Source organism: Shewanella sp. HN-41 (assembly GCF_000217915.1).
Lineage (GTDB): Bacteria > Pseudomonadota > Gammaproteobacteria > Enterobacterales > Shewanellaceae > Shewanella.
The window spans coordinates 173,015-230,685 of sequence record NZ_AFOZ01000014.1; the positions used below are offsets into that span (position 1 = coordinate 173,015).

Annotated in this window: 48 protein-coding genes and 2 pseudogenes (2 of these 50 running past the window's edge); 28 read left to right on the forward strand and 22 right to left on the reverse strand. The window is 45.4% G+C overall.

All coding sequences use genetic code 11. From position 1 onward, the window contains the following. Positions 1-1,162 carry the 3' portion of a hypothetical protein gene (locus SOHN41_RS03410; protein ID WP_007645616.1) on the forward strand. It extends 575 nt beyond the left edge of the window, so the window shows 1,162 of its 1,737 coding nt (coding positions 576-1,737); the start codon falls outside the window, past its left edge; its stop codon occupies positions 1,160-1,162. 48 nt (positions 1,163-1,210) lie between these two features. Here SOHN41_RS03410 and SOHN41_RS03415 read toward each other — a convergent pair whose 3' ends face one another. Together SOHN41_RS03415 and SOHN41_RS03420 are read right to left on the reverse strand one after the other, a co-directional pair. Further along, positions 1,211-2,755 (reverse strand): S41 family peptidase, encoded by a 1,545-nt coding sequence (locus SOHN41_RS03415; protein WP_007645618.1) that lies wholly within the window; start codon positions 2,753-2,755, stop codon positions 1,211-1,213. A gap of 62 nt (positions 2,756-2,817) precedes the next feature. Beyond that, positions 2,818-3,702 carry a phospholipase A gene (locus SOHN41_RS03420; protein ID WP_007645620.1) on the reverse strand — a complete coding sequence of 295 codons (885 nt, stop codon included), beginning with the start codon at positions 3,700-3,702 and terminating at the stop codon, positions 2,818-2,820. Between the two features lie 435 nt (positions 3,703-4,137). On the opposite strand from SOHN41_RS03420, the gene cobA reads away from it, so the two are divergent. From cobA to cysC, 5 genes are all read left to right on the forward strand, one after another. Continuing rightward, positions 4,138-4,971 (forward strand): uroporphyrinogen-III C-methyltransferase, encoded by an 834-nt coding sequence (gene cobA, locus SOHN41_RS03425; protein WP_007645627.1) that lies wholly within the window; start codon positions 4,138-4,140, stop codon positions 4,969-4,971. 57 nt (positions 4,972-5,028) lie between these two features. Next, positions 5,029-5,937, forward strand: a complete 909-nt coding sequence (cysD, locus tag SOHN41_RS03430; RefSeq protein ID WP_007645629.1) for a sulfate adenylyltransferase subunit CysD — start codon at positions 5,029-5,031, stop codon at positions 5,935-5,937. A gap of 84 nt (positions 5,938-6,021) precedes the next feature. After that, positions 6,022-7,464, forward strand: a complete 1,443-nt coding sequence (cysN, locus tag SOHN41_RS03435) for a sulfate adenylyltransferase subunit CysN (protein WP_007645630.1) — start codon at positions 6,022-6,024, stop codon at positions 7,462-7,464. Between the two features lie 3 nt (positions 7,465-7,467). Then, positions 7,468-9,192, forward strand: a complete 1,725-nt coding sequence (locus SOHN41_RS03440; protein WP_007645631.1) for an SLC13 family permease — start codon at positions 7,468-7,470, stop codon at positions 9,190-9,192. A 64-nt stretch (positions 9,193-9,256) separates the two neighbouring features. After that, positions 9,257-9,874, forward strand: coding sequence for an adenylyl-sulfate kinase (cysC, locus tag SOHN41_RS03445; protein WP_007645632.1), 618 nt, complete (start codon positions 9,257-9,259; stop codon positions 9,872-9,874). A 186-nt stretch (positions 9,875-10,060) separates the two neighbouring features. Here the strand turns inward: cysC and SOHN41_RS03450 are convergent, their stop codons facing one another. From SOHN41_RS03450 to SOHN41_RS03465, 4 genes are all read right to left on the reverse strand, one after another. Beyond that, positions 10,061-11,959, reverse strand: coding sequence for a sensor histidine kinase (locus tag SOHN41_RS03450; protein WP_037457974.1), 1,899 nt, complete (start codon positions 11,957-11,959; stop codon positions 10,061-10,063). Then, positions 11,956-14,190 (reverse strand): putative bifunctional diguanylate cyclase/phosphodiesterase, encoded by a 2,235-nt coding sequence (locus SOHN41_RS03455; RefSeq protein ID WP_007645634.1) that lies wholly within the window; start codon positions 14,188-14,190, stop codon positions 11,956-11,958. Before SOHN41_RS03455 ends, SOHN41_RS03450 begins: the two co-directional genes overlap by 4 nt. 142 nt (positions 14,191-14,332) lie before the next feature. Next, positions 14,333-15,172 (reverse strand): TIGR03899 family protein, encoded by an 840-nt coding sequence (locus SOHN41_RS03460; RefSeq protein WP_037457977.1) that lies wholly within the window; start codon positions 15,170-15,172, stop codon positions 14,333-14,335. Between the two features lie 165 nt (positions 15,173-15,337). Further along, positions 15,338-16,546 (reverse strand): MFS transporter, encoded by a 1,209-nt coding sequence (locus SOHN41_RS03465; RefSeq protein ID WP_007645637.1) that lies wholly within the window; start codon positions 16,544-16,546, stop codon positions 15,338-15,340. A gap of 266 nt (positions 16,547-16,812) precedes the next feature. Between SOHN41_RS03465 and SOHN41_RS03470 the strand changes: the two genes are divergently transcribed. From SOHN41_RS03470 to SOHN41_RS03495, 6 genes are all read left to right on the forward strand, one after another. After that, positions 16,813-18,219 (forward strand): hypothetical protein, encoded by a 1,407-nt coding sequence (locus SOHN41_RS03470; RefSeq protein WP_007645639.1) that lies wholly within the window; start codon positions 16,813-16,815, stop codon positions 18,217-18,219. A 41-nt stretch (positions 18,220-18,260) separates the two neighbouring features. Continuing rightward, positions 18,261-19,421 carry an imelysin family protein gene (locus SOHN41_RS03475; protein ID WP_007645641.1) on the forward strand — a complete coding sequence of 387 codons (1,161 nt, stop codon included), beginning with the start codon at positions 18,261-18,263 and terminating at the stop codon, positions 19,419-19,421. Between the two features lie 155 nt (positions 19,422-19,576). Further along, complete coding sequence (locus tag SOHN41_RS03480; protein ID WP_007645643.1) at positions 19,577-21,202, forward strand: di-heme oxidoredictase family protein; 1,626 nt, start codon at positions 19,577-19,579, stop codon at positions 21,200-21,202. Positions 21,203-21,481: 279 nt separating this feature from the next. Then, positions 21,482-22,006 carry a menaquinone-dependent protoporphyrinogen IX dehydrogenase gene (gene hemG, locus SOHN41_RS03485; RefSeq protein ID WP_037457980.1) on the forward strand — a complete coding sequence of 175 codons (525 nt, stop codon included), beginning with the start codon at positions 21,482-21,484 and terminating at the stop codon, positions 22,004-22,006. A gap of 9 nt (positions 22,007-22,015) precedes the next feature. Continuing rightward, positions 22,016-22,552: a cytochrome b/b6 domain-containing protein gene (locus tag SOHN41_RS03490; protein ID WP_007645647.1), complete on the forward strand. Its 537-nt coding sequence runs from the start codon at positions 22,016-22,018 to the stop codon at positions 22,550-22,552. A gap of 330 nt (positions 22,553-22,882) precedes the next feature. After that, positions 22,883-23,890: a DUF4382 domain-containing protein gene (locus SOHN41_RS03495; protein ID WP_007645649.1), complete on the forward strand. Its 1,008-nt coding sequence runs from the start codon at positions 22,883-22,885 to the stop codon at positions 23,888-23,890. 93 nt (positions 23,891-23,983) lie between these two features. Here the strand turns inward: SOHN41_RS03495 and SOHN41_RS03500 are convergent, their stop codons facing one another. The 3 genes and pseudogenes from SOHN41_RS03500 to nfsB all read right to left on the reverse strand — a co-directional run bounded on the left by SOHN41_RS03500 (position 23,984) and on the right by nfsB (position 26,699). Then, positions 23,984-24,733 (reverse strand): DsbA family protein, encoded by a 750-nt coding sequence (locus SOHN41_RS03500; protein WP_007645651.1) that lies wholly within the window; start codon positions 24,731-24,733, stop codon positions 23,984-23,986. 348 nt (positions 24,734-25,081) lie between these two features. Continuing rightward, positions 25,082-25,726 carry a DNA-J related domain-containing protein gene (locus SOHN41_RS03505; RefSeq protein WP_007645656.1) on the reverse strand — a complete coding sequence of 215 codons (645 nt, stop codon included), beginning with the start codon at positions 25,724-25,726 and terminating at the stop codon, positions 25,082-25,084. A 318-nt stretch (positions 25,727-26,044) separates the two neighbouring features. Beyond that, positions 26,045-26,699: pseudogene (gene nfsB, locus SOHN41_RS03510) on the reverse strand (oxygen-insensitive NAD(P)H nitroreductase). Positions 26,700-26,827: 128 nt separating this feature from the next. Here nfsB and rimJ point away from each other — a divergent pair. Beyond that, on the forward strand, positions 26,828-27,367 hold the full coding sequence (rimJ, locus tag SOHN41_RS03515) for a ribosomal protein S5-alanine N-acetyltransferase (protein WP_007645659.1): 540 nt from the start codon (positions 26,828-26,830) through the stop codon (positions 27,365-27,367). A gap of 44 nt (positions 27,368-27,411) precedes the next feature. Further along, positions 27,412-27,887: pseudogene (locus SOHN41_RS03520) on the forward strand (transposase); the annotation flags it as partial. A gap of 290 nt (positions 27,888-28,177) precedes the next feature. On the opposite strand, the gene SOHN41_RS03525 reads toward SOHN41_RS03520, so the two are convergent. Then, positions 28,178-28,675, reverse strand: a complete 498-nt coding sequence (locus SOHN41_RS03525) for a hypothetical protein (RefSeq protein WP_139058321.1) — start codon at positions 28,673-28,675, stop codon at positions 28,178-28,180. Between the two features lie 358 nt (positions 28,676-29,033). Here SOHN41_RS03525 and SOHN41_RS03530 point away from each other — a divergent pair, with 358 nt between their 5' ends. Together SOHN41_RS03530 and SOHN41_RS03535 are read left to right on the forward strand one after the other, a co-directional pair. Then, a complete protein-coding gene (locus SOHN41_RS03530) occupies positions 29,034-29,477 on the forward strand; it encodes a DUF1198 family protein (RefSeq protein WP_037457983.1) in 444 nt (147 codons plus the stop codon). A 97-nt stretch (positions 29,478-29,574) separates the two neighbouring features. After that, on the forward strand, positions 29,575-30,405 hold the full coding sequence (locus SOHN41_RS03535; protein WP_007645663.1) for a TIR domain-containing protein: 831 nt from the start codon (positions 29,575-29,577) through the stop codon (positions 30,403-30,405). 536 nt (positions 30,406-30,941) lie between these two features. Here SOHN41_RS03535 and SOHN41_RS03540 read toward each other — a convergent pair. Genes SOHN41_RS03540 through SOHN41_RS03550 form a run of 3 tightly spaced genes read right to left on the reverse strand, consistent with a single transcriptional unit; the run spans position 30,942 to position 33,080 of the window. Beyond that, entirely contained in the window at positions 30,942-31,667 is a 726-nt protein-coding gene (locus tag SOHN41_RS03540; protein ID WP_007645664.1) for an amino acid ABC transporter ATP-binding protein, read from the reverse strand. Next, complete coding sequence (locus SOHN41_RS03545) at positions 31,660-32,340, reverse strand: amino acid ABC transporter permease (protein WP_007645665.1); 681 nt, start codon at positions 32,338-32,340, stop codon at positions 31,660-31,662. The genes SOHN41_RS03540 and SOHN41_RS03545 overlap by 8 nt, the downstream gene beginning before the upstream one ends. Positions 32,341-32,345: 5 nt before the next feature. After that, entirely contained in the window at positions 32,346-33,080 is a 735-nt protein-coding gene (locus SOHN41_RS03550) for a basic amino acid ABC transporter substrate-binding protein (protein ID WP_007645666.1), read from the reverse strand. A gap of 419 nt (positions 33,081-33,499) precedes the next feature. Here SOHN41_RS03550 and SOHN41_RS03555 point away from each other — a divergent pair, with 419 nt between their 5' ends. Then, positions 33,500-34,324, forward strand: a complete 825-nt coding sequence (locus SOHN41_RS03555; protein ID WP_007645667.1) for a hypothetical protein — start codon at positions 33,500-33,502, stop codon at positions 34,322-34,324. 7 nt (positions 34,325-34,331) lie between these two features. Here SOHN41_RS03555 and SOHN41_RS03560 read toward each other — a convergent pair whose 3' ends face one another. Further along, positions 34,332-35,222, reverse strand: a complete 891-nt coding sequence (locus SOHN41_RS03560; protein WP_007645668.1) for a LysR family transcriptional regulator — start codon at positions 35,220-35,222, stop codon at positions 34,332-34,334. Positions 35,223-35,342: 120 nt separating this feature from the next. Here SOHN41_RS03560 and SOHN41_RS03565 point away from each other — a divergent pair, with 120 nt between their 5' ends. From SOHN41_RS03565 to SOHN41_RS03580, 4 genes are all read left to right on the forward strand, one after another. Next, positions 35,343-35,774: a CidA/LrgA family protein gene (locus SOHN41_RS03565; RefSeq protein WP_007645671.1), complete on the forward strand. Its 432-nt coding sequence runs from the start codon at positions 35,343-35,345 to the stop codon at positions 35,772-35,774. Position 35,775: 1 nt separating this feature from the next. After that, on the forward strand, positions 35,776-36,510 hold the full coding sequence (locus tag SOHN41_RS03570) for an LrgB family protein (protein WP_007645673.1): 735 nt from the start codon (positions 35,776-35,778) through the stop codon (positions 36,508-36,510). A gap of 135 nt (positions 36,511-36,645) precedes the next feature. Further along, positions 36,646-37,137 carry a GNAT family N-acetyltransferase gene (locus SOHN41_RS03575; protein WP_007645675.1) on the forward strand — a complete coding sequence of 164 codons (492 nt, stop codon included), beginning with the start codon at positions 36,646-36,648 and terminating at the stop codon, positions 37,135-37,137. Positions 37,138-37,427: 290 nt separating this feature from the next. Further along, a complete protein-coding gene (locus SOHN41_RS03580; RefSeq protein WP_037457986.1) occupies positions 37,428-39,110 on the forward strand; it encodes a glucan biosynthesis protein in 1,683 nt (560 codons plus the stop codon). A 111-nt stretch (positions 39,111-39,221) separates the two neighbouring features. Here SOHN41_RS03580 and SOHN41_RS03585 read toward each other — a convergent pair whose 3' ends face one another. Further along, positions 39,222-40,127, reverse strand: a complete 906-nt coding sequence (locus SOHN41_RS03585) for a DUF72 domain-containing protein (RefSeq protein WP_007645679.1) — start codon at positions 40,125-40,127, stop codon at positions 39,222-39,224. Between the two features lie 464 nt (positions 40,128-40,591). Between SOHN41_RS03585 and SOHN41_RS03590 the strand changes: the two genes are divergently transcribed. Continuing rightward, on the forward strand, positions 40,592-42,013 hold the full coding sequence (locus SOHN41_RS03590) for a sensor domain-containing protein (RefSeq protein WP_007645681.1): 1,422 nt from the start codon (positions 40,592-40,594) through the stop codon (positions 42,011-42,013). Positions 42,014-42,103: 90 nt separating this feature from the next. Here the strand turns inward: SOHN41_RS03590 and SOHN41_RS03595 are convergent, their stop codons facing one another. The 7 genes from SOHN41_RS03595 to SOHN41_RS03625 form a co-directional block, all read right to left on the reverse strand. After that, positions 42,104-43,996: a methyl-accepting chemotaxis protein gene (locus tag SOHN41_RS03595; protein ID WP_007645683.1), complete on the reverse strand. Its 1,893-nt coding sequence runs from the start codon at positions 43,994-43,996 to the stop codon at positions 42,104-42,106. 484 nt (positions 43,997-44,480) lie between these two features. Beyond that, on the reverse strand, positions 44,481-47,114 hold the full coding sequence (gene pepN / locus SOHN41_RS03600; protein ID WP_007645687.1) for an aminopeptidase N: 2,634 nt from the start codon (positions 47,112-47,114) through the stop codon (positions 44,481-44,483). A 251-nt stretch (positions 47,115-47,365) separates the two neighbouring features. Beyond that, the gene (lpoB, locus tag SOHN41_RS03605; protein ID WP_007645693.1) at positions 47,366-47,959 is read right to left on the reverse strand and encodes a penicillin-binding protein activator LpoB; all 594 of its coding nucleotides are present in this window, start codon (positions 47,957-47,959) and stop codon (positions 47,366-47,368) included. Positions 47,960-48,020: 61 nt separating this feature from the next. After that, positions 48,021-49,424: a COG3014 family protein gene (locus SOHN41_RS03610; protein WP_007645696.1), complete on the reverse strand. Its 1,404-nt coding sequence runs from the start codon at positions 49,422-49,424 to the stop codon at positions 48,021-48,023. Then, entirely contained in the window at positions 49,421-49,969 is a 549-nt protein-coding gene (gene def, locus SOHN41_RS03615; RefSeq protein WP_007645698.1) for a peptide deformylase, read from the reverse strand. Before def ends, SOHN41_RS03610 begins: the two co-directional genes overlap by 4 nt. Before the next feature lie 53 nt (positions 49,970-50,022). Then, on the reverse strand, positions 50,023-50,235 hold the full coding sequence (locus SOHN41_RS03620; RefSeq protein ID WP_007645700.1) for a SlyX family protein: 213 nt from the start codon (positions 50,233-50,235) through the stop codon (positions 50,023-50,025). 9 nt (positions 50,236-50,244) lie between these two features. Further along, on the reverse strand, positions 50,245-51,195 hold the full coding sequence (locus tag SOHN41_RS03625; protein WP_007645702.1) for a WD40 repeat domain-containing protein: 951 nt from the start codon (positions 51,193-51,195) through the stop codon (positions 50,245-50,247). A gap of 154 nt (positions 51,196-51,349) precedes the next feature. Between SOHN41_RS03625 and fkpA the strand changes: the two genes are divergently transcribed. The 6 genes from fkpA to katB all read left to right on the forward strand — a co-directional run. Next, positions 51,350-52,120: an FKBP-type peptidyl-prolyl cis-trans isomerase gene (gene fkpA / locus SOHN41_RS03630; protein ID WP_007645703.1), complete on the forward strand. Its 771-nt coding sequence runs from the start codon at positions 51,350-51,352 to the stop codon at positions 52,118-52,120. 562 nt (positions 52,121-52,682) lie between these two features. After that, complete coding sequence (exeM, locus tag SOHN41_RS03635) at positions 52,683-55,295, forward strand: extracellular exonuclease ExeM (protein ID WP_007645704.1); 2,613 nt, start codon at positions 52,683-52,685, stop codon at positions 55,293-55,295. Between the two features lie 103 nt (positions 55,296-55,398). Beyond that, the gene (locus SOHN41_RS03640; protein WP_007645705.1) at positions 55,399-55,851 is read left to right on the forward strand and encodes a hypothetical protein; all 453 of its coding nucleotides are present in this window, start codon (positions 55,399-55,401) and stop codon (positions 55,849-55,851) included. Positions 55,852-55,945: 94 nt separating this feature from the next. After that, the gene (locus tag SOHN41_RS03645) at positions 55,946-56,383 is read left to right on the forward strand and encodes a PaaI family thioesterase (protein WP_007645707.1); all 438 of its coding nucleotides are present in this window, start codon (positions 55,946-55,948) and stop codon (positions 56,381-56,383) included. Positions 56,384-56,465: 82 nt separating this feature from the next. Further along, positions 56,466-56,708, forward strand: coding sequence for a YgjV family protein (locus SOHN41_RS03650; RefSeq protein WP_006083966.1), 243 nt, complete (start codon positions 56,466-56,468; stop codon positions 56,706-56,708). Between the two features lie 305 nt (positions 56,709-57,013). Further along, positions 57,014-57,671 carry the start of a catalase KatB gene (gene katB, locus SOHN41_RS03655; protein ID WP_007645713.1) on the forward strand. Its footprint extends 803 nt past the window's final position, so the window shows 658 of its 1,461 coding nt (coding positions 1-658); its start codon is at positions 57,014-57,016; its stop codon lies beyond the right edge, outside the window.

Sequence of the window (57,671 nt, forward strand, 5' to 3'; positions counted from 1 at the left end):
CACTTCGGTGACTGAGCCGGAATTGTTAGAAATGGCGCTTGGATTGAAGAAAGCGCCACAATCGCTCGCCTCTTCCGGCATACTGCAAGAGATCATTAAGACCCATGGTTTTACGGAAGATAGCATCAGCTTTATCAACCATGTGGAAATTGTAAAGGCGTTGACCTCAGCCGATAGCAATATGTTATCTAAGCAGTTGACGAAGTTTTTTGCTAATGAAAACGCCGGTGAAGATCCATTAGCGCAAATTAGAACACCTGAATGTCGCACCGAATTAACGGCCATTGCCGCAAACTGGCCACGCACAGTTGCGGGTTTAACCGCGTTTTCTGTGACAGAAAAAGAAAGCCATATGGCAGCCTCTTTTGTGATTGAAACTAAGAATCAGCCGATTCTTGCGGCCATGCAAAAAATGCGTGGTTTCATTCCTGCTCACTTAGCCGATATCGATAGTACTATCTTCTCTATGGGATTGGGCCTCGATGTTAATGAAGTCGCGCCTTCACTCACGGCGATTTGGGACGATCTACAAAAGCCGATGTTAACCTGTGCCCCACTGGCTGAGTTACAAGCCGAATTGAGTCAGCAGAGCCCAGCAATGCTTGGCATGTTTACGGGCATGGCAAATGGCGTGAAGGGCATGAGTGTTTCATTATTCGATTATAAAATGAGTTCGCAGGATCAAGAGCCTAAGTTAGAAAGCTTAGATGCTTTAGTGAGCCTCAGCGCCGATAATCCATCGATGTTATTTAATATGGTTAAACCCTTCGCACCTATGCTTGCCGAAGTGCAGTTGGCCGAAAATGGAGAGGCAACGGATTTATCGCCAGTATTTATGTTGCCACCCGAATTGGGTATCAAGCCAATGCTGGCGATTAAAGGCCAACACTTAGTGATTTACAGTGGAGATAAAGGTTTAGCCCAGGCCAATAAGTTAGCGGTCGAAAAAATCGCGGCAAATGGCCTCTATAGCATGTCGGCGGATTACGGAAAAATATTTACTCCTGTGCTGACACTGTTAGAAATGAGTGGCGAACCCATCCCTGAAGAATTCCAAATGTTGAAGGATTACAACATGCGCGTTCAAATGAGTTTCGATGTCAATAAGCAAGGGTTAGTCTTCGGCTCGGTGATGAATGCTAAGGCTGGCGATAACAAGTAAGCCGATACCTGCCATAAAAAAGCCAGCCTAGTGCTGGCTTTTTTATGGCTAATGGGTCTGGGCAAGCCTAGGTTGCAATCTAAAAGAACTGTCTGGCTTAGGGGGGGCTGATTTAACTAAACTCACTAAGCCCTGCCATTCAATATCACTATTTTGAGGTAACCAAATATCGGGTTCAGTGCCATTTCCCGATAGCAGTAGTCCCTTGGCATCATAGGTGAGCGAGCTGCTAAAACGTATATCTAAGCCACTATTTGGCAGAGTAAAATGGTATTGTCTTGCAAAATCTCCCGAAGTTTTCTCCCCGATCAAATTCACCCTCGACCAAGCTTTAGTCCGGTAAGCTATCCATTCACATTCCTGTCGGCAACGCGGGCTTACCAGTAATGCAAGGCGATTACTTCCATAAGGGAGAACATCGGGTTTAGTGCGAACATACCAAGGACTAAACTTGCTCTCATCTATTTCAGGTAAGTGTCGAGTCAGCATTTTCAACTTTGGTAAGCTAAAATCGAGCGCCTCTAAGGGCTTAAAATTGAGGGGCAGCAGGTAATCGTTTCTAAACTCTGGCGAGCGGCGATAATGGGCAAACCCCATTATTTGGCGAAGTGGCCGACTATCTAGGGAAGCATCCTGATAGTGGGATAGCATACTGAGCAATTTAGGGCTAAAACCATGGGCTTCCCGCAGATCGACAATCAGTAGCGGCTGTTCCATGCCTTGAATGAGCGCTTGTTGTTGTGCCTTGTCCTGTTCGAAGGCATAGAGATCGTCGATTCTTAACCTCGCTGTGTTGGTGTTGATGGTTTCTAGTGGGTAAGCTGCTTTTGGCGATATTTCCGATTTTAATTGGGCAAACTGAGTTAAGAGCCCGCTAGCAGTGAGTTCAGAGGTCTCAGTATTGGTCGTTACAACTTCGTGATTAGGTTGATATTTGGGGAATAAGGCTAAGGTCACTTGCTGGGTTTGTAACTCGTCATTAGTTAAAGTGATCAGCACATAGGGCTTGAGACTGAGTCCTAAATCCTCCCGCAATAAATTGAGTTTTTTAAGCCAAGGCAATTGCATCTCTTGGCTCTCTTTTGCTGGCTCAGGAAGGTAGGCTTGACTCGCCGTGACCCATTTGTTCAAAGGCAACCCATCAATATGGGTAATAAAGGGGAAATCAGGATTAATCGGGCTATTTTTAGTATCTAATGCGAGCCATTGCTCGTTTATTGGCCTGAGATTTAAGGGTAAGTCACCACTCTTATCTTCAAAATTACTGACTTGGGAGCCAGGATCTTTCATGGTATTGAGTAACTTAGTCACCTCTGCGGCAAATCTGTCATTGGGAGTGATGTCTTGATATTGCTCGGCAATGAGCGTTGCCATATGGGTGAGTTGCTCGGTATTTTTAGGTGGATTTAAGGCATAAAATGCCGAGTGTTGCTCAATTTGGTCGAGTAATGCATAGAGATCCTGACGTATATCCTGCGCACTTAATTCAGGGCTAGGTGCTTCGTCAGGCATAGCAAACAACGCGAGCTTAATTAAGCTTGCGATGATAATGGCTGTGAATAATGTGACTATGCTGCGGTAGCTAAAACTCATATTCATCCATGGTACTGGTTGAGTCGGCATAGAATTATGGCTGATTTTTGTACGCTGTCATCTTAAAGAATATCATTGAGTGAAACTCCGATCCCAATACGTTGGTTATGGGAGTTGTAGTCGATCAGGCTCTCACCATATCCGTTAAAATATTGAGTATAAAAGCGTAGGTTACCTATAATCGGATAACTCCACGTCAGTTCTGCTGAGCCTCTGTCGATATCTTCTAGGTTTGTTTTAAGGGTTAAGGTGAATCTATGTTCATCGATACCATAGACACCAATAAACTCAGCTCTGCCTATGTAGTCATCAATATTGGGATTATCGTCACCGCGGGCTTGATGCGGATCGGTTTTTTCATCTTCCGGAATCCGCCACCAGACTTTGGTTGAGAAGGCGAGTGGGCCTGCATCGAAAATCATAGTGCCATAGAGTCGATTCCAGCTGCGAGAAAGCGGTCCTGATTTACCATTCGATTGATGCACTGCACCAAAGCCCCAAAAGGAATTGGTCACGCTACCGATTTTCCAATCGTTATTAAACAGCATAAAGACTTCGGGTTCGTGGTTAGTTTCGCGAAAAGGTGATGAGATATCCTTGTTATACACTTGCCAATAGGATTGGTTGGTATAAGCAAAAAAGAGATGACCATTGTCACCAAAGATATTGTACCAAATAGGAAATTTGAAACTTATCTGAAACTTAGCTTCAAAATCATCCAAGGTGTAATCATTTTCGATCGCATCTTCTGTAAAGGGCGCCATATTAGGATCGGGATTGTAGGTGACAGGCAATATGTAATTGACTTTATGTGGCGTGATGACAAAGGGAAGCTCTGATGTTGCAAGTTCATCTTTTACTCTGTCTTTAATTAGGGACTGTTCGGCATGTAGTCCCACACAACCAAATAGCCCTACTAATGCGATAGCTTTATGAAATGGGAACATCCGCTCTCCTTGATATATCTGTCAGTCTTATGCTTTCTACAATCAATTTCCCAGCTTAGCACTAGTTAATGCATTCACTGTTACTAAAATGCAGGAACCTATGGTTGCATTTCACTCGCTTAAATGTAGATTTAGCTCAAATAATCTGGGATTTAAGTAGAATGTTTGGCAATAACATAGTGCCAGAACAGCAGTCCCTGTATGCCCCTATCGCGCCAAAATATAAACGTTCTGATTTAAAAGTCTAATAAATTTAGTTGGTTATTATATTTTTATCGTCGATTTATTGCATCTGTTTGACACTTTTTTGTGCTCATTTTTGTCACTAAGCACATTGTTATATCTAAAAGATATAAAAACTAATAATTATCTATTTATTATGGAATATAAGAGGCGCTATATTTCTACCAGACTAAAGTAATCTTGGGGTATGTGATGGAAGTTTTATCTTTACCGGGCCAAACGGCGAAAGGCAAAGTATGGCTGGTGGGGGCAGGCCCCGGAGATGTTGAGCTGCTAACGCTAAAGGCGTGGCGCGTTCTTAAAGCTGCCGATGCTGTGTTATACGATGCTTTAGTCAGTCAAGATATCCTTGATCTTATTCCCAGAGATGCTGAAAAGATTGCTGTCGGTAAGCGTGCAGGTAAACACAGTGCTGCCCAAGATGATATTAATCAGCTACTTGTCACCAAAGCTTATACCCGTAAGAATGTGGTACGCCTTAAAGGTGGTGATCCTTTTATCTTCGGTCGTGGTGGTGAGGAGCTGCAAACCTTAGTCGAGGCAGGGGTTGAGTTTGAAGTCGTCCCCGGTATTACTGCCGCCAGTGGCACTTCGGCCTATGCGGGTATCCCCTTGACCCACAGAGACCATGCCCAAGGTGTCACTTTTATCACTGGCCATTGTCAGTTAGAAAGCCGCCCTATGGATTGGCAGGGTTATGCTAATCCTAACAATACTTTAGTCGTGTATATGGGCATACTTAACGCTGGCATTATTCGCCAAGGTCTCGTCGATGCGGGTCGAAGCCCTGAAACACCAGTGGCGATCGTTTCTAAAGCAACGACTAATGAACAACGTCGTTTTATCGGCCGTTTAGGTGAGCTTGAACGGCTCGCGGCCGACCCCGAATTACAAATGCCAGCTTTGATGATCATAGGTGAAGTCGTTGCACTCTCAGAGACTCTCAATTGGTTCAAACCAGAAGCCATCGATGGTGCTCAATGCCAACATGAACTGACCTATACTGCAAAAGTATCGACAAATTAACAAATTAAGTAACCACGCTGTGTCAATGCAGCAAATTTAAGGTAAACGGAGAATAGTATGGCCGGGCGTGAATTAAGCCACTTACAACAACTGGAAGCTGAGAGCATCCAGATCATTCGTGAAGTTGCAGCCGAATTCGATAATCCTGTGATGTTGTATTCCATCGGGAAAGATTCTTCCGTTATGTTGCATTTAGCGCGTAAAGCCTTTTATCCGGGCAAGATCCCATTCCCGTTACTGCATGTCGATACGGGCTGGAAATTCAAAGAGATGATCGCCTTTCGTGATGCGCAGGCAAAGAAATTTGGCTTCGAGTTACTGACTCATATCAATCCAGAAGGTTTAGCCCAGGGGATTAATCCCTTCGACCATGGCAGTGCTAAACACACTGATATCATGAAAACCCAAGGCTTAAAACAAGCTCTTAACCAATATGGTTTCGATGCGGCCTTCGGTGGTGCTCGCCGCGACGAAGAAAAATCTCGCGCCAAAGAGCGGGTGTATTCCTTTCGCGACCGTCACCACAGATGGGACCCTAAAAACCAACGCCCTGAACTGTGGCGTACCTATAACGGCGCGGTAAACAAGGGCGAAAGTATTCGCGTGTTCCCCTTATCTAACTGGACAGAATTGGATATTTGGCAGTATATCTATCAAGAAAACATAGAGTTAGTACCTTTATACTTTGCTGCTAAACGCCCAGTGGTTGAGCGTGGCGGTCAGTTGATCTTAGCCGATGATGAGCGGATGCAGTTAGCTGAAGGCGAGCAGATAAAAGAAGAAGTGGTACGTTTCAGAACCTTAGGTTGTTACCCACTCACGGCGGCCATGCATTCCGAGGCCGATAGCCTAGAGAAGATTATTGAAGAAATGCTGTTAACCCGTTCAAGCGAACGCCAAGGCCGATTGATCGACTCAGATCAAAGTGCCTCCATGGAGCAGAAGAAGCGCCAAGGCTACTTCTAATCAGGCCTCAGGTTAACCCTATTTCGCGAAGGTGGCGCTAGTGCAGCGTGCCCTTTAGCTAAACAGATCAAGAGTGAAATAACGATGGATAAAGCAGTCAATAAAACCAATCGTATGGCGGCAGAAATCAGCCTCCATGGGGTGAAAGAATATTTAGTTCAGCAGCAACATAAAGGTCTGCTGCGCTTTTTAACCTGTGGCAGTGTCGATGACGGTAAAAGCACCTTAATCGGCCGTCTGTTACACGACAGCGCTCAAATTTATGAAGACCAATTAGCGAGCCTAAAGAGCGACAGCGCTAAGATGGGCACCACAGGTGAAGCTATCGACTTAGCTTTGCTGGTGGATGGTCTGCAAGCCGAGCGCGAACAAGGCATCACTATCGATGTCGCTTACCGCTACTTTTCAAGTGATAAGCGTAAGTTCATCATCGCCGATACCCCTGGCCATGAACAGTACACCCGCAATATGGCAACGGGCGCTTCGACCTGTGATTTAGCGGTGATCTTAGTCGATGCCCGCTATGGTGTGCAGACTCAGACCAAGCGCCATGCATTTATCGCTTCATTACTTGGCATTCGTCACTTCGTTGTTGCCGTCAACAAGATGGATTTGCTTGGGTTTGACGAGCAAGTTTTCAACCGCATTCGTGCCGATTTTACTGATTTTGTCAAAGATTTCGGTAACCTTGATATCCACTTTGTGCCGTTATCGGCGCTTAATGGTGATAACGTGGTTGAGCGCAGTACCCAAAGCCCTTGGTATCAAGGCGGTACTCTACTCGAACTGCTAGAAACTATTGATACTCAACGTGAACTTAGCGCATTGCCCGTGCGTTTCCCGGTGCAATATGTGTCGCGTCCTAACTTAGATTTCCGCGGTTTTGCGGGCACGTTAGCCTCGGGTATCATCAAGGTTGGTGACGAGTTGGTGGCCTTACCATCGGGCAAACGCAGTAAGGTTGATCGTATTGTCACCTTCGATGGCGACCTAGAGGAGGCCGTTGCTGGTCAAGCTGTGACTATTACGCTCGAGGATGAAATTGATATTTCACGCGGCGATTTACTGGCCAAACCCGACTCAGCCCCCGCCGTGGCTAACGTGATCAGCGCCGACATAGTGTGGATGGATGAAAAACCATTACAACTCGGTCAGTTATACGATATCAAAGTGGCGGGTAAGAAGACGCAAGCTTCTGTTACGGCAATTGAATATGTGGTTGACGTTAACACCTTAGCACGCAGCGCGACGGACACACTTGGGCTAAATGCCATTGCCCGCGTGACCTTAGAACTGACCGAAGACATAGTATTCGATGCCTATTCGTTAGTGCGTGATACGGGTGGGATGATCTTAATCGATCGCCTCACTAATGCGACGGTTGCCGCGGTTATGGTGGTATCGGGTCAGCATGTGAGCAAGCAAGTGCCTTCACAATTCAGTGCCTTTGAGGTTGAGTTTAATGCCTTAGTGCGTAAACATTTCCCACATTGGCAAGCCATTGATATCACAAAGCTTGGAGCTTAATTCGTGACTGATCTGTGGCTATTAGCGATGATTTTGTTTGGCTTAGTGGCTGGCTTAGTTAGCGGCCGAATCAACCCAGCAGTATTGTTTTTATTTGCATATTTGCTCTGTTATCTGCTGGGCATGGTTGCGCTCGATACTGCATTAACAAGCTTTACAAATATTGGCTTAGTCACGCTTGTCCTATTGGTGCTGGCTGCAACGGCGTTAGAAAAGACGTCCTTGCTGGGAAAGTTGAGCCAAGTCATAGGCAATAGTTCTTTACCTATAACACTGACAAAGCTTGGGTTTTCGACGGCGTTGCTGTCGTCTTTTACCAATAATACTGCGGTCGTGGCATCGCTTATCGGTGTTGTGCGCCGTAATCAGGTGCATGCACCCGCTAAGTTATTGTTGCCGTTAAATTATGCGGCGATTTTAGGCGGCACACTGACACTGATTGGTACCTCGACCAACTTGATCGTGAACTCCTTTGTGGAAAACGCGGGTTTACCCGCCTTAGGTTTTTTCGAGTTCACGCCTGTCGCTGTTGTGATCGTCATCGCTGGTATGTTGTTACTGATCCTACTGGCGAATATTCTGCCCGACAGACGGGAAGAATCGGATGAAGAGACGCTGCCTTATTTGCTCGAAGCCCACGTGGCTAAAGGTTCGTCCTTAGTTGGCCGCAGTGTGGTCGATAACAAACTCAGGGCACTGAAGAAGTTATATCTGGTTGAATTAGAACGCAGCGGCATTTGTATTTGCCCTGTTCCGCCCCAGTTAGTGCTGCAAGCGGACGATGTATTAAGATTCAGTGGCGCGGTGGAATCGGTTGAGTTATTGCATCAATTCGATGGTTTAGATTGGTTTGGTAAGCATCAAGCCAAGGGGCAAAACCTGATCGAAGCTGTGCTCGCGCCATCATCCAATTTAGTCGGCAGTTCGTTGAAAGAATCGCGTTTTCGTGAGCAGTTTGATGCGGCCGTGATGGCAATTCGCCGTGGGCATCATCCGCTGAAAGGCGGGCTCGGCGACATTATCCTGCAACCCGGTGATGTGTTACTACTGACGCCTGGGGATGGTTTTCGCACCAGTGCGAAACTCAGCTCAGAGTTTGCCGCGATCAGTGGTCTCGATTTAAATGTGCGTTTAGACAGTCGTCGTGGTCGTTGGGTATTGCTCGGCTTTGCGGCAACGATCGCCTTGAGTGTCACTGGCGTATTACCCTTGGCTAAGGGGTTAGTGCTCCTGTTGCTCAGTTATTTTGCCATCGGCGCTGTCACCCTCTCTGAACTGAAACGCCGTTTCCCATTGGAATTGGTGGTGATAGTGGGGAGTGCATTGGGTCTCGCGAACTTGATGATGAGCACTGGTCTTGCGGACAGTTTAGCCCAAGGTTTACTCTCGGTTATCAACGGTTATGGGGTGTTTGGCGCCTTTGTCGGTGTGTATTTGATGACCTTGTTGTTGACTGAACTGATCACTAATAATGCGGCAGCGGCGCTGGCCTTTCCTATCGCCTATGCGATTGCACTTAATTACGGTGTCGATGCAAGACCCTTTATTATGGCCGTCGTCTTTGGTGCCAGCGCGAGCTTTATTTCGCCCTACGGCTATCAAACCAATTTGATGGTATTTAATGCGGGTAATTATCGCTTCAGTGACTTCATCCGCCTAGGATTACCGTTATCTGTGCTGTATTCCCTGATAGTGATATTTATGGTGCCGATCATCTTTCCATTTTAGTGATTAGCTTGAGTTTATTGCCCTTGTGCAAGCCGTTTGACAGCATGGGGATTGAGGAGTTTTTATGACAAATATTGTGTGGCATCAACATCCTGTAGATCAAGCAGCGCGAGCCGAACAAAAGGGGCAAAATCCTGTATTACTCTGGTTTACCGGACTTTCTGGCGCGGGTAAATCGACACTGGCCGGTGCATTAGAGCGGGCGTTATTTGAGGCGGGATTCCACACTTATTTGCTCGATGGCGATAATGTGCGCCATGGCCTGTGTAAAGACTTAGGGTTTACCGTTGAAGACCGTGACGAGAACCTACGCCGTGTGGGCGAAGTGGCCAAGTTGATGGTGGATGCAGGGCTTGTGGTGTTATCGGCCTTTATTTCCCCGACCCGTGAGGAGCGCGATAGCATTCGTGCCCGCTTCCCCGCAGGGCAGTTCATCGAAGTGCATGTGTCTACGCCATTAAGTGTGTGCGAGCAGCGTGACCCTAAGGGTTTATATGTGAAAGCGCGCAGTGGTGAGATCAGCAATTTCACGGGTATCTCATCACCCTATGAAGCACCATTGGCGGCAGAATTGACCATAGATACCAGCAAAGGCGATTTAGCGACTCAAGTGCGCGCCTTAATCGATTATCTGACGGCAATCAATGTTATCAATGCCGATAAGGCCAAAGCGCTCGCCTAGTTATAACAAGTCATGCCCTAGCGAGTGATTGAATTGTCATAAAAAACAGGAGCCTTGGGTTCCTGTTTTGTTATGGGTGTAATGAGTTAGCTATGTTCAATGCTGATATTCAAGTACCGTGTTCAAACACTAAGTCTCATCATATTCGACAGCATCTGGTTCTCAGTCGCCTCTGCGTATTACCGATTAATTCAGATTCAGCTCGGCGGCTTCTGGGGCTATGACGGGGATTGTCAGACAGAAAACGCTGCCTTTACCTAATGTGCTGCTAACCGTGATTTTTCCGCCAAGAAGTTGGCTGACGAGTTGATAGGTTAAGTGTAAACCCAGCCCTGTTCCGCCATTGCCCCTGCGAGTGGTGAAGAAGGGATCGAAGATTTGTTTCATCGTTTCCTCACTCATCCCTGTACCGTTATCTGATATTGTGATTTCGACCATCTGGTCTTTTATCATCTGCGCCGAGATTTTTATCTGGCCATTTACCGCACTTTCGAAGGCATGGGTTATCGCATTGGTGACGAGGTTTTCAAGGGATTGTCCGAGCGCGCCTGGGTAACTGTTCAGTTCTATATTGGGGGCAATGTCGATTTCGAGCTCATGGGATTGTTTCTTCATCCGTAACCACGAGGTATGCAGCATGTCCTGAACTAGACTCGTGAGCTTAAAATTACGGCGCTCTTCCCTTGTTCTATCGACGGCTAAGCGTTTGAAGCTACTGACTAAGGTCGCGGCTCTGCTTAAGTTGGCTTGCACTATATCTGCACCCTCGTGGAAGTGGATAAAGTAGGTGTCGAGTTCGGAGCGCTTAAGACCCGTTTCGAAGGCGGTTTGTAGCTTAGTACATTCATTTATCATACTCGATAGCGTGACCTGTGCTGCGCCGACTGGGGTATTCAGCTCATGGGCTACGCCCGCCACCATCATGCCTAAGGATGAGAGTTTTCCTGTCTCAATCAGTTGTTTCTGTGTGTCGTGTAAGTGTTGTAACGACTCGGCTAACGCCGTATTGGATTGGGTGAGTTTTTGCTGTTGTGCGGTTAACTCTTGATTTAAGTTGTCCCGCTCCCGCATGGACTTTGCAGCGCGCCAACAAATGCCACCACCAAGTAACAGCAATAAAACTCCTAGGCTGAGCGCTTCTAACAGGCTGCGTCGATTAATCTTTGAGAGTTGATCGTTGGGGATCCGTATCACGAGTTTCCAATCTTGGTCGGAAGTATTCGTTGCGTCTTGGACGGTTTCATAATCCCAGAGGCCTTCGGGGGTGATAAAGGCACCTTCGCCATGTTGGGTGATTTGTTGCCAAGCATCGGGATTGAGCTTAGCTAAGGTTAAATCGGGGCGATTAAACATAAATCCCCAGGTGAGTTCTGGGTTTGGTGAGAGTAGCCAGTACCCCTCTTTATTGAGCAGTGAAAGCTCTGTATTGCTGTTAGCCGTAATCTTGGCAATAGCGTCCAACATTGATTGGGCGAGAAAGTTGAGGGCAATAAACCCTTGGCGCTCGCCCGAAGGTAAAAACACTGGAGTAGTGACTCTCAACACTGGCTTGATTGGGGTTTCTATTTTCCCCTTTTCGACATTCAAGTCTAAGGGGGATATGTAAAAATTATCGGGTGGTAAGCTTAAACTTTGGATGGAGTAATAACGGTCGGCCTTTGATTGCAATAATGGCTTAGCAACCACTTGCGGATGGCCTTGAATAAGATTCACTCTTACTTTCTCGAAGGCATCGTTATCGAGCCAACGCACTTGATCGTAGTTTTGCGATGCGGCACTAAAGCTTTCGAAGAAATGTTCGACCTGAGTCAGATCTTGCACACTTCCCGCCGCCGCATCGAGGAGTGTTTGATATTTAGCGAGAAATAGGGCGTCGCGCCTAATATTCCCCAAATGGTAGGCAATTGTTTTAGCCGCATCGGCTAACAGGGTGTTCGCCTCTTGGTATAGGGGCGCCATGGCATCTTCATGGCGCTTTTGATAGAGCAATGTCGTGAGTATGGGCACCAACAATAACCACGGCAGCATGAATCTGAGCCAATAGCCCCCAAAAGAGGGGTGAGCCACGTGTGAGGGGGCTATCATAGTGGTGTTTTTTGATAGTTTTGAAGCCAAGTTAATAACTCCGGCAGTAGCATGGGTTTAGCATAAAAGTAGCCTTGCGCATCATGGCAACCGCGGTTGCTTAGCCATTTCACTTGTTCCATTGTCTCGACACCTTCGGCAATCACATTCATGTTAAAGCGTTGTCCCAGCAAGATAATGCTATCGACTATCGCGGCTGCGCCATCATCGAAGGTGATATTGTCGATGAAGGATTTATCAATCTTAATGCGGTCGAAGGTCAGCTTGCTGAGATAGGCTAATGAGGAAAATCCGGTACCAAAATCGTCAATGGCTACCTTAATATCTATCGAGCGTAATTCATTTAATTGCTTGCGGATGGTTTCGAAATTCTGCATCGCAATCGATTCAGTGACTTCAACTTCTATCTGACCTGGTGGCATGTGTGCGTCGGCAATGTGCTGCTTTAAAATATCGACTATGTTTTCCTGTTCAAGCTGCATGGCCGATAAATTGACTCCTATACGTAAATGGTTATATCCGGCCTTGTTGAGCACAGATAGCGCTTGGCAAGATTGCACAAATAGTTGCTCACCGAGTTGGGTGATCAAACCTGTCGCTTCGGCGATGGGGATAAAATCCAACGGCGGCACATTTTGACCATTTGGTAAGGTCCAGCGAGCCAGCGCTTCAACCCCGACGACTTCACCCGTTTTGATGCAGACTTGCGGCTGTAGTGCAATATGGATGTCATTACAGGTAATACTGTGTTGCAGCGATTGTAAGAGTTCGAAGTGATAGGCCACATTATCGTCATTGATTTGTTGGTAAGTCACGTGTTGTCTAATACCGATTTTTTTTGCGTTTTTCATGGCCATATTGGCTTGCGTTATGGCGTCAACCGCAGTGCCATCGGCTAATTCTAGCGGCAGTGTCACAGTGCTAATATTGACCGTGATCTTCGATTTTCCCTGTTGATAGGGTTGGGTAAAGAGTCGGCTAATAATGTCAGAGGTCACTAACGTTTTGGGGCCGAGCACCGCAAAAATATCATCTTTGAGGCGGGCGACTAATACACAAGCATCAAAGTGTTCGCGCAAACAAGAGGCAACGTGTTTGAGCATCTCGTTGCCTTGGGACGAACCAAATACATGATTAAAGTCGGAAAACTTATCAATATCTATGAGCAATAAATTAAATTTTTCACGAATATTCTCTGTGAGTACACCTTCTAGGGTGCGGATCAACACGTTGCGATTGGGTATCTTAAGTAGCGGATCCTCAAAGGCAATCTTATCTAGCTGACTCATTAGTGACACACTGTGCAGGCCGCCACAAATATTCATGCTAAACACGCGGATCATTTCTATTTCCGTAATATCCAGTGGCCTACCTGTGGCTAAATAAACCGAGTAATCCGCGCCTGCAAGTTCGTCAGGAAAAAAGAGGCAAGTAAAGTCATTTTCAATACGAGATTCCCTGCGGCTCAGGCAAAGTTCAAGTTGCGCCCGTATGTGTTGTTGCTCAAGTTGTTGTAATGAATAGCCAAAATACGGTTCAAACTCACCTGATGCGGCAATGATTTGGTGGGAAATACCTTGTTCGGTTAATTCATTTGTCGATTTTACGCAGACAATGCCACCATGGGGCAGGTTTAATAAGGTAGATAACTGACGCAACATCTTGCCTGAGAGTTCTTTGATATTGCGTGAGGTGTAGAGTGCGCCGCTGGACTCGGCAATCAGTTGTAAGCCACGCTTAGCATTGGCAATACTGCTAATTTGTTGATATGAGCGCAGGCTGGTGGTGAGGATAGTTTGCAGTCTATCGGCCGATAGCTCGGATTTAGTCCAATAGTCGTTGATGTCGTAATCACGCATTACATCGAAAATCGGGGCCATACCTGGCTGACCCGTAAGCAGAATGATGCGGATTTTTTCGTTGCCGAGCACTTCCCGAATGGCACGCACCAAACGTAGACCTGCATCTTCGGTTTCCATCATCACATCGACTAAGGCGATCGCAAAATCAATTTCCTCCGCTAACACTTGGCAAGCTTCTGCATAGCTAAAGGTTTGTGTTAGCTCAATTTTACAATCTAATACTTTAAGGGTAGATAACGCAAAGGCGGTTGAACGTTGAAAGTTTGTGTCATCGTCCACCGCGAGTATTTTGACTATTTTTTGATTTTCGAGGTGTTGTGGTGAAGGCTGTTCGTCTAAAAAAAAGACATCTTGTTCTTGGCTAATCATTATCTCCATCCTTGAGATGCCCTTCGCATCCTTATTTACTCAGCAAATAAAACGAGCATTTTTTATACATAGAGTATTTGCGACAGATGGGGTTAATTCAAGCAAGTATTTTGATTAGTCAATTATATAAATGGTTATATCACTACTCGATCTTAAAATCCTTAGCAAACAAGAGTTGTAGGGCCTTAAGGTATTCTTGATCTGGCTTAGGTTGCACGAGTTGGGCGAGTTCATCACCAATCGGCGTGAAGCGATAATAGCTAAAAAGCAGGTTGCCACTCTTAGGCGTGAGTTTCATTTGTATGCCCTGCAGGGCAAATTGGATGGGCGTTTTATTGTTGAGTAAGCCAGTTTCGAACTCGCTGCTGTGCAGTATCCCCGCATCGACTAAGGTCAGAATGCTGGAGTAGGGCAGACCAAACTGGGATAAGCCTAAATTGACCGAAGTCGTTTTTCTAAAGTATTGCCCAATCCCACCGGATAGCCGATAGCCACTGATCAGTTTTAGCCGTTGTTCGTTATTAACCTTTGCAGCCATACCGAGGGCTTTTTCTAGAATTTGTGCTTCCCTGTGGGTCAGTTGCTTGAGTAGCGCTAAGGTGCGCAGACTGAAGTTACCGGGATTGACTATCTCGCTCGATAGTATCCGTGCCCATAAGTCTTGCATCCTACGGTTATGGATTTGCTCCGCCATTAGAAAGAACTGGTGGCTCCAGTCGGGATCGAGATCTACACCCGTTACATCCGATGGGGTATAGCTCAAAGCAAGGGCAAAGATAGTTTCAACATTGGCCTGGTATTGGCTCGATAGTTTACGTGCCCTATGCTGTGCCCGCTCTGCAATGGAAGCATTTGCAGGGCGATAATCTTGCTCACTGGCTAAGCCTAATTGGCGTCCGAGAAGCAGGGCCTTTTTGCGAGCGGATACCTCGGATGTTGACTCGCCTTCTTCTGCCAACATTAAAATATCTGAATCCTTCATCGGGTTAATCCTTGAGCCTGCATTAGGGGTGAAGGTGAGGGCTTGGTGTGCTCGCACCTTAAGTTGTACCTTTAGTTTCAATCTCTAACTTGGCCTAGGCATTGGGCTAAGTATTTCGAGGGAATATCTCACCTAGCTTATTCGCTGTTCAGCTATTATGTCGCTTTATTCGGCAACTTTGGCAATGGTTTTCGCATTTTTGCCTGACCAAGACCATAAGGTTTCGTTACCGGGTTCAGGATGGCGCGGAACATTGAGCGCCAATATTAAGGAACATACGGCAAAACCTGCACCAATATAAAAGACAAGAGCAGGGTCCGTTAACCATAATAAGCCTAGGAGTACGGGAATGATGACCGCGGCGATATGGTTAATGGTAAAACTGACTGACATGGTTGCTGCGATGTCCTTACTGTCGGCGATTTTTTGGAAGTAGGTCTTCATGGCAATCGCCATGGCAAACAACAAATGATCGATAACATACAGCGCTGCAGCCATATGGGGCTGCTCGACTAACGCGTAACTGACGAAGACAAAAAAGAGCCCAATATATTCCACAGCAAGTGCATTACGTTCGCCAATTCGACCAATAACACGACCGATAGCGGGGGCAAAGAGTAAATTTACCACATAGTTGATCAAAAATAAGGCCGTGATTTCACTGACGCTATAGCCGAATTTCTCGACCATCATAAAGCCCGCGAAGACCATAAAAATCTGCCTCCTTGCCCCCGAAAAGAAGGTCAGCAGGTAATACAGCCAGTAGCGTTTGCGCAGGATAATCTTTTTATGTTGAACCTCTTTGGTCTCAAACTCTGGATAGTAGAGGCCCATGCTCAGTACCATAATGAGACCTAAGATCCCAATAATCAGATACATATGCCAGTAGTCCAACTTAAGCCATGTCATCACCAGCCAGATACTCCCGTAGCCCACAAGGGCCGCCGCTGAGCGCCACGCCAGTGCTTTACCCATAAATCCTGCGGCATCTTTTTTATCGACCCATTGGAGCGTGAGTGATTGATTTATGGTTTCAAAATAGTGAAATCCAACTGACATCAATACCGTGGTGATATATAGCCCCATTACCTGAGGGAAAAAGCCTGTTATGGCCACACCAATACATAACAGTGCCAGTGACAGTAGAGCGAAGGCTTGCTCGCGGATTAGTAGTAGTACAAAGATGGCGGTAAAGGCGAGAAAGCCGGGTATTTCCCTCAGGCTTTGTAGCATACCAATTTCAGCACCGGTGAATTGCGCTTTTTCAATCACGAAGTTATTGAGTAGGGCTTGCCAGACTGCGAACACTAATGACATTACAAAGGTCATCCACAGCAAGAGTGCTTTAGGATCTTTGGTTTGAATGGATTTCATGGATATGGACTCAGGCGATAAGTCTACAAATGCTAATGCTTTTTTGGTAATTAGGCTAGATAACTTAACGCTTAAATAATGTGTGGTTTATGAATCAATATCGCGATTTTTTTGAATGAAAATACGGCCGTCAGATCCGGTATACAATCAGATTCTAATGTAATTTATTTGTAAATTTATTTGTAAATTCTAATGCAAATCATTCTCAATTGATCTATTTTGTTCGCGCATTTACGGGGAAGCTGTTACACAGCGCGGAGAAAGAAATGAGAGCAGAGTTAAAGTTGAGTTCACTGGCCATCCTGGTCACTGCGTTCATAGGTGGGGTTAATTGCACCGCACAGGCAGCGACGGACCCTGCGATTTTAGAGCAGGCTATCGCAAGGCAAGAGGCTCAATTACAAGAATTAAAGCAGCAGTTATCGGAATTAGCAGCGCAACAGAAACAGCAGCAAGTTCAGCAGGCAGACTATCAAACTAAGACCAATACCACGGTAAATAGTGTTGAAACCGCCGCCGATAAACTTAGCAAGTTTTCATTTCAATCCTACGGTACCGCCGTTTATACCAGTGATGAGTACTTTGATAATGTCCAAGACACCACACCAGAGCGCCGTAATCGTTTCGATTTAGAGCGCGTTGTCACTGAGTTCGGCTATCAATTTACCGATGCTTGGAGCATGGAAGTCGAAATAGAGTATGAACATGGCGGCACAGGCGTCGCCTTAGAATATGATGGTTTTGATGAGTTCGGTGAATTTGAAACAGAAGTCGAAGCTGGCGGTGAGGTGATGATTGAAAAGGCCGAGCTGCGTTATCGTCCCTCTAAAGCCTTTGGGATTAAATTTGGTAATATCCATGTTCCTATTGGCTTGACCAGTATGCTGCACAAACCAAATCAATATCTTACTGTGATGCGTCATCGAAGCGAAGCCGCCATGATCCCCGCCGTTTGGAATGAAAACGGTATCGGAATATATGGTGAAATGGCCGATTTCCACTATCAGGCCCAAATTATCAGTGGTCTCAATTCAGAATATTTTAGAACCTATGATTGGGCTGCATCGGGTCATCAAAAACGATTCGAGCATGTTAATGGTGACGATTTAGCATTTGCAGGACGTCTAGATTACGGCAACTTTAAAAAAGGTTCCGCCGTTGGTGTCGCTTACTACTATGGCAATACCAGTGGTAATCGTCACAAGAGTAATAAAATCAATGTGGATGGCACAGTTAGCATAGTGTCAGTCGCCGCGGCTTATGTTGAAGGTCCTTGGATCTTACGCGGTCAGTATCTCTACGGCACCTTAAGCGACAGCGATGCCATTACCCAAGCCAATAAAACAACGCCAGGCTTAAGGCCAGGTAACTTCGCACAGCTAGGATCGCAGTCACAGGCCTTTTTTGTCGAAGCGGGCATCGATTTGAATCATTTCACCTCTCTTCCGTTAACCGTTTTTGCCAACATAGATTATTCCAATCCTTTGATGGAAGTCGAAACTGGCACGGCGACTCAGCGTTTTGAAAATACTTGGACCAGTGTCGGCATTAACTATTTCCCTATCTCCCAGATAGTGATTAAAGCGGAAGCAGGCTTACAACAAGTGGCCGTAGCGAGCATTCCCGATACTAATTTCTTCGCCCTTGGCGTGGGTTACCAATTTTCGCTCTAGTCACATTCACTTTTGATGGAACAAATAGGAAATTAAGCACTATGACATTACGTAAAACGGCAATAGCCATCGCCCTTATGAGTACCTTAGCTGCCTGTGGTGGCTCTGGATCGGATGATTCAACGCCCACAACACCGACAACGCCGGATAATCGCTTTAGTTACGCCGCCACTGAGATGATCATTAACTTGACCGATGACGTTATCGTGGCTGGTTATGCGGACTTAGCCGCGAAAGCGCAAGCACTTTTACTGGCGACTCAGAAGCTCACTAACTCAACGGCACAAGCGGATTTAGACGCTGCTCAAGCTGCGTGGAAAGCGGCACGTTTACCATGGGAGCAAGGTGAATCACATATTTTTGGCCCAGTAGACTCACTCAGTATCGATCCACATCTTGATAGCTGGCCGCTTAATACGACCGATCTACAAACACAGCTAAATTCTAATTCAGGTTTTGATGCTGAGACGATTAAGGGCTGGAACGATGATGTACAAGGTTTTCATACCATTGAATTCTTATTATTCGGCGATGGTGTGAATAGTAATACTAAACCTATCAGTCAGTTAACAGCAAAAGAACGTGAGTATCTCATTGCATTGGCCGAAGTGTTCCGTGATTACACTAAGCAGCTCGACGACGCTTGGCAGGTAAACCACAATCCGCAAGATACTGCCGCTAAATCCTATGCTGAGTTGCTGAAGAATCCCGGTGTAGCAGGCAATACTATTTACTCATCGCAATTGGCTGTAGTTGAAGAGTTGATCAATGGCATGATCGCGATTGTCGATGAGGTTGGTAACGGTAAGATTGCCGATCCCTTTGGTGATTCCCTTGCCACCGCTGATACTTCAAAGGTGGAGTCGCAATATTCTTGGAACTCATTAGATGACTTTGCCAATAACATCATTGGGGTACGAAATGTATATCAAGGAGAGTTTACCGGTAACAGTGATCGTCAGGGCATCATTAACTTCGTGGCCGCTGCCGATGCGAACTTAGCGACACGTGTTAGCAGTGAAATCGATGATGCCATTATCAAGATCCGCGCTATTGCTGGCAGCAATCAACAGCCTTTCCGTCAAGCGATTAAAGATGATGCGGGAAGGGCAAGAATTCAAGTGGCAGTGGATGCCTTGACTAAGCTGAAAACCACACTTGAGTCTGATGTCATACCATTACTTTCTCGTTGGAAATCTTAATTTCATATTCAGAGCAATGCTAAGGCGATAGCGGTTCTTGGCATTGTCATGAAATGACGCTAAACGACGGAACCCGTTTGGTGAGTTATGTCTTAAGCAGCAAGGATGCAATTGCATAGTTGCTGCTTTGTCATTTTATTTGTGTGAGATTTTTGATGAATAACAGACTCGTTTTATTACCCGCCTTTTTCATTGGCTGTTTACAGCTGAGTGCCTGTGGTGGCAGTGGCGATGCTCAAGATGTTGATACCCCAATACCTGAACCCATTGTTTATCCTGAATATACGGATATCACTGCCAGCGGCGGCGCGACAACAACCTTTGATGCAGGCAATTCTGGACATGGTTTTTCTACACCATCGGTAAATCTAACGGCGACCGAACTTGCGCTGCATATGGTGGGCGATAAGTTTTTTGAGACTTCTTTTACCACGGCGCCAAACGCTGAACACCCTGAGTTAGATGGTTTAGGTCCTGTATTTAATAACGCTAACTGCAATGCATGCCATCAACGCGATGGACGTAATTCGACTCCACAAGTCAGCGCAGGCCAGACTCGAGTCAAACTGGGATCTGATGCGGGCATCTTTTTGCGGATAAGTAAGGCTGCCAAGGATGTCTGTATTAAAGGCGATGCGAGTAATGATTATTGTGCACCCATTCCAGTACCTGATTTCGGCGGACAACTGTTTCATCGAGGCGTACTGCAGGCACGTGTTGATTGGCAGCAGAATCAGTTTATTGGGCAAGCGGATGTTTACTTATCCTATGAGGCAAAGTCAGTGACCTACCCCGACGGTACTGAAGTCTTATTGAAGAAGCCGCTATTTGAAGTGGAAAACCCCTATGATGCGCCAGGAGAAACTAAGCAAAGCCCCAATTTGACCTCAAATCTTTTGCAAGACGATGTGTTAATGGGATGGCGTAATGGCATGCCAGTGTTTGGCTTAGGTCTGCTCGAAGCGATTGCGCAGGAGGATATTTTGCAACATGTCGATGAAAATGATGCAAATCATGACGGGATCTCTGCAAAGGCAAACTATGTTTTTGATGCTGTGAAGGCACAAGCGGGTGAGCAGGAACCTGTGTCCTTAGGTCGTTTTGGTTGGAAGGCGAATACCCCGAGTGTGCGTGTACAATCCCTAGGTGCAATGCGTGGCGATATTGGCATAACTAATCCGTTATTCCCCGATGAAAGTATCAAAGGAACGGCGCTACACGATGCTTATCTCACTCGAACTGGTTTTATTGATACAGGGGCAGATGAAAATGGTGCGCCTGAAGTCGGAGCCGAGTTCAGCGATGCCGTCGTTTTTTATGCTGAAACCTTGGCCGTTCCTGCAAGGCGGAATGTCGCTCAACCGAATGTAAGAGAGGGGGCGAGATTATTCACTCTGCTTAATTGTACCGCTTGTCATGTGCCCTCTTATACCACTAAAACGAGTGGTGAAATTGGTGGGCGAGCCATGAGTGATAGCTTAAAAGGACAGAAGATTTATCCCTTTACCGATTTATTATTACACGACATGGGCGAAGGACTCGCCGATGGTCGACCAGACTTTTTAGCCTCGGGAAGCGAATGGCGTACAAGGCCACTGTGGGGCATAGGTTTAACCCAGACGGTCAATCCTCAAGCCGGTTTCTTACATGATGGACGAGCCGCGACCCTAGAAGAAGCGGTATTGTGGCATGGTGGTGAAGCTGAGAAGAGTCAAATTGCCTTTATGAATTTATCTAAAAATGAACGTGAGCAAGTCATTGCATTTTTAATGTCTTTGTAAGGAGTGACAGGATGATTTGTCGATTCATCCTGTTTAATATATCTCAGTATGGGCAAACCTCAGGGTTTGCCTTTTTTTTGTGAGCTGGCTAAAACTACCACATATCCCTGAGTTGTTTGGCGCTAAGCTCGTGATCTATTTCATGTAAATGGGTGAGTAAATCACCTAGTATGCGATAGAGTAATAGGCTGTTTGCCTATTGGGAGATAAATTTAAGCCGCCTCCTATTATCTTTCAGGCCGCTTTTTCTTATTTTTGTTGAGATAAACCGAGACTAAAGTGAAAAAAATTCTGATCATTTTCTCCAGTGTCCACGGCCAGACCCGTAAAATCACGGATCAGCTAGCACAGCAGCTTAGAGACGCGGGCAATTCGGTTGTTATTGCGGACATAAAGGCGGTTCCAGCCATGGAGTCCTTCGATAAAATTATCATAGGTGCCAGTATTCGCCATGGTAAGCATAACTCTGTTTTATATGAGTTTATTCAAAAAAATCAGTCTCTGTTAACCCAAAAAGTAGGGGGCTTTTTCTCCGTGAGTTTAGTCGCCCGTAAACCGGAGAAAAATACGCCCGAAACGAACCCTTACATGCAGGCCTTTTTAAGTAAAACCACTTGGCGACCTAAATTGTTACAGGTTTTTGGTGGTAACTTAAACTATCAAGGCTATAACGCTCTAGATAGAAACATTATCCGTTTTATTATGTGGTTAACTAAAGGCCCAACGGATCCTGTGACTAATGTTGAATATACGGATTGGCAGAAAGTAGCCGAGTTTGCCGAGCAAATTCATCAAGCAAAGTAAGGAGATTAAATGCCGAGTCTGGTCGCTAAGCTCAGTAAAGTATTGGCTATTTTGCTTGCGCATCTGCATGTCTGGATTGTGATTTGCTCTACCTTATTAGTGTGTACTAGCCCATGGATTTTTATTGGCAGAAGCCTGAGAAGCCACGCTAGTATTTGGGATTACCTCCATGTTTACCTCGGGCTTTTTTGTGCCTTCCTCGGCGGGTTATTTCTGGTTCGCAATACCTTACAGGGTAAGTGGCACTTATATTTTGGTTGGTTGATGGGGGACTGGGCACAACTTAAGCAAGATATTGTGGGGATCACGCGAGGTAAGCTCCCCGTAGCGGGTGGTAAAGGGTTATTCAGCACAGTGGAAGGCATGGGTATGTTATTACTTGTCGCAACTGGGCTGACGGGGGGAGTGTGGTTTATCTACCAAGATACCGCCGTGGCAATGGAATGGCGCACTTATCACCAAATATTTGCCCAAGCTTTTATCGCCTTTTTGGTTATTCATATAGTGCTGGCCGCAACCCATATTATTGAATTTATTCGTCAATAGATTCTAGAATTGTTTTATTTTTTCCGTTGTTACACCGAGATTGAGTTCCGCCTATCGTAGAGACATCATGATTCGGAACCTATATTTAAGTTTGTTCCCCAGCAATCATACTCTGTCTGTAGTTAAACGCTGTTAAACGTTCAGCCCATGTTCATCGACAAGGTATACATTTACTCTTAGACTTAATTCCATATGCGTCCCTAAGCTTGACTCTTACTCTGTCTCTTCAAGATGTTCTACTAAAGATCAGTGTCTTTTTATTTGCAGAAATGAGTCTAAGCCTATTGAAGCGTTGAGAATTATTTTTGAAATCTTAAATGGAGGTATCCTATGAACATTCAAAAAAGTGCTCTTGCTGTTGTTTTAACGGGTTTACTGTTTGGTTGTGGCGGCTCAGATTCCGATGATCCCGTCCCCCAGATGGGAACCTTTAGTCTAGGCGTCTCCGATAATCCCGCCGATGCCAGATCAGTCGTTATTGCATTTAAACAAGTCGTTTTGAAAAATGATACAGGCAGTCATTCATTCAATGTTATGCCTAATGGTGAACTCAAATTTGTTGATTTGCTGGAGTTTCAAGGCAGTGCAGTAGAAACCTTAGTCAGTGGTCAGTCTATTCCCGTTGGTGAATACCAAATGTGCCTTTATATGAAAAATAGCACTGTGGCGAATACGGACAGTTCATTTGTGCAGACTATGGGCGATGCGATGCACGGGCTAGTGACCAATAGTAATGGTTCCTGTGGTGGCGTCGGTGCGGAGGATAGCGATACAGGAAGACTGTTTTTCAATCAAAAATTTACTATCGCGGCAGGTGTTAATAACTTTGTCGCCGAGTTTAATTTAAATAAAGGATTGCAGGGGCCACACGGGAACAAGGACCACTGGACTTTGAAACCAACTTCAGTTCAGTTGTTTAATCAATCCGAAGTCGGGGCGATTAAGGGGACAGTGGGTGCGACCGTGATGGAAGGATGCGAAATGGCTGCTACCGGTTCAGAATTTGCCCCCACGGTCTACTTATACCCCGCTAATACTGGGTTAGCGCAGATGAAGGATTTCCGTCCTGAGGCCGATACTGCCACTGAAATCGCTCCTATTGCCGCCGCCCGCGTCAATGACATTACTGATGCGACTGGCCAAGTTGTTGGGCATGGCTACGAATTTGGTTTTGTTGTTACTGGGGATTACAGCCTAGGCTACACTTGTTTGGCACAGAATGATGATCCCGATGTGAGCAATAGTGCAGACGATGTGGGTGCGCCATTTTTCATTTATGCCGATGAGCAGGGCATTACTGTTACTGCAAAAGCGGTCACTGAGCGTAATTTCCCATAGGCACGATGCCGTTGTGGATTTCCCCCACAGAATAAAACTGAGCTTCATAATAAAAAACCAGCAGAAATGCTGGTTTTTTTATGGCATGAATATTTAAGAACGCTGTTGGCGACCTAAACCTAACATTGCAGCAAATACGAGGAACAGCCAGCCTAAACTGCCACCCGAGCTTGTTGGGGCTTTGGCATCTTTTTCGACGGCAAGATAATTTATTACGCCAATTAATTCATCTAACGTTTTGATATTACTTAAATTGACTGCATATTTATCATTCACAATAAATGTGGGAACGCTTTCAACTCGGAACTGTTCCTGCTGCGCGCGCCACAGGGCAAGTTTTTCATCGGTGTTTTTGCTATCGGCAAGTTCATCATACTTGGCAGCATCTATGCCGAATTGGGCGAAGACTTGCTTAATATCGTCGCGACTGTTGATTTGCACTTGGTGTTCATGATTCGGTGCACTGTGATCATGGCCATTTGCACCTGCTTCACCTTGGATAGCAGTGAACATGGCATGGGTAATCGCCTCTTTATTATCAACGTGTTGAATAACCGAGAGTGAGCGCATCACCTCTGTCCCGATTGCGCTATTCATAAAATCAACATGTTTGCTATCAAAGCGAATCTGCTTATTTAAATTGGCTTTAATATCAGGTAGATAATTTGTTTCCATATTGAAGCAGTTATGGCAGTAAAATGAGTAAAACTCAGTGAGTTTGGGCTCGCTGCTGGGGGCCTTATCAGACACTTGAGTATAATGGGTGCCTTCGACAAAGTTGGCGGCAAACGCGCTTAATGGTGTGACAATTAAGGCTACAGCCAAGGTTAATGGTTTGATCATATGTTCCTCAAAGTCGGTTAGATTGAATTCAGATCTTCTGTTAACGGCTCGGCAAATTAGGCATTAGACAAACTGGGGATGTTTCTTCTCGAAGTGACGCTTGCCAAAATGCCCGTGTTCACACAGGGTTCCAGAGTAAATTGAAAGGCTTAATTATCGCTGAATTACAGTGGGGATATTGGAGTAAATGTGTGATCCCTGAAGGGAGTTTCCATGAGATTTACAGGACTGCAAAGGGGATCACACTTCTCTATGGGTCTATTTCGCACCTTACAGGGCCGAATGGTAGTGCAGTTGATAGCAGGAGCAAGCCCCTGTGCTAGGGCGAGCATCGCTAGTGACACCATCTTAAGCAATATCTCTTAAGGATTGCCAAGCCTCACAGACTTCGCGGAATCGTGTGGCATCGCCATCTGGCCGATCGGGATGCCATTTTAATGCTAAACGGCGCCACTGTTTGCGGATATCCCGCGCGCTTGCACTTTCATCTAACTCGAAGACTCTAAGGGCATGGCCCTTGTTCATTAAGTTCACATTGAGGCCAATATAACTCTTATAACTGCTCCAGAAGGCTTCCAATAACTCTCGAATTACATTTTCACTAGCATCGTAATTATTCCAGTCAAAGTAGTAATCCCTCAGGGCAGAATCTTGCATGATCAATAGGTTAACATTAGATGGGACTAAGCGGAATATTTGGATCTCCATGGCTTTGACTTGTAACCATTGCTTAGGTAGCAGTATTTCTTGTAATTCAAACAGGGCATTCATTAGCAGGAAATTGCGTTTAAAAAGATCGTTACCTGGATTGTCATCGAGGGGGTGAATAAGCCCTTTGCTTTGTAATTCTGTCGCAAGATGGTGGATTTTCCAACTGTGATTTGAGGCTTGCAATACAGAGAGAAGGGGCCAAATAAGAGGGTTGTCACCTTTAGTGGTCGATAACCGCTCCGATTGTGCCTGATCTGTGAGTGAGGATTTAGCGAGTAGCATACTGACTGTCCCATCCTATATGGTTTGCAAAGCTTAAGTGATGAAAAATAAACTTTATCTTATCGAACAGATGGTTGTGGCTAACCGTGGATTTTAAAGCCCTACCTTCGTCCATAAAACATCAGCGAAAATAGACTATGCCATAGAGCAAAAGTGTAGGTAAAGATGGATTTTAGAGCAATCGATCCGCGAGTCACTCCATCTTTTTGTTGGTTTTTAGGGATGATTTGGAGCTAGCGAAGCGGCATTTTTATGCAAAAAACAAAATGCCCCGATTTAAACACTGTTAAATCAAAGGCATTTTATTTATGGTTCGGTTTAGATTTCGGTGAAGATCACTTCTTGTGCTAAACGAGACTTAGGCAGCTGAGCGTTGAAATCGTTATCCGAGCGATAGCCGAGGGCGACGACCACTGAAGCACATAGACCTTTTTCCCGCAGACCTAAAACTTGGTTCAGTTTAGTAGCATCGAAACCTTCAATCGGACAGGCATCGATATCTAACACGCTCGCGCCAAGCATTAAGGTGCCGAGTGCTAAGTAGACTTGCTTCTCCATCCAATGTTGGGCATCTTTCAGCTCATATTTGTGCATATTGGCGAAGAAAGAGCGGCCATTATGTTGGCCTTGCTTGGCTTCTTCATTGGCAAAGCGACCATCCTTTGCTTCTTGTTCCAGCACTTGCAGTAAGTGCGCTTCATCTAATTGGGTACGAGTACAGAGTACAACTACATGGGAAGCATTGAGGATTTTTTGGGGTATTAAATGCGAAGTTTTCAGTCGCCTGCGCCACTAAGGCTTTGCCTTCGGCGGTGCTGGCCAGCACAAAGTGCCAAGGTTGCGAGTTAGTCGATGATGGGCTGAACTGCAGTAAGGTTTTGATTTCTTCTATTTTATCCGCAGGAATTGTCTTAGTAGGATCAAATGCCTTAGTGGTGTAACGCTTTTTCGCGAGAAAACTTAAATCACTCATGTAACGGCTCCATATCATCGAGGAATACAAATGTAGTACAGCATTTTAAGCGGGTTTAAGTAAAAAACAATGTGATCGAGACAGGTATTAGTTTCAAAAAATTTTTGAAACTGGATTCAGGATAAATGATGAAAATTATTGAAACACAAAGAAGCTTAATAGAAATTCTAGATAGGAATTCTGCCCCTTTACTGTTGAAGTACTACCTAGATAATCAACAGCATTTAGCACCTTGGGAGCCTATTCGTGGAAGTCATTATTTAACGCTTGAGTATTGGCAAGATGCATTAACCGCGGCGGAGCAAGCATTTAGTCATGGCAGTGAGTTCAAGTTTGTCGCATTGACAAAAGACCGACAGGAAGTCATAGGCATTTGTAATTTTACAGGTGTTACCCGTGGTGTTTTTCAAGCCTGTTTTCTTGGCTATTCTATCTCGCAAAGATTTGAGGGGCAGGGGCTAATGACTGAAATTTTGTCTGCCGGAATAGATTACATGTTTAAGAACGTTGGACTTCACCGAATCATGGCAAATTATATGCCTGAAAATAAGCGTAGTGCTGCAGTTTTGGCACAATTAGGATTTGAAAAGGAAGGTTTTGCCCGAGATTACTTGATGATTGCAGGGCAATGGCGGGATCATGTTTTGACGGCAAAGATCAATGGATGAGCTTAGTGCTAAGTTATGATCTGGCTTTAGATATAAGGCTTAGGTTGATTAAGGCAAAGCTTTTAGCCTGTATGGCCTATGCTGATTACTCTTTATTAAAAGAAGTCCCATCAGAGTCCAACTGGCTGATACGCCAGAACAATCCAACCATACCAGTATCCAGCTGCGGATTCGGGCTGCATTAAAAGGTGAGCACCCAAAAAATCTATTGCCTTTAATCGGTAATGAACACGAAAACCAGCCCAATGGCATTGCGTTTTCCTTAACGGATTACCTCGAATTGGTTGATGATACTGGTCGAATCATCCGCAATGATAAACGTGGTGCTATCAGTGAAAATAGCGCTAAGTTACTGACAAGATTAAATATTCCCCATGGCAATTGGCTTAAATTGACCACAGAGTTTGGCAAGCTATTTCATGGCCCAGTGGGCACGCTGCAAGAACTGACCGGTTACTGCGAACATTTAGAAAAGCGACGACACTTTGCGGCAAGCAGTCAGCACTTACACAGCAACTGACAGCAACTTACATCACTTCGAAAATAATTATCGTCTAGCACCTCCCAAGTGCTGGGATGACTTACTTCGTCTGAAATACACCATTTTTGAAGGAATTAGCTCAATTTATTGTCTTAAATACAGTCCCTGCAACTGTTGATGGTTCTTATTTTAGCTATTTTAACTCGTACAAGTTGTAGACAAGTCGAAAGTGCATTATGTCGTTAATCTAAAATGGGTGGCTAGATTTATTGGCAGAACCCACATTTCGGAGTCTATATTCCGCAAAAAGTGTTATGTCCTGAAATATCTTAAAAAACTTCTGATTTATCTACAAAATCAATTAGATCAATACTGCAGTTAATCGCATGGGTGCCAGATGAGTCTTGGTAAACACCATTCTCATCCATACTTCTTACAAACACGTGATACGCTTCATTACTTCTTACATTAAAAAACAATAGATCCTTAGATGGTATGAAAACTTGTAAGTAAAAATCTTCGCTCGGATGACCTTCGGGAAATTTTCTTTTCCACAATGGCTGATAAGCTTGCAAACAATCATAAAAATCGGCAAACCTAATTATCTCTTCCTGTTTACCATATCTGGATAACTTTATCGCTTGATAGACTTCGGTTTTACTAACATCCGTCATAACATTAATGAATTTATGATCATCCTTTATAAAAACAAAATAAATAAACACTGGTGGTACCAGTAGAAAAAACAATAACACTATTTTTAAACGTAACTCAAACATCCACTTTCCCTCCTGCAAATACTTTTCACTACCTACCACTTTTTTCAAAAAATGTCCCGTCATACCCTATATTGTAGTAGGCTTCCGGCACAGGAAGGATGCTGGGTGACTCCAGCGTTATCATTAGCCCTTTAACTTTTGATGACTCTAGTTTAAGCGATTTTAGCTTGTACAAGTTGTAGACAAACCCAAAGTGCATTATGTTGTTGATCTAAAATTGATAGCTAGATTTTACAATTTTTTAATGGGTTAACTCATTTTTATGCTTCAGCTTTAGCTCTTTAACTTTTGATGACTCTAGTTTAAGCAATTTTAGCTCGTACAAGATGTAGACAAACCCAAAGTGCATTATGTTATTGATCTAAAATGGATGGCTAGATTTTTGGCAATAGAGAAGGAAAATAGGATGGGATGGATTCTGTTTGCAGTAGCAATTGGGGTTTACTTTATATACCGTACTCTCTCAGGTAATATCAGGAAAGCTTCGAAAATCATAGGGTACAGCCTCAATATCAAAGACACTATGGTTACGGAATGTATAGGCGCAATGCGAACGGACCCAAGTGCGGGCCCAGAGAATACCACAAGACAGCGACTTTTTTGTGAATCTGTGATTCGTTCACATGGGAGCATCGAGAAAATGAGCCCATTGGTTAAGACATTTTACATTTATCAGATACTGAAGAACCCTCACGATGATAATGTAAGCTGGTGGGCGAATCGGCTTAAAGATTGTGGGTTTTCAGCTGAAATAACAGCGCATGAACGTGAGATATTCGAAACCTTTTTTGAAGTTGACCATGGTGGTTTTAAAGAGTTTGTTTCAGTGCACAACCAAACACTCATATAACAAGCCCAATCAGAAATACGTACTGCGCGCGCGGGATCTTGCTATGCTCGCCCCTTGTTGGAGGCGTTAGCACTCAACCGAGCATGGAGATAATGAATTGAGAAAGCCAAGATTATTTATTGCTTCATCTGTTGAGAGTTTAGCTATTGCCGAAGCTGTGAATGTAAATTTGGATCATGAGTTTGAAGTTACTCTCTGGAAGAATGGCACTTTCAAGCTCTCATCTTCTGCAATTGATGATCTTGTAGAGAAATCATCTTTTGTAGATTTTGCGCTCTTTATTTTTGCTCCAGACGACATATCTACGATTCGGAGCAGAAGCCAGCATGTAGTCCGAGATAACGTAATCTTCGAGATGGGGTTATTTGTTGGTGCAATTGGTAAATCGCGCTCATTCATATTAAAGCCCCGCGATGTAGAAATGTACCTTCCAACTGATTTGCTAGGTGTAACCCCTGCTGATTATGATGCAAATCGATCGGACGGGGATTTGGTTTCAGCGACTAATCGTGCGTGTTCATTGATTAAATCTGAGGTTGAAAGGCTGGGTTTAATAAATCACGAAAGACTCTCTGAATCCAAAAAGATTATTGCCAATCCCACAAGTTACGAACTCAAAGAGCAAGACTACAAATTTCTAGCAGCTTGCCTACAAAGCCATACCGCAAATCCTGTGGGCCTACCGTTTCATAGAATTTCAAACAATTTCCGCGGTACAAATGAGGCAGCGTTACAAATATCGTTGATAAAATTAGAAAGAATGGGGTATTTGAGCAAAACAGTGGAAACCGACGAGCATGATGGCTACGACTTTTATGCGTACTCTATTACTGAGATGGGAGTTGATATTCTGTTGCAGAACGAAGATCTTCTACAACCAAAAGCTCCCTTACCACCGCTAGGTTTTGATAGTGATGTGCCATTCTAGTGCTAACAAGCGCATGTTGCCGGACTGTTTTTCCGCTGCGCCCCAAACCAGCCACAAATGCGGGCGTTACCCCATAGAAATATTAATCCGAAACCAACGTATTAGAGTAAAAAATCTAACAAGGTTTTGTCCCAAAACGTGCCGCGTATTTCTTTAAAACTTACAGGCCACACCGATGCTAAGCAGGTGAGCCATGGTGATTGGCGAGACGACCGTCCGCCCCATGGACGGGGCGGTCGAGCATCCAGGGAGGGACTTGCTGCGTGTCGGTGAGCGAGCAACATGGCAAGCCTGCGTTAGTGGATATCAGCCAACGAATATGCGGGTTCTGTGTAAACTAATCTGGTTACCATAACTTTGCTAATGCTATTAATCACCTTTAGTGCCTTAAACTTACGTATTTTTGTCCCAAAGCGTACTACCTATGTCTTTAAAATCTACAGGTTACGCTAGTGCTAAAAAGGTCAGCCAGAGAGATATGCAAGATGACAATCCGCCCCTGCCTCCAATAATGAATTTAACTTAAGCCGCTTTAGCTAGCGCAGTACTTTGCTTAAAAACGCTTGGGTGCGGGCTTCTTTGGGATGGGTAAATAACTCATCGGGTGGGCTCGATTCGACCACATAGCCGCCATCCATAAAGATCACTCGGTCAGACACATCGCGCGCAAAGCCCATTTCATGGGTGACAATCACCATGGTCATGCCCTTCAGCGCTAGGTCTTTCATCACATCTAGCACATCGCCGACCATTTCGGGATCGAGTGCCGATGTCGGCTCATCAAATAACATCAAGTCTGGTTCCATCGCCAGTGCGCGGGCAATGGCGACCCTTTGTTTTTGGCCGCCGGATAAGCTGGCGGGATAAGCATTGGCTTTGTCACTTAAGCCGACCTGTGCCAGTAGGTCGAGGGCTTTCGTTTCGGCCTGAGGTGGCGTCATCAGTTTTAGACTGATGGGGGCTAAGGTAATGTTTTGGATGACAGTTTTATGGGGAAACAGGTTAAAGTTTTGAAACACCATGCCCACTTTTTGCCGCAGTTTATCGACACAGGCATCTTTGGCTGTTATCGACTGGCCTTCGATTTCAATATCCCCTTGGCTAGGTTGCTCAAGCAGATTGATACAGCGCAAAAAGGTACTCTTGCCACTGCCGCTGGGGCCAATGACACTGACCACTTCACCTTGGCGAATATGCTCGTTTATGCCTTTAAGCACATGGTTATCACCGAAATTTTTATGCAGGTTGGTTATCTTAATCACTTTGTTTCAACCTCTTTTCGAATTTCGACAGCATGAATGTGAAGCTGTAGGTCAGGAATAGGTAGATGAGTGCGCAGGTAAATAAGGGCACACTGTCTTCGAAGGTGCGACTACGGATGATCTCTCCGGCGCGCATTAAGTCGACACCGCCGATAAAGCCAATGACCGCGGTTTCCTTGAGTAGCACAATAAATTCATTACCAAGGGCTGGCAGAATATTCTTGATGGCCTGGGGCAAGATGATCGACTTCATCGTCATGGCCTGGGATAAACCGAGTGAGCGTGCCGCTTCGGTTTGCCCTTTGTCTACGGCTTGAATGCCTGCGCGGATAATCTCCGAAATATAGGCGCCACTGTTTAGGCCAAAGGCGATGATGGCGGCGGTGATTTTATCGACATCTAAGGCTGAAAGTACGATGAAGTAAAGGATCACTAACTGCACAACCACAGGTGTGCCACGGATCACGCCGACATAAAGGTTCGCTGGGAAGCGGATATACCACTTAGATGACATTTTCATCAGCGTGGTGCCAACGCCCAGAACTGCACCTAATAACATGGCAAAAAAAGTGACGATAAGCGTGACCTTCAAACCATTTAAAATCAGCAGTATGCCTATCATGCCATCGTCGCCTATGGGGCTAAATAGCGAGGTATTGATTGCATCTATCATAGGTATCACTTGATATGGGCTGAAACGAGCGTCTGATATTGGCCGTCGGCTTTCATGTTAGCCAGTGTTTTGTTGATGCTCGCCAGCAGTTCTGGTTGCTCTTTCGACACGGCGAAGCCATAAAACTCAGCAGGAAAATCCAGTTTAATCAGCTTTAATTCAGGATTTTTAGCCAGGTAGTTAGCGGCAGGTTCGCTGTCAAATAGCACTAAATCCACCTTGGCATTTTTAAGTTCCATGATGGCTTCAAAACCCGTATTAAAGGCGGTGATATTTTGCGTGTATTTTTTCGACATGATGTCAGCTGTTGTGCCTAACTGCACCGCAAAATGTTTACCCTTAATATCTTCAAGTGTGTGAATACTATCGTTATCTTTGTTAACTAATACGACTTGAGTCGCTTCGTAGTAAGGGTCAGAGAAGTTTACGTTTGCTTGACGTTCGGCGGTGATCGTCATGCCCGAGGCGATAAAGTCAATTTTGCCGGAATTGAGCGCGACGATCAGTGAATCGAATTTCATATTTTCGACTTTCAGCGTCTTGCCTGCATCTTTAGCGATTTGTTTTGCCAGTTCGATATCGAAGCCTTTGATTTCATCGCCACTTTGGCCGCCAACATATTCGAAGGGAGGAAAGGCGGCATTGGTGCCAACCACTAATACCTCATCGCTTTTTCCACATCCAGCTAACAACAAGGTGGCAGTCAAGGTGAGGCCGCCTAATAACGTGGATTTTTTCATTTCTGACTCTCTTATCAATTTGGTTATGCTGACGGCGACTATAGGCAGATGAACCAGTTGTGTCAATATTTATGCTTTAAAATTGATTATAAATTCACTTTGTTTTGGGGTTTTAGTGACTATTTCGAAATCGTTTTATGCTATAGCTTGATTTGATACTGAATTGTTTTTAAATAGTTAGCTTGTTGTGTGTCGGAGGGCTTGGGTGGTAAACATCAGTGTTATAGTGTAATAATTTAAATCAGTTTATATTCATTCATTGAATAAAAAGGTATTTAACGAGCCATTTACGATAAACACTTGGCTAAACTGATTATTTTATTCGCTTTTTAATCACATTTTTTAGGAATAATGGGTATTTAGCGCATAAATTAGGCTAATCTTTAGGTCGGATTGAATGGTCATTATGGGAGCAAAATGTGAGATATCTTAGTTTAGCGTCGCTTGTTCTTTTATTAAATTTATCAACCTCGGTGAGTGCTGAAGAGCAGACTCAATGGCATTACAGCTTAGGTATCCACGATTTTGTGGTGGAGGAGGAGAACTCTCACACATTCGGTGCAGACATGAGTTTATTGATTGCACATAGGACCGCATCGGATATTCAGCTTTCCGCTTCGATCGATGTTTTCCTCGATGTGGATGTGGATGACTTAGATCCTGACCATATTCCAGTCTGGTTCAAGTCTGATTATGCGGCGATAGGTGAACTCTATCGTTTCGCACCCGAGTTTTTCCTGGGTTGGCAGGTGGATTTGCAGGGCAAACGTAATACGGTTAGCTCGGTAGAAAAACAAATTAAGTTATTTCCCGGGTTAACTGCCAATTACCAAGGTCAACGAGCGCAGGCTCAGTTAAAAGCGGGGGCGGGGTATTACTTTATGGAGATTGATGACGATGTGCCAAGAACCCGTGGTTATGATCGGGGCGATTTTGGCAATGATGGGATAGCCTACACTGTGATGGGCAGTTTTGGCGCGGATATCACGCCTAAGTTACATATGAGCGCTGCGGCGCAAACTTGGCATGATGGTGACGCATGGCTTGAGGATCAATATAAGTTTGACCTAACCTATCAAACGAATTTCTGGGCAGAGCATAGCCAGTGGGTGTTGAGCGTTGAACACACTCAATACAATCTTGACCAATATGCCAAGGTCGATGTGGATTCACCCGAATACCTGCCCATTTTACCTTGGGATAACGATACTCTAGTGCGTTTGAGCTTAGTGATCCCTTGGTAACATAGGGTCATTTATGGGCTAAGTGTTTCTCGACCAAGGTAATCATGGCCTTGGCTGCGAAGGATAACACTTGATCTCTACGCCAGAAGAGTGACAACTCCCAACGCAGTTCGTCACTCGCTAGCGGAATATTGACGACCCCAGCGACACTATAGCGCCGTGCTATTGAGCGCGGCAGTATCATCACCCCCGTGCCCGCTGCCACTAAGGCGATACCAAAATCGGCTTGGCTGACACGGGTGATATTCTGGGGAGTAAATCCCGCAAGTTGGCAGGCCTTGAGCACTAATTGGTAGAGGGTATACTCAGTTTCAAACATGACCTGAGGCTGATCCTTTAGATCGACAATCGATAATATCTCTCTGGAAGCTAATGCATTTTCCCTTGGTAGTACGACAACCATAGGATCGTTAAATACCCGAATGCCATCGTAACCCTCATCGAAGTTGATAATCCCTGTGGCGAGTTCAATTTCCCCTTTTTGAATGGCAATCGTTTGCTCAACGCCGCCACGGACGAGCAAGTGCATCTCTATTTGCGGATATTGCTGACGATATTTGGCTATTATGGGGGCAAAAATTTCGGCGCTGCCAAGGGGAGCCAACCCCAGTTTGAGTTCACCAGCGGTTAAGCTGCGCTGCGCCGTGAGTTCGGCAAGCATACGTTGTCTTCCTGCGAGCAACTCTTTACCGTGTCGATAGACCACTTCCCCTGCGGGGGTAAGTTTAACTTGAGTACCGCGTTTGCCCCGTTCAAGCAAGGTAAGATCCAGCTCATCCTCTAATTGCCGCACGGCTTTTGAGAGGGCTGGCTGAGTCAGGTGTACTTTTTCCCCTGCTTTACCAAAACCGCCCGCATCAACGACCTCAATAAAATAACGGATCACTTTAAGATCCATGTTTACCCACCTTAAAAGCATTCTTAAAATTTATGGATTACATTCTTAATATTCATTTTTTTTATCAAATAGGCAAGCCTAAACTACCACTATAGAAACTGAGAGTTAATCGAGAACGTCATGTTATTTCCAGCCGCAACACGTCGATGCCGTTATGGGGCCTTGCTCTTTATCCAAATAGGTCTCTTTTGTTTACTGTCCTTTGCTTGCCACTGGGTGGCAATTTGGGCGCATTTGCCCATACCCGGTAGCGTGCTTGGTTTAGGTATCTTATTGATTTTGCTTGGCTCTAAACTTATACCTGAGAGTGCTGTGCAATTAGGCGCCGCATGGCTTATCGGGGAGTTATTGCTGTTTTTTATTCCCCCAGTGATATCCGTGATTAAGTATGAAGGGTTATTTGAGCAATATGGCGCCAATATCCTGTTTACGTTGGTGATAGGCAGTGTATGTGTGATGGTGGGAACCGGATTTGTGGTAGACAGAGTGTTTCGTTTCGAGCGTCAGCTCAATATTAAAAAGCATGCTCGCCGCCATGCTAAGGCCATTTAGGATGTCTAACCTAGATCTAAGCACTGTGGGTTTATCCTCATTGCTGTTTTCCCAAACAGGGTTAGCACTGCTCAGCCTATTGCTGACGCTATGCTGTTATTTCGCCGCTAAATGTTTATATCAACGCCATAGGGTCTGGTGGCTAGCCCCGATAGTATTTGCCCCTGTGGTGATCACTGTATTGGTATTTAACTTAGATATCCCCTTACCGATCTATTTTGAATATACCCATTGGTTAATGGCCATGTTAGCTCCGGCTACTATCGCCTTTGCGCTGCCGATTTACCGCGAACGCAAGTTGATCCGTCAGTACCCGCTTACTCTCAGTTTGGGGGTAGTTGCAGGCCTATTCCTCGGCATGATCTCGAGTTGGCTGTTGGTGAAGTGGGTACCACTTCCCGTTGAGCTTTCAAGGAGTCTATTCGTTCGCTCCGTTTCAACTCCCTTTGCGATGGAGGCGACAGGTGCATTTGGTGGGGTGCCAGAACTGACGGCCATGATGGTACTCATCACTGGGATTATTGGCATGTTAGTGTGTGAACCTTTATTTAAACTGATGCACATTCGAACCTCCCTAGGCAAAGGTGTTGCACTGGGGGCATCGGCCCATGGTGCTGGCGCGGCTAAGGCAACGGAGCTTGGACAACAGGAGGGCGTTATCGCCAGCTTAACGATGATTTTTATTGGTATTGCTATGGTGTTAGGCGCGCCAGTTTTTGCTCTGATGTTCAGTTAGCATTTTATCTATTTTGTTTTGCCTCTTAGGGCGTTGGCCGCATTCGGTTATACGCCCATTTTTTTGCTTGAGTCTTAGTTGGTAAAGTATGGCATGCTCTAGCCAGATGAAATGCAACCTAAAATGGTAGATCAGATGTCCAATAAGCCAGAAACATCGCCAACAACAATCCTCAAGGTGAGTTTGCGTCCGGTCACGGAGCAGGATCTTGAGGTGTTGTATACGCACCAATGCGATCCGATAGCGAATCAACTCGCCCAGTTTTCCCCACGGGATCGCGAAGCCTTTTTTGCCCATTGGCAGCACAATATTCTCGGACAGGAAAATGTGCTCGCAATGGCGATAGTGGTCGATGGCAAGCTTGTCGGTTATCTCGGTCATTGGCAAAGTGAAGGCCAATCACTGGTAGGATATTGGATTGACAGGGAGTATTGGGGTAAGGGTGTCGCCACCCAAGCCCTAGGTGAGTTTTTGCCATTAGTTCGTTTAAGGCCACTCTTTGCCCATGTGGCTTCCCATAACATCGCTTCCCAGCGGGTACTTTTACACCACGGGTTTCGCCTAACAAACGCATACATCCAAGAGAGTGGCGATACACAACCCCTTGTGGAGTTCGTACTCGATTAGCCCATGCTTTCTAGCCAGAGCGCTTTTTAGTTAAAGTACTTTTTAGTTAAAGAATTGGGGGCTGTTTTATGTGGTTCACGTTAATACTATTTTCATAAACTGGCGTCAGTATTGAATATTGTCACTGAGCCATATTCCATTGTATCGAAATTATGTTAGATTCTGGCGAACTGATGGAGATAGAGGTATGTTTATCACTGTCATCAACAGTTCTCCACAGGGCAGTCACTGCAATAACGCTTAAATTTGCAGAGATGTGTCAGGAAGTTACACCAATTCAGAGTCTGCTTATGCAACCCAATTTATTTCCCGAACAAAGAAATGTTAACCGTGGAACTAGGCTGATACCTTCGTCGGTTGAAGCCAAATCTCACCGCGGCCGCCTACAACGTATGGTTGGCAGTGTATTGCTGACCTGCAGCGTATTACTGAGTCTCTCAGCCTGTGCGGCTGGCAAGGCTAACACGCCGCAAGAGGGTGAAGCATTTAGCTACGCTTGGCTAAAAGGCTATGCCCATACGCTGGCGTCAGAATCCTATGTCAGCCATAAGGGCGAATTGCCTAAGAGCTTACAGGGCATGAGCTGGGACGATTACCAGCAATTCCATTATAAGAAAAAGGCGGCCATGTGGCGTGAGGATGATTCAGAGTTTCGCGCCGAACTGTTTCACTTAGGCCTCTATTTTGATACACCTGTCCACATCTATGAGCTTGATGGGGGGAAGGCGGAGCTTATCGAATATTCACCCTCGATGTTTGATTATGGCAAATCCAAAGTGAAGGGCAGTCAGATGCCGAAGGACCTAGGGTTTGCTGGCTTTAGAATGCAGTTTAATACTGACTGGCAACGCGATGTAGTCGCCTTCTTAGGGGCAAGCTATTTCCGTGCGGTAGGCCAAGAAATGCAGTACGGTCTGTCAGCCCGTGGTTTAGCTGTGGATACGGCATTACCAAAACCGGAAGAGTTTCCGATGTTTACGCACTTCTGGTTAGAGAAGCCACAACCAGGTTCTAACATTGCTACTGTTTATGCCTTGCTTGATTCACCGAGTGTGACAGGGGCTTATCGCTTCGATATCGAGCCGGGTGAGCGTTTAAAAATGAAGGTGGATGTGGCGATTTATCCACGTAAAGCCATCGAGCGTTTAGGGGTTGCACCGCTAACGAGTATGTATATGGTCGGTGAAAATGATCGCCGCACCGGTTACGACTGGCGTCAAGAGATCCACGATACCGATGGCCTTGCCATGCACACGGGTAACGGTGAATGGATTTGGCGTCCTTTAGCTAACCCAAGCAATTTACGTTTTAATGCCTATAGCGACGAGAATCCAAAGGGGTTTGGTTTGCTGCAGCGGGATCGTCATTTCGATCATTACCAGGATGACGGCGTTTTCTATGAAAAACGTCCGAGCCTGTGGATCGAACCAACGGGGAACTGGGGTAAAGGTTCCGTACAGTTAGTGGAAATCCCAACCCTAGATGAAACCTTCGATAACATAGTGGCCTTCTGGAATCCTGCTGAACCCATCCAGCCCGGTCAAGAATTGCTATATAGCTACAACATGTACTGGGGCGGAATTCCACCCGTTCAGTCACCACGTGCCCGCGTAGTGGATACTTTCACTGGCCTAGGTGGTGTGGTTGGCCAAAAACGTAAGTACTATAGCAAGCGTTTTGTGATTGATTTTGCTGGTGGTTCCTTACCTATGTTAGGCAAGGATACCCAAGTGAAGGCGGTGATCAGCACCTCTCAGGGCCGTGTAGAAATTGAGTCTGCCCGTCCTCTAGCATCGATCAACGGTTATCGTGCCATGTTTGATCTTGTGCCTCCAGAAGATAGTCTCGAGCCGATAAATCTGCGAGTGTACTTGGAGGTTGATGGACAGCCACTCACTGAGACTTGGATGTACCAGTGGACTCCACCACCGATGGATGATCGCGAATTACACAATGCGGGTCATCTGCAATAACGCCAGCGTGAGTCGCTAACCTAAAACGCCAGCTAATTTAAGCTGGCGTTTTTGTGCGTGGGCATTCGGCTTGCTTCTGTGCCATGGCAAGTCTGCGAGCGTCATTGTGGGCTATGTTGGCTCGCTAAACAGCCCCATTTGGGTGCTGGTTTCCTCTGGTGTTTTAACGAGTAAACTCAGTGCTGAGAGTTGAACTTGCTCTGCAATCTGCTCTCGCAGCTTTTGATATAGGCGAATGGCAAGTTCGGGGGCGGTTCGATTATCGGGAGTGTGGATAAAAAGATAGGGTTCGCGGCCTTCGATGAGCCAGAGCGGCAATTGCTTCTGCCAATTGGCAAAGAAGACATCATTATTCTTGGGGAGTCCCGCGGTTTCTGCCTGTATGAGTCCTTGCTCTGTCACGTCAGTTTGTCCAATAAAACGTACTACGGGTGTATTCGCTGTGGCAATAGGATGTACAGGCAGTCGCGGTTTTTTCTTATGGGCATCGATGATGGCTTGATTGCTGGGAGGTAGGGCAAACAATGGACGACTATCCATAATGATACGATTGATACCCTTACCTATGAGGAGTCGATTTAGTGCTCGTTCTGCATCACCCTTAGCAAAAAAAGCGGGATGTCTCACTTCTACACCGTAGTTGAGTCCCTGGGGAACTTGGTCTAAAAACTGTTTCAGTACAGGCAATTGTTCCGGCCCGAAGTGAGCGGGTAACTGTATTTTCCAAACTCCCGTTTTCTCTATCAGCGGCGCCATTACTCGAAAAAAATCATTGAGTTCTTGTCCGCAAAGTAAAAGCTGTTTTTGGTGGGTGATGGTCTGTGGCAGCTTAAAGGTAAAACGAAAACTCTCTGGGGTCGCACTGTGCCAATTCAATACGGTTTGTTGGCTCGGTGTTGCGTAGAAACTGGTGTTGCCTTCAACGGTATTAAAAATGTCGGCATAGCGGGCAAGTCGATCGACCTGTTTGGTTTCGCGGCCATAAATACTGCCTTGCCAATGCTGATGCGACCACATGGCTAACCCAAGACGTAGACTTCCATGACGGTGTGAAGGCGGTACGAGTGGATTCAAATCGACATTCCTTTCACAATGCTGCGGGTTAGTCCCCGTATGATTTACTCAACTAATAATTGAGCGCTATTGTGCCTATATCCTTATATAGGCGTCAAATTTGTTGCAATTGCCTGTGTTAGTTCGATTTTATACTCAATCATCATGGATAAATTAGCTGGCTCGAAACGTCTATTCATCAATGTTGGTGATGGATAGAGGTTGAAAAATATCCTACTCTAATAGTGTGTTATTGTACGCTTAACATGCCTAATGGAATCGAGATAAGCCTATATCTACGGTATATTGTGTTGTTAGTTACTACGTTGTGAGTGATTAAGTTTAAGTACAGTGCTAATGTTGATTTTTCATATGTTGACTCGTTTGCATTGCTTTTTTTTTGCAATGGATCTTGAGTGGAGAACCGCGTGAATAATGATGGTTACACATCCCTAAGTCATTTTATCGATCTTCTTTTGGATGCGATTTGTGTCGTCGATAAAACGGGACGATTTGAGTTTGTTAGCGCAGGTGCCGAGCGCATTTTTGGTTATACCCCTGAAGAAATGATTGGCATGCAGATGTTAGATCTGGTGTTGCCTGAAGATCGAGAGCGCACCCTTGCGACGGCGCAGGAGATCATGACGGGACGTTTTAAGGTGGATTTTGAGAACCGATACATCCGTAAAGATGGTTCAATTGTGGATATTCTCTGGTCCGCACGATGGTCAGAGGCCTACCAGCAGCGAGTCGCCGTAGCCCGTGATATCACTAAGAGCAAGAATGCTGAACGTAGGCAGTCAGCCCTGTACGCGATCTCCGAGGCTGTGCATGTCGCTGAGAATTTACTCGCGCTCTATAGTCGCCTTCATCAAATCATGGCGAAACTCCTACCCGCGGCTAATTTTGCCATTGCACTCTATGATCAAGATTTAAATGAATTAAGCTTTCCTTACCGGGTCTTGTCCGAAGAGTATGCGGAAGTCGATACCACAAGTTTTAACATTTTCACCGAGCAAGTGATCCACAGTGCCGAGTCTTTACTGTTATGTCCCATCATGTTAAGTGGGGAGGACAGCGCCGCACAGTGTGAGTTTGATCATTGTAATATGAGCTGGCTTGGCGTACCGCTTAAGCTACAAAAGGGGGTGATAGGCGCACTGGTGATGCATAGCGATCCAAGGTCAGCCTCCTATACCCAACAAGATCGTGAGCTCGTTGAATTTGTTTCGGCTCAAATTGCTTTTGCCATTGAACGTCGGCAGATGTTGGCTCGTTTAGAACATATCGCTCTGTACGATCAGTTAACCCATTTGCCAAACCGCGAGCTGTTTTACGATAGATTTCAGAAAGCATTGACTCTGGCCAACAGGGAGTCGAGCTACTTCTCTTTGCTTTACTTAGATTTAGATAAGTTTAAATGGGTCAACGATACCTATGGTCATAGTGTGGGCGATCTATTACTGCAAATCACCGCCCAGCGTATTCTCAGTTGTGTGAGGGAATCGGATACAGTGGCGCGTTTGGGTGGCGACGAATTTGTTATTTTGCTCGAGCGAGTGGATTCGGCTCAAAATACGCTATTAGTGGCGCAGAAAATACTACAAATGCTAAATCAACCATTTGAGCTTGCCGAACAACAGATCCATATTTTACCCAGTATAGGTATTGCCCTATACCCAGAGCACGGTTTGGATGAGACACAACTACTTTCCTGTGCAGATGCCGCCATGTATAAGGCGAAAAAGAATGGTGGAAATCGTATTGAGATGGGCTACCAAGGTTTAAGAACGGTACAAGTGGAATCTTTACCTCACCTCAAAATTCAATTGATTGATAATAAAAAATGATGTAACTTACCATCAATAAAATGCCCGATAATGTCAGCTTATCGGGCATTTTTATTTATGGCTGATAATCAATTGATGGTTAGCCCAGTACTACAGCTTAAAGCGGTTGACCTCTTGCTGCAGTGACGCCGCCAAATGGGCGAGTTCCTGAGCCTGTACCATAGACGTTTGGGCTTCGATAGAGAGATTTTCAGAGACCTCACGGATGGATTCGGTGTTGCGGTTGATCTCGCTGGTGACTGAGGTTTGTTCCTCCGCTGCGGTAGCAATTTGACTCGCCATATCCGAAATATCATTAATGGCTTTGCTGATTTGCAATAGACTCTCACTGGCCGAATTGGCGTCGGCCACACTGGTTTCAGCCATTTCGTGACTCTGGGTCATGGATTTAACCGCTTTACCTGCCGTTTGTTGTAGGGTCTCGATCATGGCTTGAATTTCTTGGGTTGATGAATGGGTGCGCTGTGACAATACCCGCACTTCGTCGGCAACGACCGCAAAACCTCGGCCCTGTTCGCCAGCGCGAGCGGCTTCGATAGCTGCGTTTAGAGCCAATAGATTGGTCTGCTCGGCAATGCCGCTGATGGTCAGTAGAATGCTGTTGATTTTCTGCGAATGTTCGTTGAGTTCACCGATAATACGGCCAGCGGTTTCCACTTCATTGGCTAAATTACGAATGGATTGCTGACTTTGCATAACTTGCTTTTGCCCGTGATTTGATAGACCTACGGCATTTTGCGCCGTTTGTGCCGTGTGCTCGGCATTGCTGGCAATCTCCTCTGTCGCACTCGCCATTTCGGTAACAGCAGTGGCAACCATAGTCACTTCATCCTGTTGTACTTCAATGCGTTGGCTATTATCGGTTGCCGAAGCACTACTGCCTTTCGCTTGGTATTCGAGCTGGCCTGCGATTTTGTGCATGCGAGAGATCATACCGTGGAGACGTTCGACAAAGCGGTTAAAACCTGAGGCCAGCATACCTATTTCATCGTGCTGATTGGCAGTATGAATACGTACCGTTAAATCACCATCCCCCTCGGCAATATCATTGAGCGCTTGGGCTACACGTTCCAGATCTCTGAATTGGATTTTGAAAATGGCAACCAGAATCAAACCAAACAGGAACAACAGAGCGGCACCAACGGCGGACATCCACCATGCCAAATTAGTCGCTTGGGACATGATCTCCCGTTTATCCATAACGAAAATGAGCGCCCAGTCAGTTGAGGGGATGGCAGCGACATAGACTAATTTCGTCGTACCATCGAGATCTCGCTCCTCTATGCTATTGGCATTAGTGCGTTGGGATAACCAGCTGGTGGTGAAATCGCCGTCAATTTTATTGAGTTGTTGGTTATTGAGTTGGCTATCGGGGTGGCTGATGATAAGGCCTGCCCTATCAACCATTAAGGCGTAACCTTTGCCCGGTACGAGAAGGCGCTGCACCGCATCGGTTAGTTGATCTATGGTTAAGTTTGCCGCTGTAACCCCAAAGAGTTGCCCTGATACCATCACAGGCTCCGCTATGGTGACGACTTGTTTTTTTAAGGTCGCGCTGACATAGGGGGCCGTCATTATCATCGCATTGGCGGCCTTAGCATCCATATACCAAGGGCGTACCCTAGGGTCATAGTTTGCGGTATTGAGCGATGGATCTTGGCGGTACATATTGCCTTGTTCATCACCGAAATACGTCAGAGCAAAGCCCATAGTATTGTGGGCCTGGAGTAAATATGGGGTCACTTGCACGGAAGGATCGGCCTCTATGGTCTTTTTGAGGCTGGTGATGGCGGTTTTTCGATCCTGCATCCATAGGCCAATACCTTGAGCAAAGGTATTGGCAAGCTGATCAATTTCATGCTGGGTATTTTCTAATGCATTATTTCTGATGAAATAGCTGGAGATGCTTACCAAAACCGCAACGGTAATAAGTACGGCCAGGAGACTGCTTAATAATAAGCGGGTTTTGAGAGTGGATCGCATTATCTATTCCTCTATATTCCGTTGGCGCTTAAAGTTACTTTAGTATAGCGGCTATAGGTGATAAAACATGGTGAGGTCATCATTATTTACCGTTTGAGTAACGGTTTGATATCCATAAAGAATGGCACTAAATATTAATAGGTTCTATTGGAATGGTTAACAAATGCAGTGACTAAATAAAATTCTAAATCTTGAGAATAAACCGATAATGCTAGTATTTAATCCCGCTCAAATACTCTGAATGATTTCCCATTATTGCGTATGGGTAGTGGTAAAGTGGGATGCTAATGAAAGGGAAATCCCCTGTTTTTGAGGACACAAGTTTTACTCTGTGTTTTTATGGCCATCAAAGCTGCTATATAAAAAACTATTGCTATACCAAAGCATGGGCCTTAACTAAAGGCGTGATTATTTAGCATGATATTTCCTTATGGGTATAAAAAGAGGCTCCTAGGAGCCCCTTACAGTGATTTTTATATAAAAATCAATGAGTCATTTTATTCTTGATCAACACACAACGTTGCTCTGCTTGCCGGGTTTCGAGCAGGGCTCGGCGCCCGAGATTGGAGAGCCCTGTCTGAGTATCTAGTACTTTATCCAATGCGGCAATACTCGTGTAATTACAGTCAGTTGGGATTAAGTTTTTGCTATAGCTACGCATAAACACGGGTCCCTTTTTATCCATATCCACTAAGCTGGCTAAACGTTCTTCTGCGGTTGCAGCATTTAATAGTTTTTGCTCAGCTGGGTATAAATGCTCCATTACAATTCGCTGTTTCGCAAATGGTAGGGTGTCTGAATGAACTTTGCTCAACCAACGGCGTTTAGCCGTCGCTTCAGGACGGATAACCTGAGCCGCGAGGGCCGCTTTTTCACCCGAGTCTGAGTTATCCTTTGTCGCTTCTTTGGTTAAGCGTTGTTGGGCATTAGGAAAATCATAACGATTGAGTTGGGTTATGATTGTCCAGCGTAGATCTTGATCTAGCGTTAGGCCTTTTATTTTTGAGGTGCCATCTAAAAGTTGTGCCAGGTGGCGCAGACTATCGCGATCGCTCGCTAGCTGTATATAGGCGTTAAACCAACGACGCTGAAAGTCACTATCATCTTTGCTTTCCATGGTTTTTCTCAGGCTCATTTGCGCTAACCCTTTCACCGCATTCTCGGCATAGTTTTGCTGGATAGGGGCGATTTGCGCTAAATATTCTTTTGAGCGCAGCAGGCTTGAGATAATTTGACCTACGACAGTGTAATCCGTCTCCGCTGGTGCGTTGACAAACACTGTGCTCAAGTATTGATCTAAGCTCAAGTTACCTTCACGTACGCTATCCCACAGGCTTTGCCACAGCATAGAACGCAGCAAAGGATCGGACACGTTACTGAGTTCTTGCTTGGCAGTAGCAAAGGACTTGTCATCTAACTCTACCTTTACAAAGCCCCAGTCATCATAGTTTGGATACACTAAATCTGGGCAACGCTCGCCGACTAGCTGTTTGACTTCGGTACGTTCACCCTTGTAAGTCACAGGTACTGTGATGTCATTTCTTAAATCGAAGCGGCCCTGGGTGAATAGGGCTATCTGCACCTTTTGCTCGCGCAGCGTGGGTAACTCTGTGCTTGCGGGGAGTTGCAATAGGCTAAACTCGCTGATGCGATTACCTTCGCAGCGATATTCTGCTTTGATGGTGTTAACCCCGGCACTGTAGAGCCATTCCTGAGTCCATACCTTTAAGTCGCGCCCAGCCGCCTGGCCTAAGCTATTGATAAAATCGTCTAGTTCGGCATTTTGATAACTGTACTGTTTTAAGTAATTGCTGACACCGCGGCGGAACACCATATCACCTAGCAGGTGGCGCAGTTGTTTCAGTGTCGAGGCTCCCTTTTGATAGGTAATCGCATCGATATTATCGAAGGCATTTTGCGTCGTTGCGACGGGGACTTCAATCGGGTGAGTGGTGACTAAACTGTCCTGTTCATAGGCTCTTTGCTTGCCTTGGGCATAAAAACTGCGCCAGGCATTGGTAAATTCGGTGGCTTCTTGGGTCGCAAGTGTTCCCATAAAGGAAGCAAAGCTTTCATTTAACCAGAGGCCGTTCCACCATTTCATCGTGACGAGATCGCCAAACCATTGATGCGCCATTTCGTGCATGATAACGCCTGCGAGGCTTTGCTTTTGTTCTGCCGTCATGGCCGCTTTATGGAGGAAATGATCCTCCGCAAAGGTCACTGCCCCGGCATTTTCCATCGCTCCGTAGAGAAAATCAGGCACCAGAATTTGATCATATTTCTTGAAGGGGTAGGGGATGCCAAAATAGTTATCAAAGAAGGTTAAACCTTGTTTTGTATAGGTAAACCAGTCCTGTGGTGTCACTTGACTGGCGACAGACTCCCGTGCAAATAAGCGCATTGGATAGCGGCCGGAGTTATCTTGCCACATATGGTAAGGCCCCGCATGCATCGAGAAGTTATAGGGACTTAATTTAGGTGTTTGTGGAAACTCCCAGCGATTAAAAGCTCCCACTGCGGTGATATTGGTTTCTCGCATCGCACTGATCACTTGCCAGTCCTTTGGGGCGGTTACTGTAATTTGATAGTTGGCCTTAATATCGGGTTGGTCAAATACGGCAAACATCTGCTGCGCGGCGGCGGGTTCGAAATGGGAATAGAGGTACACCTTACCATCGACGGGATCTTGGAAACGGTGTAAGCCTTCACCATTGGTGCTGTGGGCGCGGGTAAACAGGACTTCGACCGTGTTTTCACCCGAGGTGAGTAAACGGGTATTTAAGCTGATATAGGCGCCATTATAATTAGGATAAACGGCTGTGCCATTGATTATAAAACGTTTTATTTGCGCTTTATTTAAATCTAAGCTCAGTTGTTTTGGCACTTCACTTAAGTTGAAGGTCACCTTAGTGCTTGCAGTGAACTCGGCTTCGCCCGTCAGTTGAAAATCCAGTGCATAGTGAACGTCGGAAACGAATTGGGAACGCAGACTCGCCTGATATTGGCTGATATAAGGGCTGGCATCCCTTGGCCCAGTATTGAGTGTGCTTTGGGTGGCACATGACATTAATGCAGAGCAGGTTAGGGCGATCAGGCTAGCTTTAAACAAGTTCACAACTTAAATCCTTCGACGATTCGTTATCTTTTCTGCGCTGATTTCGGCATGAATCTAGCCTACTGGGCTGGCCGTGCTGACATCACCCCAAGGTTAAGGTTGAGCCCAATTGTGGCATCATTGCAGTGTATTTTGGGGCAGTACACTACCTTATTTACCTTGGATAACCAATGTTAAAAATGTAAAAAAAAGCCAGCAATGATGCTGGCTTCTACTGGATGATAGGGCACTGCTTGTTCCCTGTGCAGTAATTACATACCTAAGAAAGACTTAGACTTAGTCTTACGGATTTCTTTTTCATCAGACCATTCGATCAGGCCCGTTTCTAAATCCATTAGACGCATGGTCATCTTGTAGTAAACATCTTTGGTGCTGCCATCTTGTTTTACTATGCTAGACAGGTTGCCATAGAGCATATATTGGGCGCCAATTTGACGACCAAACTTGATGGCAGTTGATGGGTCAACCATGCCCGTGTTGTTTTGATAATCCAGCTGCTTACGCACCGAATCGACCTTGGTCATATCGATAAAACGGAACTTGCCAGAGCGTAACAGCTTATTGCTGATGGAGTCTGTCACTGACTCAGTATCAATATGTTCTGAGGTTTTGTTTTTAATGCTATCGACAAATAAAATCGGACGATTATTTGCAGTCATCGCTACGATCGGCGGGAAAGTCATCATGCTATCCACCATCTTAGCGGCGATGGCTTGCAGATCCGTTGAGCCAAAGTTTTCGTTGACGGTTTCAACTTCGGTGGCATCACCATATTCGACTTTAGATTGACATGCAGCCAGACCCATTACGGCAGCCAGCACAAAAATCAGTTTAAATTGTTTCATAGTCAGTTCCATTTTGTGATTGTAAAAACTTAAGACACTCGTTTTATCCCAACATTCACCGCTAGATGATTATTGAATAAATCCGAGTGTAATTACCAGTATCAATTGCCCAGACTAAGGTGGTTTTGCCTGCTGCAACGTCAATTTTGGCTGGTGGAGCCTTATCCAACTGCAAAGTATATTCCCCCGGATTGAGATAACGTCTGCCTATTTGTGCCTGTTTAGGCAGTGTTAGCCAACTGCGGCGATCCGCCTGTTCGCTGACAACGTTAAAAATCTGCATGGCTATACTGCCAATATCGGCGGCATTGTTGCCAGGCTTACCGCTTTTTTCGACCTGATAGGCCATTTCTGATTTGGCATATACCCGCGCGACTTGGCGGACCAAGGTGCCGGGTAAATCTTCCTTCAGTGCAGTAATGGCTAAGGCATCGATATTGGCAATAGGTTCGGTTTTCAGCACTGTGCCTAACCCTTGTACTTGGGTCTCCTGCACAAAAGTATTGTTTGGCCCATAGGTCGCCAGCGAAACGGTTTGCCAGTTACCGTGTATGGTAAATGGCACTGTAAGTGCTTGCTTCTCGGGTACAAAACCACGCTCGACCATTAAAATAACTTGGCCCTCAGCCGCCTCGGGGAGCTTGGCATCACCCCAGCGCTTTTTAAACTCATCGTACTGTGGCATACCGAGCTGTTTGGCAAGGCGGACTAAATCCTGTTGCAGATAGGTGTTGTCAGGGGTGATTTGTGCCGCTTTGCGGTAATCAATAAAGGCATCGTTTGGCTCGCCGAGCACTTCATGCAGTACGCCCGTGGTGTAATAACTGTAGGCATTTAAGAAAGAGCTGGTCACAGTGCCAGCCGCCTGGCCGAGTTTACTCACTTCGGCATCGACAGTGCCATTGGCCATGGCTTGTACTGACTTTTGCGACTTTTGATAGCGTTCCTGTTCAGAGCTTTGCAGCTCGTTACTGCGGCGGACTTCGACGAGCGCCCCCTGATAATCCCCACCGAACAAGTAATTCAGTGCTTGATATTGATGCAGCATAATCCGCTCATATCCAGGTCCGCGGTAGGGAATCGCGTTGTCGTTTAACACTAAGCTACTGGCTGTTGCGCCAACATCGCTGGCGCTGATTTTGGCTTTATCGTCAAAGGCGGTATAGGCGGCTACGGCTTGTTGATAGTATTGTTTGCTGCTAGCAAAATCGCCGGCGACTTGGGCAATACGGCCCGCTTCTTGGGCGTAGAGTAAACCATCGTTGCCTTGAATATTGCTCGCCAGTTTATCTATGCCTGCCAAGGGGGTTGCAGTGTTTAGCCCTTGTTTAATGGGGGCAATTTGCGAGGGATAATTGATAAAAATACTGTTATAGGCACAACCGCTGGTTCCTAATGTGAAGCCGATAATTAAGGTGCAGGTAATGGCCGATTTTACCAAAGAATTGCTGAAGGTCGTTTTCATGCTCGAGGATTGCCTTCTTGATGGATATGCTGTTTTTGCTCCGGCATTTGTGAACGCTCTAATAGGGTAATGCCTTGTAAATGGTCGAATTCATGTTGGAAGATCCGTGCAATAAATCCTGATAATTCAGTCTGCTGCCATTCACCCTGTAAATTTTGATAACGCACTTCGATCGTCTGGTGTCGAAGAATGTTAAATCTTTGTCCCGGTACTGACAGGCAACCTTCTTCGCCTGCGGTGAGGCCAGCCGATACGCTTAATATTTGTGGATTTACGACCACAAGGGGGGCCATATACGGGGCGTCAGGATAACGCTTGTTAGGGCGCGAGGCCATAATAAACAGGGCTAAAGGGCTATACACTTGGGGGGCTGCAATACCAACACCCTTGGCGGCCTCCATGGTGACTGACATTTGCTTGGCTAAATGAGAGAGTTCGGTATCGAATCGACGCACTTGGATGGCGACTTGCCTTAAGATGGCATCGCCAACGACGGCAATGGCCAATGGTGGTGGCGTTTTTTCTAACATATCATCTCTAAACATCGCATTCCCTGGATATTTATTGGCTATAGTTTCGTTAACGGACTCAGTTGCAATCAGTAATGCGGCGGTGGCGTTTCTTCTGCTTGAGTCGCCATATTACTCGGCTCTATCGCCTGTAACTTACCGACTAATAATTGGATCTGGTGTTGCTGATGAGCCACGAGCCGATTCAGTTTTATCACTTCTTGGTTTAGCTCTTCGACCGTGAGCTCCTGAAAAGCCAATTTCGTTTGTAGCTCTTCAATCTGTGTTTGTACGCCTTGCATGACTAACCTCTATTGCTGCCAAGTCTCTACTAAGCCTTGGCTACTGATACTAACGACTTTATTGGTATCTCGAATTGCCACTGAGTATACAACGGCTCCTCGGTTTTGGCTGTTTTTAGTGAGTGCTACCTGCCATTTACCGATTTGTTTCCCCGTATCTCGTTGCCAGAGTATCACCTCTCTGGCGGGGGTGCCGGTCAATAGCTGGCTGTCTTGCTTAATAAAGCGTACCGCAGAGAAGTTCATTTGGCGACGTTTAATCTCTAATTGATTGAGTAGCTTACCGCTAGTGTTGTCCCAGATTTTCGCTTCATTAGTGCTACCATTGGTAAAACTTAGGCTGCCACTATCATTGAGGGCAACTTTGGTGATTCGACTGCTTAAGGTCCAAGTGTGCAGGGGTTGTCCGGTTTGTGCCTGCCAGAGAATGGCCTGCATATCGTTAGATCCAGTCAAGGCGATGCGACCATCGGCTGAAAGGGCGACGCTATTTACTCGCTCTTTATGACCTAGAAATTTGATTAACGCTGTTTTGGCCGCATTTAACGACATGACAGTTCCATCATTCAGCCCAATTAAGAGGGCGCCAGTATCGGCAACCGCGACGCTTTCGCCCGATGAGGGCAATGACCACCAACCTATGGATTTACCGTCGGCTATTGTCCATAGCGCAACTGAATCCCGGCTTAATGAAGCGGCAAATAGCCCATTGGGGGAGATGGCGGTGCTTGTGACACCTGTATTGATATCGCCATGTATCCATTGGTATTTTAATGTATGGGTGCTTAAATCCCAATATTGGACGCCCTCACTTTGAGTCGCAACCAAGGCGAATTGAGCATTACTCGAGAGGCTGGCACTATAACTAGGTCCAGTCGTGAGGACGCTAATATCATCGGCTTTGGGCTGGCAAGCAGTCAGAAAAATTGCACAAATTACCAGCAGTAGATTTTTCTTCATGAACTTGCTCCTAAAGTTGGTGTCTCTAGTCTCGAGAGAGTGAGATTAATCACTGTTAACCCATAAAGAATCTAGTTGGTATAACTGAGATAACTAGTATAAAGTTGTCGCGCTTAGGTTATTGTAACCGCTTGAGGATGCTGAGGAAGCTTTAATGAAATCGATTTATAAATTATCGTTAGTTGCATTGGCTGTTATTGGCCTATCTGCTTGTAACCAAGAAGAAAAAGCAACAAACACAAGCGCAAATGTTGAATTAACGACAGAAGCCCAAAAAGAAGCATATAGTGTAGGCGCTTCAATCGGTCGTTACATGTCTGGCCATATCAAAGAGCAAGAAGAATTAGGCCTGCCAGTTGACCGCACTCTGATCGTTACAGGTTTTACTAACGGTTTGAATGATCAACTGAAATTAACCGAAGAAGAAATGCAAACCATTCTTCAAGGTTTAGACAAGAAGTTAAACGACAAACGTCAAGAACAAGCTAAAGCCATTGCCGCGAAAAATGTTGAGGACGGTAAAAAGTTCCTCGAAGACAACAAGGCTAAACCTGGCGTAGTCACTACTGAATCGGGTCTGCAATACGAAGTGTTAACCCCTGGTTCTGGTGAAAAACCCGCAGCAGAAGACACTGTTGAAGTGGATTACGTAGGGACTTTAATCGACGGTACTGAATTCGACAGTTCATACAAACGTGGTCAAACGGCTAAGTTCCCACTGAATCGCGTTATTCCAGGTTGGACCGAAGGCGTGCAATTAATGCCTGTGGGCGCTAAGTATAAGTTTGTTATTCCTGCAAACTTAGCCTACGGTGACCGTGATACTGGCACTATTCCACCTAACTCAACACTGATTTTCGAAGTTGAATTGAAATCAGTTGAGAAGGCCCAAGCAGAGCCTGCCGTTGAACCTGCTAAAAAGTAAGAGATTAACTGCCGCATATAAGATGCAGCAATTGAAATGCCGCTCCTAGTTGAGCGGTATTTTTTTGTCTTGAAAATGCCGATTGTTTTAATGTGCTTAGCAAAGGTAGATACAGCAAGCCTCAGGTAACACAGATATGTTTAACCTTTAGATTTTATCTGACACGGTGAGTTATTTTATTTCAAAATAATGAATACATAGTTAAGTTTTAAATAAATCAATTGAGCTTTGTATGGGATTTTTTATATTTTATTTGGTACTTCGTTCTGAATAATATCATTAAAATATCACATTTAAATATTGTTGATTATTTGTTCGTTGACGGGAAGAAATTCAGTTTATATGTACTAGTCTTACTGGTTGTTTTTATTTGACTAATACTTTTGTTTTATACGCCTGTTCTGTAGTGTGAACAATTGACTGCATATAATCATTTACTCATCAATATGTTACATAGCCAATGTGAGATCTTGCCCTCTTTTTTTACGCTTACAACTCTGAAATAATCCGCCCGCACGTTAATAGAAGTTAGCGGCAATATTATAACAATGGGGTTGATGATATGGATAATGTTAATAAGTTAACGGCTATTTCTTTAGCGGTTGCGGCAGCTTTACCTATGATGGCAAGCGCTGATGTGATGATTACCGAATATGTTGAAGGTAGCTCAAATAATAAAGCGATTGAACTGTATAACGGCGGCGATACGGTAATTGACCTCGCGGGTTATAAACTGGTTCGTTATAAAGATGGTGCAACAGATGCGTTAGATATGCAGGCCTTAGATGGCCAAACTATTGCGCCTAAATCTACTAAGGTTATTTTAAATTCCAGTGGTACTATTACTCTGGCTCAAGGTGTCGATAGTTTCTCTGGCACGTTAAGTTTTAACGGTGGCGATGCGGTTGCTTTAGTGAAAGATGGCGCCGTTGTCGATATTATTGGTGACGTGCCAACTCCAGCGGGTTGGGGGTTGGATGTTACCCTCAAGCGTAAACTTGACTCATTAGTGGCGAACACTGTCTTCAATTCTGTCCAGTGGGAACAATTACCAAAAGATACTTTTTCTGGCTTAGGTTCGTTAGACACACCAGCGGAGCCTGAAGTACCTGTTTTTAACTGCAGTGGTGCGAAAATAGTACCGATTTATCAAGTGCAAGGCGCGGGTGAGTCTAGCCCCTACGTTCCAGAAGGTGTATTTGAATCTGAAGCCGAAGTCACAGTGCGCGGCGTAGTGACTGCCCGTGGCGAAAGCTTATTTAAAGGTTTTTATCTACAAGAAGTGAAAGGTGATAACTCACCGTATACCTCTGATGGTGTGTTTGTTTTCCTCGGTGAAGCTGCGCCTGAAGCGATTCAACCAGGAGTTGAAGTCTGCGTACAAGGTAAGGTGAAGGAATATTTCGGTCTAACCCAAATTGATATAAAAACCGACAAGAAATTTGAGGTCGGTACTAAGGGAGAAGTCCCCGTTGTCGCGCCTTTCTATGTCGCCGATGGCGAAACCTTAGCGCAAGCACTAGAGCGTTATGAAGGCATGAATGTGGCTTTAGATGCGGGCAGCGATCTTAAGATCAGCCGTACCTTCAGCTATGATTACGCTGGCCGTCGCAACAACATGTTAGTGTCTTATAAAGAACCGCTAATGAAGTCAACACAGCTGTATCCCGCGCTTTCTCCCGAAGCGATTGCCTTAGTCAAATCTAACCTAGCTAACCAACTCTTTATCGAGTCTGATTACAAACCTGCTGATGGCGTTATTCCATACTTCCCTGATTTTAATGTGGAAACAGGTTATATCCGCGTGGGTGACCAACTGACTAACCTGCAGGGTGTGATTGGTTACAGCTACGGTGCCTATCGTTTAGTGGCAACTAACACTATTACCGCGGGGGATTTCATTCGTGGTGACGACAGAACCGATGCGCCAAGCGTAGCAACTAAGGGCGATCTGCGGGTTGCCAGCTTTAACGTATTGAACTTCTTCAACGATGTCGTTGGCGGCGATACTAACCCTTCAGGTAGCAACCGTGGTGCATTGACCGAAGAGGAAATGCTGTTACAACGCACCAAAATTGTCAGTGCCATTACCGCTATGAATGCCGATATTGTCGGTTTGATGGAAATCGCTAACAATGGCTTTGGCGAAAAGAGCGCGATTAAAAACTTAGTCGATGCGTTAAACGAGAAGCAAACGCCTGAAAATGCGTATAGTTTTGTTGAGCTCGCCGATGACGACAAGTATGACGGCAAGTACTTTGGCTCCGATGCGATCACTGTGGGCATGTTATACCGTGGCGGCAAAGTGACCTTAGCGGGTGCGGCGCAAGCTATCGATACTCCCGAGCAACATGCCAGTGCTGGCAGCGTGACTCGTACTAAAGATGGCAAAACGGAGACTAACCCAGGTAACGATGCTTACCAACGCCACAGCTTAGCGCAAACCTTTAAGATCCATGACGAATCCCTGACGGTAGTCGTTAATCACTTGAAATCGAAAGGCTCAGGCTGTTTAGAGGATTGGGCTAACTTTGAAGATAAGACAGATCCTGCCGATCAACAGGGCAAGTGTAATGCCTTCCGTGTATCTGCAGCCAAAGTCTTGGGTGAAGCGCTAAAAGATGTGAAGGGCGATTTACTGGTTATCGGTGATATGAATGCCTATGGCATGGAAGATCCTATCCGTGTGCTGACCGATTTTGATGCGAGCAAGTCAGATCGCGACATCATGACAGCCTCTTGGACGACGCTCGATGGCAGAGTGTTTGAACGCCAAGGCAGCAAGATTGAGAAGGGTTATGGCCTAATCAACTTAAACACTAAGGCACACGGCGCAGGCACTTATTCCTACAGCTATAACGGCGAGTTAGGTAACTTAGACCACGCTTTAGCCAATGCTAGCCTAGCCAAACGTTTAGTGGATATTGAAGATTGGCATATCAACTCGGTGGAATCGAACCTGTTTGAATACGGCAAGAAATTCTCTGGTGATTTAGCTAAATCTGAAAATGCCTTCTCGGCCTCGGATCACGATCCTGTGATTGTCGCCCTGAGTTACCCTGCGCCAGTTGAACCCCCTAAGCCAGAACCTAAACCTAAGGATGATGGCGGTGCACTGGGCTATTTAGGCTTAGCACTGATGTCCTTGTTTGGCTTACAACGTCGTCGCCGTTAATTCAACAGTTTGATCATCACAAAGAAAATTTGTGAACTAAACTGAGAGCAAAGGGATGGTTAACCATCCCTTTTTTATGCTTTGTACTTAACGGGGGGAATATATGATCGCCACGGCTTCTTATCCCATGGAAGGTGCGAAAGCACCCATGTGGTTTTATTTTGTCGCAACCTTTAGTTTATTGTGGAATATCATGGGGTTCTTGGCATTTGTTATTCAAATGACGATAACGCCGGAAGCGATGACGCAGATGAGCCCTGATCAAATCAAGCTCTATGAATCTACACCGGGATGGGTTGATCTTGTTTTTGGCTTTGCAGTGGTATCCGGGGTACTAGGATGTTTGTTGTTAATTTTGAAAAAAGCCTTATCTTATAAAGTATTATTGGCATCACTTATCGCAGTGTTAATGCAAATGGGTTATGTATTCGGTATTCAGCAAGCCGCCGTTGTCCTAGGGAGTGGCAGTCTTATTATGCCGAGTGTCGTGATCCTTTGGGGCATTTTTCTCGTCTGGTTTAGCCATTTTTGCATCACTAAACGGTGGTTAACCTAAATGGATTTTGGTTTGATTTAGCTCTTGTGAATCTATTGAACTTCATCCAGTTCCCAGTAAACTGCTCATTGGTTTTATTTACTAGGATGTTGAAATGAGTATTTGGTTTAGACCTGTAACCTTAGAAGATTGCGCACGTTTAGATGCTGGAATGGGCGGTAAAGGCACATTAATGCAGACCTTAGGGATTGAGATCAGCGAAATTGGCGATGATTATATGAAGGCCACTATGCCAGCCAGTCCTGCGGTACATAACCCACTAGGCATAGTACATGGCGGCGCGAATGTTGCTCTTGCCGAAACCGTTGCCAGCTATGCGGCCAATTTTGCAGTGGATTTTGAGCAGTACTATTGTGTCGGACAAGAGATTAATGCCAATCATCTAAGAGCTTCCCGTAATGGGGTGTTAACTGCCACGGCTAAACCCATCCATTTAGGGAAACGCAGTTCGGTATGGGAAGTGTTAATCCATAACAGCGCCGGTGAATTGACTTGTATTTCACGGATGACGGCGGCTGTTGTTAAACGCTAAATGTAATGAAATAGCCTATTTCCTGTGGTGTAAATGGCGTGTCAATCGTTTGATTTCAATAGCATATTAATAAGGATGGGATATGGATAACGCGACAATTTGGGAATGGGTTGGTTATTTAGCGTCTGTGGTCGTCGCAATATCATTGATGATGTCAAACATCAAAAAACTGCGCTGGTGGAACCTCATCGGTGCGGCTTTATTTGTGGCTTACGGCGTGGCAATAGGGGCTTATCCTGTTGCCTTAGTTAACTTTTTTATCGTACTGATTGACACTTATTATCTGGTTAAGCTTTACCGCGAAGCCGACTTACCCGCCAGTTAATGACAATGCCTCATTTTTCTCCGCTTTATCGCAGCGAGCAGCCATTGGGATTTTCAACCGCATCTTAAGTGATGTGAGCGGATCATTGGCTGTGAGTCCACCTAATCGTTTACCTGCCTTGCTAACTCATTCTTAATCCTTTTTATAGATTACATAAATCTAGTTTAATCGTTTTATTCTCGAACGATAATTATCTATTCTTGCTCCATCAACAAAACGTTGTCCGCCAAGGAGATAAGCCATGGCCACCATTTACGATTTAATTGAATCTTGGGTTAACACCAATCAAGAATGAGGAGCAAGCTATGAGCCAACAATATTTAACAAGCCAAAACGGCGCCCCTGTCGCCGACGATCAAAACTCATTGTCAGCAGGTGAACGTGGTCCTTTATTACTGCAAGATTGGCATCTAATTGAAAAATTAGCGCATTTCAACCGTGAGCGTATCCCTGAGCGTATCGTGCATGCCAAAGGCACTGGGGTTTACGGCACATTTACCCTGACCAAAGATTTAAGCGATTACACCATTGCCGACCATTTCAATGGCGTTGGTAAGCAAACTGAAACCTTTATTCGTTTCTCGACCGTAGGTGGCGAAATGGGCTCTGCCGATGCCGAGCGCGATCCACGCGGTTTTGGTTTACGTTTCTACACGGCACGCGGTAATCACGATATTGTGGGTAACAACACCCCGACTTTCTTCCTGCGTGACGGGATTAAGTTCCCTGATTTTATCCATACGCAAAAGCGCAACCCATTGACTAATCTTAAAGATCCACAAGCAATGTGGGACTTCTGGTCATTAAACCCTGAAGCTATGCATCAAGTGACCATTTTGATGTCGGATCGCGGTATTCCGGCCAATTACCGCCAAATGCACGGTTATGGTTCGCATACCTTCTCTTTCTGGAATGCGAAGGGGGAGCGTTTCTGGGTGAAGTTCCACTTTAAATCACAGCAAG

Bases quoted from the DNA above. Each gene is read 5' to 3' on its own strand.
- SOHN41_RS03415 (WP_007645618.1), bottom strand. From the start codon at position 2,755: ATGAGTTTTAGCTACCGCAGCATAGTCACATTATTCACAGCCATTATC.
- SOHN41_RS03420 (WP_007645620.1), bottom strand. From the start codon at position 3,702: ATGTTCCCATTTCATAAAGCTATCGCATTAGTAGGGCTATTTGGTTGT.
- cobA (WP_007645627.1), top strand. From the start codon at position 4,138: ATGGAAGTTTTATCTTTACCGGGCCAAACGGCGAAAGGCAAAGTATGG.
- cysD (WP_007645629.1), top strand. From the start codon at position 5,029: ATGGCCGGGCGTGAATTAAGCCACTTACAACAACTGGAAGCTGAGAGC.
- cysN (WP_007645630.1), top strand. From the start codon at position 6,022: ATGGATAAAGCAGTCAATAAAACCAATCGTATGGCGGCAGAAATCAGC.
- cysC (WP_007645632.1), top strand. From the start codon at position 9,257: ATGACAAATATTGTGTGGCATCAACATCCTGTAGATCAAGCAGCGCGA.
- SOHN41_RS03450 (WP_037457974.1), bottom strand. From the start codon at position 11,959: ATGATAGCCCCCTCACACGTGGCTCACCCCTCTTTTGGGGGCTATTGG.
- SOHN41_RS03455 (WP_007645634.1), bottom strand. From the start codon at position 14,190: ATGATTAGCCAAGAACAAGATGTCTTTTTTTTAGACGAACAGCCTTCA.
- SOHN41_RS03460 (WP_037457977.1), bottom strand. From the start codon at position 15,172: ATGAAGGATTCAGATATTTTAATGTTGGCAGAAGAAGGCGAGTCAACA.
- SOHN41_RS03465 (WP_007645637.1), bottom strand. From the start codon at position 16,546: ATGAAATCCATTCAAACCAAAGATCCTAAAGCACTCTTGCTGTGGATG.
- SOHN41_RS03470 (WP_007645639.1), top strand. From the start codon at position 16,813: ATGAGAGCAGAGTTAAAGTTGAGTTCACTGGCCATCCTGGTCACTGCG.
- SOHN41_RS03475 (WP_007645641.1), top strand. From the start codon at position 18,261: ATGACATTACGTAAAACGGCAATAGCCATCGCCCTTATGAGTACCTTA.
- SOHN41_RS03480 (WP_007645643.1), top strand. From the start codon at position 19,577: ATGAATAACAGACTCGTTTTATTACCCGCCTTTTTCATTGGCTGTTTA.
- SOHN41_RS03490 (WP_007645647.1), top strand. From the start codon at position 22,016: ATGCCGAGTCTGGTCGCTAAGCTCAGTAAAGTATTGGCTATTTTGCTT.
- SOHN41_RS03495 (WP_007645649.1), top strand. From the start codon at position 22,883: ATGAACATTCAAAAAAGTGCTCTTGCTGTTGTTTTAACGGGTTTACTG.
- SOHN41_RS03500 (WP_007645651.1), bottom strand. From the start codon at position 24,733: ATGATCAAACCATTAACCTTGGCTGTAGCCTTAATTGTCACACCATTA.
- SOHN41_RS03505 (WP_007645656.1), bottom strand. From the start codon at position 25,726: ATGCTACTCGCTAAATCCTCACTCACAGATCAGGCACAATCGGAGCGG.
- rimJ (WP_007645659.1), top strand. From the start codon at position 26,828: ATGAAAATTATTGAAACACAAAGAAGCTTAATAGAAATTCTAGATAGG.
- SOHN41_RS03530 (WP_037457983.1), top strand. From the start codon at position 29,034: ATGGGATGGATTCTGTTTGCAGTAGCAATTGGGGTTTACTTTATATAC.
- SOHN41_RS03545 (WP_007645665.1), bottom strand. From the start codon at position 32,340: ATGATAGATGCAATCAATACCTCGCTATTTAGCCCCATAGGCGACGAT.
- SOHN41_RS03550 (WP_007645666.1), bottom strand. From the start codon at position 33,080: ATGAAAAAATCCACGTTATTAGGCGGCCTCACCTTGACTGCCACCTTG.
- SOHN41_RS03560 (WP_007645668.1), bottom strand. From the start codon at position 35,222: ATGGATCTTAAAGTGATCCGTTATTTTATTGAGGTCGTTGATGCGGGC.
- SOHN41_RS03565 (WP_007645671.1), top strand. From the start codon at position 35,343: ATGTTATTTCCAGCCGCAACACGTCGATGCCGTTATGGGGCCTTGCTC.
- SOHN41_RS03570 (WP_007645673.1), top strand. From the start codon at position 35,776: ATGTCTAACCTAGATCTAAGCACTGTGGGTTTATCCTCATTGCTGTTT.
- SOHN41_RS03575 (WP_007645675.1), top strand. From the start codon at position 36,646: ATGTCCAATAAGCCAGAAACATCGCCAACAACAATCCTCAAGGTGAGT.
- SOHN41_RS03580 (WP_037457986.1), top strand. From the start codon at position 37,428: ATGCAACCCAATTTATTTCCCGAACAAAGAAATGTTAACCGTGGAACT.
- SOHN41_RS03585 (WP_007645679.1), bottom strand. From the start codon at position 40,127: ATGTGGTCGCATCAGCATTGGCAAGGCAGTATTTATGGCCGCGAAACC.
- SOHN41_RS03595 (WP_007645683.1), bottom strand. From the start codon at position 43,996: ATGCGATCCACTCTCAAAACCCGCTTATTATTAAGCAGTCTCCTGGCC.
- lpoB (WP_007645693.1), bottom strand. From the start codon at position 47,959: ATGAAACAATTTAAACTGATTTTTGTGCTGGCTGCCGTAATGGGTCTG.
- SOHN41_RS03610 (WP_007645696.1), bottom strand. From the start codon at position 49,424: ATGAAAACGACCTTCAGCAATTCTTTGGTAAAATCGGCCATTACCTGC.
- def (WP_007645698.1), bottom strand. From the start codon at position 49,969: ATGTTTAGAGATGATATGTTAGAAAAAACGCCACCACCATTGGCCATT.
- SOHN41_RS03620 (WP_007645700.1), bottom strand. From the start codon at position 50,235: ATGCAAGGCGTACAAACACAGATTGAAGAGCTACAAACGAAATTGGCT.
- SOHN41_RS03625 (WP_007645702.1), bottom strand. From the start codon at position 51,195: ATGAAGAAAAATCTACTGCTGGTAATTTGTGCAATTTTTCTGACTGCT.
- fkpA (WP_007645703.1), top strand. From the start codon at position 51,350: ATGAAATCGATTTATAAATTATCGTTAGTTGCATTGGCTGTTATTGGC.
- exeM (WP_007645704.1), top strand. From the start codon at position 52,683: ATGGATAATGTTAATAAGTTAACGGCTATTTCTTTAGCGGTTGCGGCA.
- SOHN41_RS03640 (WP_007645705.1), top strand. From the start codon at position 55,399: ATGATCGCCACGGCTTCTTATCCCATGGAAGGTGCGAAAGCACCCATG.
- SOHN41_RS03645 (WP_007645707.1), top strand. From the start codon at position 55,946: ATGAGTATTTGGTTTAGACCTGTAACCTTAGAAGATTGCGCACGTTTA.
- SOHN41_RS03650 (WP_006083966.1), top strand. From the start codon at position 56,466: ATGGATAACGCGACAATTTGGGAATGGGTTGGTTATTTAGCGTCTGTG.